This is a genomic window from Aquabacterium sp., assembly GCF_049317225.1.
Taxonomy (GTDB): Bacteria; Pseudomonadota; Gammaproteobacteria; order Burkholderiales; family Burkholderiaceae_C; genus Aquabacterium.
Map to the genome: position 1 here is coordinate 1 of NZ_JBMOIR010000016.1, position 57,671 is coordinate 57,671.

A 57,671-nucleotide genomic window follows, 5' to 3' on the forward strand; every position below is an offset into this window, starting at 1 on the left:
CGGCGAATCACCCGGGGATATTTTTGCTTGACAGATGGGGAAGCCCTTGTAGCCCTAGTTAACCGGCGCCGGAGCACGAAGTGCGGAGGGTACCAATACAGGCCATGAAAATGCCGAAGGCATGGCCTGTATTGGCGTCCGCGTTGAACGACCAGTTAGGGCACAAACCGCTCGACTAAAGAACGAAGACGCGGACATGAACCTCTCCATCTTTTGATGTCCTGGTGCCTTCGAGGTCGGACTTTAAGCCAGGTGAATTTGTTATTAGATGATCTGGATCGTAGACCACGCACCAAAGGCTCTTGCAATCGGGATGCTTTCGGTAGTGCTCGATGTCAATGATTAACTCATCGCCAATTTTTCTCGCATGTGTTCGATCTCGGACTATTTTCGTTTCAATGACAAGCTCATGGCTTGGCAACAAGAAGTCCATGCGAGTACTTGATCCCGCATAGCTTGGCGTAAACTCCTCGGGCCTGATGTCTTGAATCCAAGGGCGCAGTAGCGCATGGAGTAGGTCTTGAACGTCGTACTCGTTGCCAAAAGAAAGCGGTTGAACCCCTTTTCTTCGGTGAGTCAGTGGGTGCATAGCACGACGGAGACCCTTAACTACAACCTCTAGTAGTTCCTCGACTGTTCGTGGCTTGCTAGGAGTTGCCGATTGAGGCGGAGGCTGGTGTGCGGCGCTGCCGGGCTCTGGTTCAGGAGTGCCTTGCGGCAAGATGCGACCGAAGCGGTAATAGCGAAGTCCGTTCTCTTCCAAGGCGCTGACAACCCGCTGTCGTCGCTCCTGCCATGTGTCATAAGCCTCAGTGTTCGGCGTAGGCGCCAAGTCCATGAACTCTTCTAGTACCGCACCGAGTACTGCAAGGCTATCTGTATTTGGGTCTTGCCCAGCGCGAAACAGCCACTCCTTCCATTTGGAATGGTGTGCAAGTGGCGGTGGCTCGCCCGGTGCTCCAGCAGAAATGAAGAGCGCTTCTAATGATGGGTGAGAACCGGTGAAGGACAGAACATCACCAACTACCGCGCACAAAGCCTTTGAGAGTCGCACTGATGTTTCCTTTGTGGCCTAACGCCCAGGTTAACCGGCAAAAATGCGGAGCATTTTTGTCCGTGTTGAACCTACAGTTAGGCTGGTGCGCGAAGGAGAGGGCGTTGAGAGCAGGAGCGCCTTGCCTTGGATGTTGATGTTTGGCCGTCGCATGTCTGCCCCCTATGCGCTAGCCTTCGCTTTGGGTTTGCGGAGCTGAAGCGGCCCTTCTTCCGTGTGTCTTCAATAGTCCACTTTGTAGAAATATTCTCTCTTCGTTGGCCTGAGCCGCCTCTTGTTCGTTGAAGCTGTCCTTAGCTAGGAAAAACAACGGATTGAGCATTCGAGCAATTCGCCAAGTAGTGAAAATAGTAATGGCGAGCAGCGCGCCTTGCAAATACATCGCCTTGTAAATGAGATATGGCGCACCAAGAGCCGCGATGATGTTCATTAGCGATGCGACGGATGATAAATTCTTTGCTACGCGTGGATAGTGTGCAAAGAAATAGTACTTGTGGAGTGAGTGAACTTCTAGTGGATTCAAGTCACACGCCTCAGATAGTGAGGCCCAGTTCACATTGTCTCGGGCCCTTTGCTGTGTGTAGTAGGTGGCGTGGTACAGCGCGCCATAGAAAAATAGATAACTCCAAGCAGCGGCATTTGGACTCTCAAAGAACCACCAGATATGAGCAAAAATTCCGAGCATTGGTAGGGTGCCAAATAGCATAAAAATACCTTTTGTGGTGGAGCCGGCGCTGGACCTGCAGTTAGGCTGATTTTCAGTGCAAAGGACGTTGCCCCACTCACGTCGTTAAGCGCCTGGGTGGAGGCAAATCACTATTTCTGCTCATGTCGCGCATGCATTAAGCCTAAGAAATGTAAGGGCGTAATCGTACTTTTCACGCGCAGTTTCGGGGGATGCGTTCTTCATTTTTACAAGAGCGTTCTCATAGGGGCTCATCCCATTTGCCGTTCCGTTGTTGAAGGCAAATGCGTATAAGTATTCGGCCGGGGCCTTTCTGAGGACGTCTCTGTCTTCAATTTTTCTGTAGCAGAGACGTTGATCCAGTGGCAGTTCTGATTCGAGTTTTTTCTCGACGCTTGGCGCTAAACAGAAACCAACCCAGTTAAGTGCTTCTCCATACTGGTGAGCTTCAATCAATGCAGGACCAACAAAAATATTGTACCTGGCCTGTGAATAGAGCTTTCCGTGACTGATGCAGCCGCGGACTGGGATTCGCTTGAGCACAAGAAGTTGAAAGAAGATTCTTGCAGCGCTCTCCACCCTGGCGAAGTCTTCCAGACTGTCCGATCGCGAGTAGATGATGAACGTGTCAGAGAACCATGAGTACAGTAGTCCTGCTTCGTCCTTGCCTAATTTGCAGGCTCGATGCATTTGCTTAAGAGCTTCAGCATAAACGGGGAGGACTTGCTCCATCGCACCCGACTGAACTAGTGCTGTAAAGCCGAGGAGGTCCAGGTAGGCAAACCATCTGTCGCGGTACCTTAGAGGTCGAAAAGTGAGTTCTTGCATAAAAGCCTAACTTTGTTTTAGGCGACAAAAATGTCGCGTTACATTGACGCCTAACCTGCTTGTAACACGACACCTGTTACAGGTTCCATCACCTAAGTTGGCGTCAGAAAAGCGGAAATGCCGCACATGTATCCAATCTGCCCAGGTTAGGCGACAGGAAACCCGACACGCGTCGTGCGCAAAAAGAAGAGGGCCCATCGGGCCCTCCGTCGTGTGTCGGTGCAGATGAACGTCGTCAGGTGTTTCGTGCACTGCTGAGTGAGGCAATGGTGCCTTGCGCAATGGCGCACAAGCGTTCGTTGCCATCGCTCACGCTCAAAATCTCGCATTGGCAAACAGCCTGCCGCGTGCCACCGTGCAAAACCTTGGCCTTGGCCACCAGTTCGGCGCCTTGGGCGGGGCGCACGTAGTTGATCTTGAATTCCGAGGTCACGATGGCCGTACCCAGCGCAATCGAGCCCGCAAAGGTCAGGGCGTTATCGGCCATGTACGACAAGGCGCCGCCGTGCACAAAACCGTGCTGGTTGTGCAGTTTGCTGTCGATGGGCAGGCGCAGTTCCACCCCGTCGGGGCTGAAGTGCGTGACCCGGGCGCCCATGTGTTCGCTGAACGGCTGGGACTGCAAGATGCGTTGAGCGGTTTCGAGGGTGATGTCCATGGGCGTGGGCAGGTCGTTGGCGGGTTCAGGCCCCTTGTTGAGAGGGCCCATATGCTGCCATGAAAGACGCCACCGCACGTTTGACGGTTTGCGACACCTCGTCGGCGGCAGGTTTGTCAAACAGGTGGAACATGAAGCGGTCAATCCACTCGGCTTCCAGCAAGCCGCGCAGTTGCAGGGCGGCCAGTTTGGGGTCGGCCTGGCGCAGTTTGCCCGCTGACATGGCCGCTTGCAGAAACTGGGTCACCTCGGCCTCGCTGCGTTGGGGGCCTTGGTCGTAGCAGCGGCGGCCCAGGTCTCCCCGGCCAGCTTCCGACATCACCAGGCGGCGCACGGCCTGCACGCGGGGTGAGTAGATGAAGTCCAGAAAGCGTTGGCCAAAGGTTTCCAGCGCCTCGGTGATGTCGTCAATGGACGGGTCCAGCGCGTTGTGCGTGGCCTGGAATTCGTCTTCGCTGGCGTTGAGCGCCACTTCAAAAAACAGTTGCTCTTTGGACGGGAAGTAGCTGTACAGCGTGGCTTTTGAGCAGCCAAGCTGGTCGCAAATGTCCGACATGGAGGCGCGCTCGTAGCCCGTTTCCTGAAACACCTTGGCGGCGCTGTCGAGGATGGCTTGTCGCCGTGTGGCGCTCTTAGTTCTCACAAAGTCCCACTTTTTTGAACCCGATGGTTCAGTTTACCTTGCGCGAAGTTCGTCAACAACATAAACTGTACCGTACAGTTTACTTATGGAGTGACGATGCCTTCACGTAGCACGCTGCGTTCGCGCGCCCTGCATCGCCTGGGCCTGCCTTTGACAGCTGTGGCCGCCGTCTGCCTGATGGCGGGCTGCGCCCAGTTGCCGGAGTCGGGTTCGGCCCCTCAGCTCAAAGCCGCAGGTCAGTTCGAGGCCGATGCCTCGCTGAAAGCGCCTTCGGCACAGTGGCCACAGCAGCAGTGGTGGCAAGCCTATGGGGATGCCCAACTCAATGCCCTGGTGGACGAGGCCTTGAAGGATTCGCCCGATTTGGCCGCCGCGCAGGCGCGACTGGCCCGGGCCGAGGCCGTGAGCGAGCTGGTGGGCTCGTCGTTGAAGCCGCAGGTGTCGGCCAACGCCATGGCGTCGCAAGAGCGTCTGAGCGAAAACTTCTTGTACCCGCCCAACGCCATGCCCAAGGGCATGCACGACTATGGCCGCGTGACGCTGGACCTGCACTGGGAGCTGGACTTCTGGGGCCGCAACCGCGCCGCCGTGGCCGCTGCCACCTCTGAGTTGGAAGCCGGCAAGGCCGAGCTGGCGCAGGCCCGTCTGGCCTTGGCCGCCGGTGTGGCCGCCCACTACGCCGAGCTGAGCCGCCTGTACGCCAACCGTGACACGGCCGAGAAGGGCTTGGCCCTGCGCAGCAAAACCGCCGAGCTGTTTGCCAAGCGCTTTGCCAACGGCATGGAAACCCGTGGCAGCGTGAGCCAGGCCGATGCCCGCCGCGCAGCCGCGGAAGAGGCCCTGCTGGCGGTGGACGAACAAATTGCCTTGCAGCGCAACCGCCTTGCCGCCTTTTTGGGGGCTGGCCCTGACCGGAGCCAAAAACTGGCCCGACCCAGTCTGAAGCTGGACCGTCAGTTTGGTCTGCCCGCGCAGTTGTCGGCCAACTTGCTGGGGCGCCGCCCGGACATCGTGGCCGCCCGCCTGGTGGCCGAGGCACAAGAGAGTCGCATCGACCAGAAGAAGGCCGAGTTCTACCCGAACGTGAACCTGTCGGCCTTTTACGGCGTGCACGCGCTGGGCATCGACATGATGGGCAACAGCGGGTCGCGCGTGGCCGGTGTGGGCCCGGCGTTGTCTCTGCCCATTTTCACCGGGGGACGTTTGCGCGGTGAATTGCGCGGTGCTCAGGCCGCCCATGCAGCGGCCGTGGCCAACTACAACGCCACCGTGGCCCGCGCCCTGCAAGACGTGGCCGACAGCGCCGTGAGCATGCAGTCGCTCACGCAGCGTCTGGACAAGGTGCAAGAAGCCGTGACCGCCGCCACTGAAGCCCACCGCGTGGCGCGCAGCCGCTACGAAGGCGGCCTGGCCACCTACCTCGATGTGCTGCAGGCCGAAGACGGTTTGCTGCAAGTGCTCAACGCCCAAACCAATTTGCGCGCCCTGTCCGTGACGCTGGACATTGGCCTGCAACGCGCCCTCGGCGGCGGCTATCAGGCTGACAGCAGCCAGGTCGCCCAACGCTAAGCCCCCCATTTGATCAAGGAACACCCATGACTCAGAACAACGCCGCCGATGTGAACCTGGCCAAGACCCGCAACAAGCGCCTGATGGGCCTGGCGGGCGTGGTGGCCCTGACCGCCATTGCCGGGGGGGCTTACTGGACGATGTATGCCTCGCACTTCGTGTCGACCGACAACGCCTACACAGCCGCAGAAGTGGCCCAGATCACACCCGCCGTGGGCGGCATCGTGGCCGAGGTGAAGGCCAAGGACACGCAGGTGGTGAAGAAGGGCGATGTGCTCGTCACCATCGACCCCACGGATGCCAAGCTGGCTCTGGCGCAAGCGCAGGCCGATCTGGACCGTGCCCTGCGCCGTGTGAAGAGCTATGTGGCCACCGACGCCAACCTCGGTGCCCAGATCACCGCCCGCGAGGCCGATGAAAAGCGCGCCGCCGCGCAGCTGGCTGCGGCCCAGTCGGACCATGAGCGCGCGAGCATCGACCTCAAGCGCCGCGAGGCTTTGCTGGCGTCGGGCTCGGTATCGGGTGACGAAGTGACCCGCGCCAAGAACGCCTTTGCCGCCGCCGCGGCCCAACTGGATGCTGCCAAGGCCGCGGCCACGCAAGCGGCTGCCAACCTGCGCTCGGCCAAGGCGGCGCAAGAGGCCAATGCCTCGCTGATTGCCAACACCACGCCCGACACCAACCCCGAAGTGCTGCTGGCCCGTGCACGGCTGGAGCAGGCCAAGGTGGATCTGGACCGCACCGTGATCCGTGCCCCGCTGGATGGCGTGGTGGCCAAGCGCATGGTGCAACTGGGCCAGAAGGTGCAGCCCGGCATGCCGCTGATGGCCGTGGTGCCCGTGGCCGACATGTACGTGGATGCCAACTTCAAGGAAGTGCAACTGACCCAGGTGCGCGTGGGCCAGCCCGTCAAGTTGCATGCCGATCTGTATGGCAAGGACGTGACCTACCACGGTGTGGTGGAAGGCTTCTCGGGTGGTTCGGGCGCAGCGTTCTCGGCCATTCCGGCGCAAAACGCCACCGGCAACTGGATCAAGGTGGTGCAACGCCTGCCGGTGCGCGTGAAGCTCGATGCTGCGGAACTGCAAGCCCATCCGCTGAAGGTGGGCCTGTCGATGAGCGCCGAGATCGATACGCGCAGCCACGACTGATCCCCCAACCAAGAAGCGAGGTTGACCATGAGTCAAACGACCGCAGGCGCCGCCCCACCGGGTGCGGTGCAGCCGCTGACCGGCGGCATGCTTTGGGTGGCTGCCCTGATCCTGGCCGCCGCGAATTTCGTGGCCGTGCTTAACATGACCATTGCCAACGTGGCGGTGCCCAACATTGCGGGCTCGCTGGGGGCGGCGACCAGCCAGGGCACCTGGGTGATCACGTCCTACGCGGTGGGTGAGGCCATCACCGTGCCGCTGACGGGTTGGTTGGCGGCACGCTTTGGCTCGGTGCGGGTCTTTGTGGGCTCGTTCACCTTGTTCGGCATTTTTTCGGTGCTGTGCGGCATCTCCAATTCCCTGGGCATGCTGGTCGTGGCCCGCGTGTTTCAAGGCCTGTGCGGTGGGCCGCTGATGCCCTTGTCGCAAACGCTGCTGATGCGCATCTTCCCGAAAGAGAAGGTGGCCGCCGCCATTGGCCTGTGGTCCATGACGACGCTGATTGCGCCGGTGGTGGGCCCCATCCTGGGCGGTTGGCTGTGTGACGACTACAGCTGGCGATGGGTCTTCCTCATCAACGCGCCCATTGGTCTGGGCTTTGGCTGGTATGCGTGGAAGCTGCTGCAACGCTATCAGGAAGCGTCGGTGCGCAACCCGTTTGACGTGGTGGGCCTGATCCTGCTGGTCATTTGGGTGGCGGCCCTGCAATTGGTGCTCGACGAGGGCAAGAACCTGGACTGGTTTGCGTCCACCCAGATCATCGGCCTGAGCGGGGTGGCGGCCGTGGCGTTTGCCGCCTTCCTGATCTGGGAGATGCATGAGCGCCACCCCATCGTGGACCTGCGGGTGTTCCGGCATCGCGGCTTCTCGGTCAGCGTGCTGACCATCAGCGTGGCGTTTGCGGCCTTCTTTGGCGTGAGCGTGCTGACACCCTTGTGGCTGCAGAGCTTCATGGGCTACACCGCCACCGATGCGGGCTTGGCCACGGCCTGGACCGGCGTGACCGCCTTTCTGATTGCCCCCGTGGTGGCGCAAGCCTCCGAGAAGAAAGACCCGCGCATGCTGGTGTTTGTGGGTGTGTTGTGGATGGGCCTGATCACCCTGTGGCGCACCGTGGCCAATACCGACATGGGCTTCTGGGACGTGGCCATGCCGCTGGCGGTGATGGGCTTTGGCCTGCCGTTCTTCTTCATCCCGACCACGGGCCTGGCGCTGGGCAGTGTGGAACCGCATGAAATGGATTCGGCCGCGGGTCTGATGAACTTCTTGCGGACCTTGTCGGGTGCGTTTGCCACCTCGGTGGTGACCACGGTGTGGAGCGACCAGGCCACGCGCAACCACGCCGAACTGGTGGGGCTGACCGACCGCGACGGCAGCGTGCGCAACCTGTTGCTGCAAGGCGGTGCCACGCCCGATGCGGTCAATCAGGTGACCGACTACATGCTGTTTTCGCAAAGCATCATGCTGTCAACCAACCAGATCATGACGGTGATTGGCGTGATCTTCATTTTGGCGGCAGCCATCATCTGGCTGGCACCCAAGCCTGCGCACACGGTGGCGCCGGGTGCTGGCGGTCATTGACGGAATCAGGGAACCCCTATGTTCAAACACATTCTGGTGCCGACCGACGGGTCGGATCTGTCGCTGGCCACGGTGGCCCGTGCCGTGTCGTTTGCCAAAGAGGCGGGTGCGCGGGTGACGCTGTTTTACGCCGAGGCCCCCACGCCCAGCTTTTACGCGGGCGTGGGCGCGGTGGCCGCCCCCCATGTGCTGCAAGAGGCGCGTGAGCGGCTGGATGGCGCAGCCCAGCACATTCTGGATGCGGCCCAGCAACTGGCCCAAGACGCCGGCGTGTCCTGCGAACGTGTGGTGCTGGAGGGGCATAAGCCTTACGTCCTCATCATCCAGGCGGCAGAGCAGCAGGGCTGCGACCTGATCTTCATGGCTTCGCACGGCCGTCGAGGCATGGATGCCTTGCTGCTGGGCAGCGAGACCAACAAGGTGCTCACCCATTCGAAGATCCCGGTGCTGGTCTACCGTTGATCGGTCGTCAAACCGCTGAAAAGCCCCCGGCTGGCTGGCTTGACCCGGCGATTGCGGAGGGGCTTTTCAGGCGATCATGCGGGGCATGACACTGCGCCTTGGTCTGCTCCTGAGCACGGTGGTGGCTTTGGCCGCCTGCACCGTGCGCCCCCCCGTCAGCTCGGAAGAGAAGATGGTGGACAGCATTTCGACCACGCAAGGCCCGGTCTCGGGCCCGCCCGCCGCACCGTTTTGCCTGCATGTGCGTTACGCCAACACGTTTTGGGCGGCGTACAGCACCAACCAGGCCGAGGCTTGGGTGACCGCTGGCAAGTGTGCCGACAAGGGCACCGAGGCCCGCCCCGTGCCCCATTTGCGCCTGACCTGGCACAACGATTGGTATGACAAGCGGGAATCCCGCTCATGCCCCAGCACCGACCGCTGCGCCATCAGTGAGCGCAACGTGCTGGAAGGGCACAACATCCATTGCGTGGCCGCCAGTGCCCAGGATGGAGATCAGACGGCATTTGTCACGACCGACCTGGTTCAGTGCCACTGACCTTGCACATGTGACATGCATGTGTGTCATTTTTGGGCTCGCACGGCTTCTTGGGGCTGTTGCCGGGGTGAATATGGCGGCACACTGGGCGCATTGACGACAGGCAAGGGCGCTCAGGCAGTGGCGCTCTTTCGACATGGCATTTGAACTCTTGACCGTTGGGCAAATGGCGCAGGCCGATGCGCTCACGATTGCGGGCGGCACGCCCGGCATCACCCTGATGCACAACGCGGGGCGTGCGGTGGCGCAGGCCATCACGGCGCGCTGGGCGCCTCGGCAAACGGTGATCTTGTGCGGTCCCGGCAACAACGGTGGCGATGGCTGGGTGGTGGCCTCTGCCCTGCGTGAACAGGGATGGCCTGTGCGCGTGGCCTCGATGGTGCCAGTGGATGCCCTCAAGGGAGATGCCCGTCTGGCTGCCGATGCCTGGGTGGCCGAATGCGCCCAGCACGATCCTCAACAGCCCGCCTGGCAGATGCTGGACATGACCAGTCTGGACGGTGTGGGGTTGGTCGTGGATGCCTTGTTTGGCGCCGGCCTGTCCAAGCCCTTGGAGGGGCTGCCCGCTGAAGTCTTGAGCCGAGCCCATGCGCGCGGCCTGTCCATCGTGGCGGTGGACGTGCCCAGCGGCGTCTGGGGCGACACCGGCGAAGCTACCGGTGCTGTGCCGTGTGAATTGACGGTCACCTTTTTTCGCAAAAAGCCGGGCCACCTGCTCATGCCGGGCCGTGCCCTGTGCGGCAAGGTGGTTGTGGCCGACATTGGCATCCAGCCTGAAGTCTTGACCTCGCTGGACGTGCGCGTGTGGGACAACTGCCCCTGCGCCTGGCGGACGGTGTGGCCTCATCGGGAAGAGGCCGGCCACAAGTACCACCGCGGACACGCCGTGATCTGGGGCGGGCCCATCATGACGGGTGCGCCACGCTTGTCGGCTCGGGCAGCGGCGCGGGTGGGCGCCGGGCTCACGACCGTGTGCGTGCCGCAATCGGCCTGGCCGGTGTACGCCAGCACGCTGACCAGCATCATGGTGCACCCAGTGGCGGGCGAGGGCGCCACGCAGTGGCAGTCGGGCCTGAAAACCTTGCTTGACACCGCACGACTCACGGCGGCCTTGATCGGGCCGGGGGCCGCAGGTGGTACCCATCCGGTCGGCGTCAAAGCCCTGGTGTTGACCATGTTAGCCAGTGGCCTGCCAGTGGTGCTCGACGCGGATGCCTTGTCGGTGTTCCGAGACGATCCGGCCTTGTTGTTTGCGGCCATTGCGGGCCACGGTCGCCCGGTGGTGATGACCCCGCACGAAGGCGAGTTTGCGCGCCTGTTCCCGGTCTCGGTGATTGACCCGGTCGAGGGCAAGCTGGAGCGCACCCGCCGTGCGGCCCAACTCAGTGGTGCCATCGTCTTGCTCAAGGGCGCCGACACGGTGATAGCTGCCCCCGATGGACGCGCTATGATCAACGCCCATGCGCCGTCCACCCTGGCCACTGCTGGTTCGGGCGATGTGCTGGCCGGATTGATTGTGGGCTTGCTGGCTCAGGGCATGCCGGCCTGGCAGGCCACCTGTGCTGCCGTCTGGCTGCATGGCGATGCCGCCCATGTGTTCGGGTCCGGCCTGATTGCCGACGACCTGCCCGAGCAGATTCCGCTGGTGTTGCGCCGCTTGGCCGAGCAGATCAGCCACTGCTGAGTCGCCATTCCGGCGACGTCAGCCTCAGTTGACACAGGTGCGGTTTTTGCCCGTGCGCTTGGCTTCGTAAAGGGCCACGTCGGCACGGTCCAGTGTGGCCTCGATGGGCTCACCCTGACGATAGGGCGTCACACCCGCTGAGAAGGTGATGAACACCTTGCGGTCATCGTGTGTGAAGAACTCGGCGCTGAGCGTGCGCTGCAAACGGGTCAGAACCTGTTGCGCCTCTTCAATGGGCGTTTCTGGCAGCAGCACCACAAACTCTTCACCACCGTAACGGGCCACCACGTCCACCGGACGCAGGCACTCGGTCACGCGTCGCGCCAGGAATTTCAAGGCTTCATCGCCCGTCTGGTGACCCAGTTGGTCGTTGAGGCGTTTGAAGTTGTCGACGTCCAGCAAGCCCACGGCCAAGGGGGCGCTGTTGCGGTCCACGCGGGCCTGTTCGGCTTCGAAGGCCCGCATCAGACCACGGCGGTTGGCGATCTGGGTGAGGGGGTCGGTGGACACCTCATCAGACAGCTTGCGGATCTCGTCTTCCAGATGACGCACACGCTCGGTCAGCTCGCTGGCGCGGGTGTGCTCGTCTTGCAAACGGGTTTGGGTTTCGGCCACCACCGATTGCACGGCACGGCTTTCTTCCACCATTTCGCGCACGATGCCGGTCAGGCTTTCGAGCGAGTCGGCGGCGCCGATGGTTTCGGCGTACACACCCAACTTGCTTTGGAACCGGTCGGTCGTGTTGCCCAGCACGGCGATTTGCTGAAGCATCTGGTGAATCAGTTGCTTGAGCGCCAGTCGGGCGGTTTCGCGCTCACGCTTGAGCGCCAGCTGACGCGCCCGTGTGTCGCTCAGCAGTTGCTGCATGTGGCGCACACCACGGTTGTGCAGTCCCTCTTGCAACTGGTGGCGCATGGCCTGGGTCTGGCCTTGCACCCAGCTGTCGTCTTCGGCCAGATCAGCCAGGCTGTCTGTGAGCGAGTGCACCAGTTCGGTCAGCTGGCTGACCAGATGCAGGCGGTGCTCAATCACACGGCGAGCCTGATCGCAGGCTTGAGTGATTTCTTGTCGAACTTGCTCATGCGCCGCTTCAGGCAGGTTGAGCGCTTGCCCTTTGGTGAGCGCAGCCTGCAGGGCTCGCCCGGCCTCATCAGATTGGGCTTGGTCAGGCGGCAGAGCCACCATGACGGTGTCTTGTAGCGAGGTCACGCAATGCACAGCCATGCCGGGCCACGTGACATCGTTCTGCACCGGTGTTGCATCGACCGTAGCAACGGCGTCTGTGCTGGGGGCGACGGACATGGCGGGCGCCACGGCGGTCTCTGCACTGTCCTCTGCAACAGTGTTCTCGTTACCACCTTCCAGTAAGGTGCTGTCGAGCGTGTCGCTGTCCCAGCTTTGAACCAGTTGGCTCAGACGCTGATGCAGGCGGGTGGCCGAGCTTTTACTGCCTTCCAGAACGCGCTGCAGGCTGTCCTTCTTGCGGGCCGTTGTCCATTGGCGACCGCCGCGCTCAGCGCCCCGCAAGAGTCTTGTGATGAGTGTTGACCAACGCTCGCCATCGTCAGAAGGAGCGGGTGTCGGCTCGGGTTCTTTGGCCGGCGGGCTGGACGACATGCCCGCTTCGGCGTCGTACGCCTTGCGGTAGTTGTCAGGCGTCGGTTCAAGGCGCTGCTCAGCCAGTCTGCGCAGCGCAGCTTTGGCCAGCTGAGCCGGAGAGGGGGTGGACGAAGACTGCGGTCCGTTGGAAGAGGGCATGGCTCAATGTGGGTCTGCCGGCCACACGGTGGTCGGCCCGCTGGGCGACGCGCTGCTCACCTGGGGCAGCTCGTTGCCAGCCTGAATATCAGACACCCAGGTGCTGACCTGATCTGCGGGCATGGGGCGAGCAAACAGGAAGCCCTGGCAAATGTGGCATCCGAGGTTGTAGAGCACTTCCATTTGCGTGGTGGTTTCTACACCCTCCGCAATCACGCGAAGGCCCAAGGCCCGGGCCAACGCGATGATGGCCGACACCACAGCAGAGCTTTGCGGGGTATCGCCCAGGTCGCGCACGAACGAGCGGTCAATCTTGAGCTCGCTGATGGGCAGGGTGGTGAGGTAGGCCAGTGAAGAATAGCCAGTGCCGAAGTCGTCGATCGAGATTTCGGTGCCGAGCTGGTTGAGGCGGTGCAACGAAGGCACGACGCCTTGCAAATCCTTCATCAGGCCGGTTTCGGTGATTTCCAGTTCCAGCGAGCGAGGAGAAACGCCTTCGCGGTGCAAGATCTGCTCGATCTTCTCGACCAGATCGGGCATTTCAAAAACGCGGCTGGTGAGGTTGACTGCAATCGAGGCGCTGAAGCCGAACTCTTGCTGCCAGCGCTTGGCCTGGCGCGCGGCTTCTTCAATGGCCCACAGGCTCATTTCGGTGATGAGGCCGGTGGCTTCCGCCAAGGGGATGAAATCGTTGGGCGGGACCAGTTGCCCATCGCGCTGCCAGCGCATCAGCGCCTCGACGCCCACCATGCGGCTGGTGCACACGTCGATTTTCGGTTGGTAATAGAGCACCAACTCCTTGCGCTCCAGGGCTTTGTGCAGTGCCGTGTCCAGGTCCAGGCGAACCTTGCTCTTGCTGGCCAGTTGCGGGTCGTAGAGCAGGGCAGTGTTACGCCCCTGGCTCTTGGCGATGTCCATCGCCACATCCGCATGTCGCAGCAAGTCGGCCACACTCAAACCATGTGCCGGGAACACGGCCACGCCCACGCTGGCGGTGATGAAGCATTCCTGGCCCGCTGCCATCATGGGCTGGCGCAAAGCGGCCAGAATATGGCGCGCGGTGTCCATGGCCTCATCCTGATCCGCCACCTCTGGCAGCAAGACCACGAACTCATCGGCGCCCAGTCGACCCACCGCCTCCAGCGTGCGGTGTGTGCGTTGGCCCATGCCATCGAAGTGACCATCGATGATCTGTTCGGAGTGGCGCACACAGTTGCGCAAGCGACGAGACACCTCGATCAGCAACTCGTCGCCGGCGTGGTGCCCCAGATTTTCATTGATGATCTTGAAACGATCCAGGCCCACCTGAATCAGCGCCACACAATGGTTCAGCCGCTTGGCATGCTCAATGGCCCGCTCACTGCGCCAGAAAATCTGCCGGCGGTTGGGCAGGCCGGTGAGGGTGTCGAAGTTGGCCAGGTGTTTGATCTGGTCCTCTGCCACGCGTCGGTCCGTGACGTCCTGAACGATGCCGGTGTAGCCCACCAGCAAAGCCTGCTCATTGAATTCGGGCTCCGCTTCCAGGTGCAGGATGCGGCGGCGCCCATCAGGCAGGTTGATCTGGATGTCGTTGCACAGCACCGTGCCGTGCTGCATGACCTCACGCAGGATGCGCAGGAAACCAGGGCGGTCTTGCGGTGACATCATTCGGATGCCGTTGCGCACGCTCAGGTGATCCATGGGGCCCAGGCCGAACACACGCAGACCTTCATAGGACCAGTCGATGTCACCAGAACCCTTGCGCCAGTCAAAGCTGCCCATGCGGGCGAGATCCTGAGCTCGTGCGAGTTTCGCTTTGCTTCGCTCCAGTTCGTGCCGGGTGCGAGATGAGCGCAGCAAATATCGCAAACGCCCCGCCAGCAAGCTCCACTGCGTGCTTTTGACAAAAAAGTCTGTCGCACCCACTTCGTAGGCACGTGTGATGGATGCTTCGTCATCCAGGCCCGTCAACATCAGCACGGGTACCGATTCGTAACCTGGCATGTGCCGCAGTTCGGAACACGTGATGAAGCCGTCCAGGCCGGGCATCACGGCGTCCAGCACCACGATGTCTGGCACGCAGTTGGAAATGATCTTGAGCGCCTGCTCGCCAGAGCTGGCCTCGGTGATGGCAAACCCTCGTTCGCGCAAGGCGATCGACGTCAGCAGCAGATTGACCTCGTCGTCATCGACGAGGAGAACCTTGGGCTGTTCTTCGATCAAGTCCCCGTGCGAGGTCTGCCGCAAGCTCATCCTCGAACCTCCAGCAATAGGCGCAACCCCTCCAGCGCGAGGTCGGCTTGTTCGGGGATCATGCGAATGCGAGAGCTCAAGTCTTCTCCTGTCTTTTGCCGGATGATGCCTTCAATTTCGGCGCACAGTTGTGACAACTTGAGCGCACCGATGCTTGCAGAAGACGACTTCAGGGTATGTGCTACCGTCAATACGGTGGAGAGATCGCCTATCTTGAACCCTTCTTCCAGTTGGGGCAACAGGCGGGCTGCAGATGTCTCAAAAGCTTGGGCTACGCGCTCCAGCAATCGGTTCTCACCCTTGGGGTCGAGCTCACGCAGGCGCTTGATGGCGGTCTGATCCAGGACGTCCAGCGCGGGTGCGGCGACGTTTTCCGGGATGGGGGGCGGGGACACGGGCACGATGACTTCTTCTTGTTGTTGAACGGCCTCAGGTGGCTCGCTGGCGCCTGATACACCAGTGTGCTCGGTCAAAATTTTCTGCAATTGGCTTTGACGGAAAGGCTTGGACAGGTAGCCATCAAAGCCAAGGCCGAGAAATCGTTCTTCGTCGCCTTCCAGGGCGTTGGCCGTGACGGCAACCACGGGAGTGTCCGATGGTGTCACAAAGTTGAAGCGTTTGCCGGCTCCGCGGCGGAACCAGTTCAAGGCTTCGATGCCATCCATGCCCGGCATCTGAATGTCCATCAGGATCAGATCGAAGCGTTTTTCGCAGAGCCGGCGCAGACCTTCCTGAGCGGAACTGGCCAAAGCCACCTCACAACCCATGCGACGCAACATCTGACCGCACACTTCCTGGTTGACGGTGTTGTCTTCAATGACCAACACCTGACGGTTGATCAAAGGCTGTGGCGCGGTCTCTTCGCCCTGACGATCCACCGACACACCCAGAATGGCTTGTCGCAATTCCGCCTTGCGCAGCGGCTTGGCCACAAAGCGATCAAATCCGACGTCCTGTGCGCGGCGCACGTCGTCAGGTGTCGACAGTGACGACAGCATGATCAGCTTGAGATCCGGATAGCGCCCACTTCGCCGCAGGGCGTCGGCCATCTCCATGCCATCCATGTGGGGCATGTGCATGTCCACCAGGGCCAGCTCGAAATCGGCATCTTGCTGCGCATCGGCGAACAGAAGGTCCAGCGCTTCGCGCCCGTTGGCGGCCAGCGTGACCCGCATGCCCCACGCGGTCAGCATGTTCTCGATGACGGTGCGATTGGTTTCGTTGTCATCGACGACCAACACGTGCAGATGTGGCATGCCGGGCTCTTCCACCATGGCCAGATCGGCCTGGGTGTCGCCAATGCTCACAGGGATGCGGAAGACAAACTCCGACCCCACGCCCGGTGCGCTGTGGGCCTCGATGCGCCCACCCATCATCTCGACGAGCTGCTTGGAAATGGCCAGACCCAAGCCAGTCCCGCCATAGCGGCGGGCCATGCCGCCTTGGGCCTGGCTGAAGGCCGCAAACAGGCGGGGCATCATGTCGGCTGCAATGCCGATGCCGGTGTCGCGCACCATGAACTCCAACTCAATGGGGGAAAGTCCCCCGGGCGTGGCGACCACTGGGTTGCCGCCCAGCGCCCGGCGAATGTCCACCACGACTTCACCGTGCTCCGTGAATTTGATGGCATTGGCAACGAGGTTGGTCAGGATCTGGCGCAGGCGCAGTGCGTCACCGTGAATGACCAAGGGCAAGCCAGGTTGCTCTCTGAAACTCAGCTCCAGGCCCTTTTCGTGTGCTCTGGGGGCCATCAACTCCAGCGTGTCTTCCACGACGGTTCGCAGCACGAAGTCACTGGAGGCCAGCTCCAGCTTGCCGGCCTCGATCTTGGCGAAGTCCAGGATGTCGTTGATGATCTCCAGCAGGCTCTCGCCCGAGCGGTAGACCGCTTGCGCAAAGCGTCGCTGCTTGTCGTTCAGCGAGGTGCCGAGCAGCAACTCCGTCATCCCCAGAATGCCATTCATGGGCGTGCGGATCTCGTGGCTCATGTTGGCCATGAACTGGCTCTTGGCCTGGCTGGCGGCCTCGGCCATGTCCCGCGCGCGCTGCAGTTCCAGGGCATGGGTCTGTTCGGCTGTGACATCCGATACCAGGCCGTAGATTCGCCGTTGCCCATCGGGCAGTGTGCGGGTGCGGGTGCGGTGTCGGATCCAGCGGATGCCCTTGCCGGGGATGTCCATCCGCACGCGGATGTCCGTGGGCTGATGCGCCAGCTCCTGCGCTTCCTGCTGACTGAGGAACGCCTGATCATCTTCGTGCACCATCGCGCGCAAGCGAGCGGGGGATGCGCACAACTCAGCCATGCTCAGGCCCAGCAGGCCTTCGCTTTGTGGGCTGAGGTAGAGGTAATGCTGACGTTCGCCATCGGCCACATAAATGGTGTCGTCCATGGACTCGACCAGCTCGCGGAAACGGCGCTCTGACTCTTCCAGGTCGGCTTGCGCTTGACGTGAGGTCGTGATGTCGCGCACCAGTGAGATCAGCAGGCGAGGGCGCCCGTTGGCGTGCAGCAAAGCAAAGTGCCGGGCGTTGACCACACGTGAGAGGCCGTCACGATTGACGGCGAAGTCGTGTTCGACCGTTTGCCCTGTCGTGATCGCCTGCTTCATGAAGGGCGTGGTCACGCTCAACACGATGGGGCCCAAGGCTTGCTCGATCGACTGTCCCACCACGCGGTCGCGCTGCAGCTTGAATTCTGTTTCGGTGTAGCGGTTGATGGCCACCACGTTCAAGGTCGCCGGGTCCAGCACAAAGAGACTGACCGGCAAATTGCCCAACAGGGCCTCCAGAAACTCACGCTCTTGTTCCCGGATGTGCTCTTGCGTCTTGCGGCGTGTGATGTCATTGAAGAGGCAGACATAGCGTCCGCGCCCCCCCGCATCGTCGAGCATCTGGATGGCGTCGATTTCGGCCCAGTAACGACTGGGTGGGCGAGCACCCGGGCGATTCGCCTCGAACGACAAGCGGAAGGGCAGGCCACGACGCAGATGCTCGTGCATCTCTTCCACTGACTCGGGTGCGGTGGCTTCTTGCTTGAGCAGGTCCGTCAACTGACGGCCGATGACTTGCTCATCGGGCCACCCGGTCAGGGTCATGAATGCACCGTTGATCCACTCGACCGTACCGTCCCGGTCCGTGATGGCTACACCGCTGTTGATGCGGGAGGCCACCATGGCCAGGCGTTCCAGATGTTCGTGACTGTTCGCCATGGTGGCGAGGTTGGCATCACGCTGCGCAACGAATCCCAGCTGAATGGCCGCGATGTCGAGCACGGTCAGCAGGCTGGGGTCTGCAGGATTGGGGTCACAAAACTCCAGCAAGGCCAAGGGCTTGCCGTCCATGCAACTGATCGGCAGTGCCAGGACCTCTTTGGTCTGGGTATCACGCCAGGGTGTTCTGGTCGTTTGACCAGATGCCACTGGCTGTGCCTGAACGGTACGAGCCTGGCTCAATGCCTGCCCCAGCGGCACGTCTCGACGGTAGACGGTGCTGACGGCGGTGAGGTCGATCACATCTTTGTTGTCGGCACCCGTGTCCAGCCACGGGCGCAACAGTGCCGACTCGCCATTCCAGCCTTCGACACGCAGGCATGTCCAGGTTCTGGAGCCCAGGTAGCCGTGCAAAGCAGCACCAACCCGATGCAAGGCTTCTGGCAACGTGGCCGCGTGGCGTGCAGCCTCGGCAATCTGATGGCTCAGCAGCAGGTATCGATGGGCATCCGGCACCGTTGGCAGCGTCGTCTGCGGAACGTGCGGCTCAGGCTCATGGCGTGGCTTCTGTTCAAACTGACGCCGCGCCAGATAACCCACCAGCAAGCAGGTCATGCCAGTGAGGGCTATGCCCGCACCACTGATGCCCCAATGCCAGGTTGCCGCGGCAACGATGGGGACCATCAGCAGCGTGAACATCAAGCGCCAGGGGGTACGCATGGAAGACTGTCCTGAGGGCATGGCCAAGTGGATGTCGAACTGTCGTGCGAGTTGGCTGAAATCGACACTTGTCAATATCGGCGAGTGTCAGCTATTTCACGGAATGTACCGGTTTACCCATTTTGAAAACCAGCAGAACAAACCCCCTCCAGCCGTACTTACAATCAATTGAATGCGGCAATTTGTCCTGACCTCCATGCGCAACAGCACGGTGAAACGTCCCTTACATGGCCTTTGGTGGCAAGGGGGGGCGTTTGCGCTGGTGCTGTCCTTGGTGTTTGTCCTGATGGGGGCGCCATGGTGGGCGGCCGTCCTGATGTTGTTGGTGGGGGCTGTGGCGGCGCGCGTGTGGTTTCAGCGCGACGTGGTGCAGGTGGCACAACCTTGGCAGAACTGGGTGCCAGGCTGGTACTGGGAGACCGATGCGGCGCACCGCATCGTGCGCTGGCAAGCCGGTCGACTGCAGTCTGACACACTGAGCATTGACTGGGGCCAGTTGGCTGCTTGGACGGCCTTGCACCCCACGCTGTGGTCTTGCTGGGCTGAGGGCACGGACGTTGCCGGTGTCGCCCGGTTGCGCTATTGCCTGACCCATCATCAGCCTTTGCCCGGCGAACTGACGCTGCCGTGGCCATCTGCTTTGTCATTCATCACAGGGGCCGGCGGTGCCCCCTTGGCTGGCGTCTGGCAAGGCAGTCCTGTCTATTCGCAACAAGGTGATTTCACCGGGTTTCAGGGCGTGTTCTTGGTGAGCCCGATGGCGGAGGTGACCGGTGTCGATGCGCCGACCTCATCTGCAGCTTCGACCCCTGGTCTCAGCGAGGCGGAGCAAGAAGTACTGCGTTACGCCTTGTCTCACGACTTGCGTGCGCCTTTGCGCGTCGTGGACGGCTTTGCCCGTATCGTCAAGGAAGACTATGGCAACGCCCTCGGCAAGATGGGCAATGACCACCTGGATCGTATTCTGGCGGCGTCGACGCGCATGAGCGGCATGATCGATGCCATCTTGGCTCAGGCTCAACTGGCCGGTGCCAACATCGATCGTGTTGAGGTGGATCTATCGGCGCTGGCTCATGAGATTGGGCAAGATCTGCTTGCGCAGCCTGTGTCCGGCGAGCGGCCCGAACTGATTGTGGCCGACGGCTTGACCGCTTGTGCGGATGCGTCGCTGGTTCGCCGTGTGCTGGAGAACCTGATCGGCAACGCCTTCAAGTACAGCGCCAAGGTGGCGTCGCCCCGTGTTGAGGTGGGTGTCATGCCGTCGACCAATCCGCCGGTGTTTTATGTGCGTGACAACGGGGCAGGGTTTGACATGCAGCACGCCGACAAGTTGTTCGGCATGTTTCAGCGTTTGCACAGTGCCAAAGAGTTCCCGGGAACGGGCGTGGGGCTGGCGGGTGTGCAAAACATCATTCGTCGCCATGGTGGCCGGGTGTGGGCTGAAGCCAAGCCGGGCGAAGGGGCGTGCTTCTACTTCACGCTGATGGATTCATCCGACGCACAGAAGCGCTCGGTCTGATCTGTGGCCCATGATCAGTCGGGCAGTCAGAGACTGCCCAGGCCGGCCAGCACTTCCTGCGCGTTGAGCAGTCGCTCTGCCTGCGCCTCCATGGAGCAGCCTTCCTGAACGGCTTGCTGCTGGAGTCGCGCGAGCGCCTGACGACGACTCAGCGATTGCCGGTGCATCACGATGCCGACGGCCAATGCCACCACCTGCTTGAGTGGATCGACTTGTGACTCGACGCCGGCTTGTGGCGCCTCGATGGGCTGAGCCTCTGGCACGCTGGGTGCGGTAAATTTCTTCAGCGATGCTGCATTGGCGCGATTCGCGAAGGCCGATTCCACGGCAGGCACGATTTGCCCGATGTCCAACGGTTTGATCAGATAGGTCAGGGCACCCAGTTCATTGACCTGACGAATGGTGGCTTCATCCGAAAAGGCCGACAGGAACATGAACGGAATCTGACAATACTCGCGCAGATAGGCGGCTACATCGAAGCCCGACTTGCCTTCCATGCGGATGTCCAGCAGGGCCAGATCAGGCTTGTGCTGGCGTGCGAGCAGGATGGCATCGTCACCGTTGTCGGCATCGATCACCTCATACCCGGCCTGGGCCAGACCATGGGTGAGCGTGGCCAAGACCAGTCGATCATCGTCCACCACCAGAATTTTGCCTTTTTGATTCACAGGTGTCCTCTTCGGGTCGGCTGACTGCCCGACCTCTGCTTCACAGTCTATCGCAGCGTTCGTCTGTTAACGTGTTCTTTACTGGGGCCAAAGTGTGGTCTGCCGTCCTGTGGACTCGTGCTGCGCTTGGGTTTGCGGCGGCGGTGCCAGCTTGATGCCCGGCGGAGCCAGATCGACACTGGTCAACACGTAAGCACCATCCTGGGTCACGGTGAGCCGTGCGCTTCTTCTCGGAAGCAGGGCCCGTACCAGCCCCAAACCCGACACGCCCCCCGGAACGCGGTCGACGCTGAAGCCTTCTTTCAGGTAGCCGGGGTTGCGAATGTTGATCCGCACGGCCGTGTCATTGGCTTGTACGGTGCACTGGATTGGCGTGCTGCCTGGGCCATGTTTCAGGGCGTTGGTGAGCAACTCATTGAGGCTCAGTGCAATCGGAATGGATTCGGCTTCCGGCAACTGCCAGTCGTCCACATGCGCACCATCGACCAGCACGGAGATGGTGCGGCCGAATGTCCGCTGAACCGACGACGCAATGGCATCGACCACGCTGCGCAACCGCAAGGGGCCGCCTGCGCCGACTTGCAGGCCGTACACCTGTGCAATGGCTTGAACCTGTCCCACCACTTCGGCAATGGCGGGTGCCACCTCAGGCTTGCGTGCGGCAATTTGTTGGAGCAAACCCGCCACGCCTTGCAGATTGTTCTTGATGCGGTGATGCACCTCTCGCACCAGCATTTCGCGCTGGGCAATGGCCGCTTCCAGTCGTGCTTGCTCGGCCGCTCTTTGCGCGGTGACGTCGGTGGCCACAATCAGCAATTGGTCGGTGTTGTCATCGTCCCCCACCAAGGGCAGGTAGTTCACGTCCCAAACGAGATGGCCATTGGTCTTGCTGGGCACCTTGTATTCACGGTGAACCATGTGTGCTTCATTGAGCGCGGCCTGCATGTCGGCGCGCAGCAACTTCCCGCGCTCCGGGCCATACAGGATTTCAGGGGGCTGGCCGATGGCGGTGTGCAGGTCCACCGCCATGAACTCGGCTGCGGTCTGGTTGGCTTGAATCAGGTGCAAATTGCGGGCATCGACCAGGTGGATGGCCATGGGGGCCATCTCGATGATGCGTTGCAAAGTGGCTTGGGCCTCGGCCGACTGTGCTTCAGCCTCCCGCCGACGGTCGATGTCCAGCAAGGCGTAGGTGACATGACGTTGATTGGCTTCGCCATAGGTCACCACGGCATTGCCCACGACCCAGAACACCCGGCCATCGCGCCCCACCACCTGGCACTCAAAGGTGTGTGACTGCCCGTCACGCAGGTCATCGAGATAGTCGGTCAGGCGGAAGGGGTGGTCCAGATCGGGGGTGGCCACGGTGCTCAAGGGGTGACCCAGAAAGTCACTCAAATTGCCTGCAAACATCCGCCGGGCGGACCGGTTCATCCAGGCGATGCCGCGATCGTCCAGCGTGACGATGCCCACAAACACCGAGTCCAGAATCGCGCGCATGCGGTCGGCTTGCAGGTTGCGATCGCGCCCCAGGGCTTCCAGTTGCGCTTGTTGCGAGCGTGTGTGGGTGATGTCGGTGAGGACGGCGATGGTTTCACTCGGTTGTGGGCCCGGTCCGATGAGTCGGACCGACAGGGCGTACCAGCGCGCGAGTTCTCCAGGCTTGGACAGTTCGATTTCGCTCTCGTAATGTCCGTGGGTGCGGATGCTGGCACTGACCTCCGAAATGAGCTGGTCGATGCGGGGATCCAGGCCTTCCAGGGCAACGATGCCTTGCCCCACGATGCTGCCCGGCGTCAGGCCCAGCATGCGCTCAAATCGCTGATTGCAGCGCACCAGACGCCCGTTGCGCAGGTAGGCGATGCCAGCAGGTGTGCTTTCCAGAATGGTGCTCAGTTCGTGCAGCAGTTGCCCCATCTCTGGCACCGGTGCGGCATCGGCATCGGAGGTGATGTTCGCTGTGGCCTCGACGTCTTCGGCCTGCACGCTGTGCTCCTTGATGGCGCACAGGAAACGAGTCGGCTGGGAACTGTCGGACTCGGCCTGCGCCCACACTTGGCTGCACAGCTTGGCGGCGCTCCCCTGATGACGGGGCTGGATCACATGGGCGTGCAGGGGGGGATCTTCGGGCCCGAGTGTGAGCAGGGTGAGCGGTGCATCCCATCCGCACAGCCTTTGCATCGCGGGCGGGCAATCCGCAAGGAGGGTGCCGGCCGGGGTGGCGTATCCCAGCGTGGCACTCAGCGCCGAGTTGGCGCGTAGAACGCGTCCGTGTTCGTTGAACTCGATCAGTGCCAAGGGCACCAGATCGAACCAGGCATCGTAATGAAAGGGCGACATGTGAGCAGCCATGTCGCCATCTTGCCTGATTCCGGGCGTGAATCAGCCCTTGGTTTGAACCGATACCGTCGGCATCTTGCTCGTGTAGTCCTTGGGCAGCTTGGACAGGCCTGCAGCCAGCTTGCGGGCCATCGCTTTGTAGAGCTGCGACACCTTGCTGTCAGGGTCAGCCACGAGCGTGGGCTCGCCGCTGTCAGCTTGCAGGCGAATCTTCAGGTCCAGCGGCATGGAGCCCAGCAGTGGCACCTTGAATTCGTCAGCCATGCGTTCACCCCCGTGGGCGCCGAAGATGTGCTCTTCGTGGCCGCAGTTGGGGCAGCAGAACACGGCCATGTTTTCGACCACGCCCAGCACGGGCACGGACACCTTCTCGAACATCTGCAAGCCCTTGCGCGCGTCCAGCAGCGCAATGTCTTGCGGGGTGGTCACCACCACGGCGGCGGTCAGCGGTGCGCGCTGACTGATGCTCAGGTGGATGTCACCGGTGCCGGGCGGCATGTCGACGATCAGGTAGTCCAGCGGTGCGTCGGGCTCGCCCCAGTTGCTCAGGCGCAGCAGCTGGTCAAAGGCCTGGCTGGCCATGGGGCCGCGCCAGATGGTGGCGGACTGGTTTTCCACCAGCAGGCCAATCGACATCATTTGCAGGCCGTGGTTGACCGGCGGGTTGATGGTCTTGCCGTCCGGGCTTTCAGGCTTGCCGCTGATGTTGAGCATGAGCGGCTGGCTGGGGCCATAAATGTCGGCGTCCAGCATGCCCACGCGTGCGCCTTCGGCCGCCAAGGCCAGCGCCAGATTGACGGCGGTAGTGCTTTTGCCCACGCCACCCTTGCCCGAGGCAATCGCCACAATGTTCTTCACGCCGGGCAGTAGCGACTGCCCGCGCGAGGCCGCATGAGCAATCACCTTGGTGGACCAGTTCACGCTCACCGACGTGATGCCGGGCACCTGTTGCAATGCGGCTTGCACCAACTCGGTATAAGCCGGCCACTGCGAGCGAGCCGGGTAGCCCAGGTTGATGTCGACACGGGCCGCGCCACCCTCGACCTTCAGTGCGCTGACTTGGCGGCTGGTGACCCAGTCTTGACCAGTCAGCGGATCGGTGGCGGCGCGCAAGGCGTCCAGGGCGGCGGCTTCGAGGGGGGTAGGGGCAGTCATGCGGAAACAGTGGGGGATTCAATTCTTTCCAGCCGGGGAGTCTAGCGCGCCCTAAAATGTACGGTTACGTCCAGATTGCCAGCAGGGTCTTGTGCCGCGTGCGGCGCCACCCCCTGTTCACCTCGATAAGCACCATGCCACGCCAGCTCTTCGTTACCACCGCGCTGCCCTACGCCAACGGCCACTTCCACATTGGCCACATCATGGAATACATCCAGGCCGATATCTGGGTGCGTTTCCAGCGCATGCAGGGGCATCAGGTGCATTTCGTTGGTGCCGATGACGCCCACGGGGCGCCCATCATGATTGCTGCGCAAAAGGTTGGCAAAACGCCTCAGCAGTTTGTGGCCGACATCGCCGCAGGCCGCAAGCCTTATCTCGATGGCTTCCACATCAGCTTCGACCACTGGTCGTGCACCGACAGCCCCGAGAACCATGAGCTGGCGCAGAGCATCTACCTGGCCCTGAAAGATCAGGGTCTGATCGACGTGCGCCCCATCGAGCAGTTCTTTGATCCTGAAAAGGGCATGTTCCTGGCAGACCGTTTCATCAAGGGCGAGTGCCCCAAGTGCGGCGCCAAGGACCAGTATGGCGATTCATGCGAAGTGTGCGGCGCCGTCTACGCGCCCACCGAGCTGAAGAGCCCGTACTCGGCCCTGTCGGGTGCGACGCCGGTGCTCAAGACCTCGGACCACTATTTCTTCAAGCTGTCTGATCCACGCTGTTTCGAGTTTCTGCAGAACTGGACGCAAGACGGCAAGCTGCAGCCTGGCGTGGCCAAGAAGATCAAGGAGTGGTTCACCAAGGATGAGAACGGTGAAGGTGGTCTGGGCGACTGGGACATCAGCCGTGATGCGCCTTACTTCGGCATCGAGATCCCCGGTGCGCCGGGCAAGTATTTCTATGTGTGGCTGGATGCGCCCATTGGCTACCTGGCCTCGCTCAAGAGCTACTTCTCGGCCGGTGGCCCGCAGGCCAAGTATGGCGAAACCCGCTCGTTCGATGAGTTCATGGCCGACCCGGCCGTGGAGCAGGTTCACTTCATCGGCAAGGACATCACTTACTTCCACACCCTGTTCTGGCCCGCGATGCTGCAGTTCAGCGGCCGCAAGTTGCCCAACCAGGTCAACGTGCACGGCTTCATGACCGTGAACAACGGCGAGAAGATGTCCAAGAGCCGTGGCACCGGCCTGGATCCACTGAAGTACCTGAGCATCGGCATGAATCCGGAGTGGCTGCGTTACTACATCGCCGCCAAGCTGAACGCCAACGTCGAAGACGTGGACTTCAACCGCGATGACTTCACCGCTCGCGTCAACAGCGACCTCATCGGCAAGTTCGTCAACATTGCCAGTCGCGCGGCCGGTTTCATCGCCAAGCGCTTTGCCGGTCAGCTGACGGCCACCCTGGGTGACGATGGCCGTGCCTTGTTGAGCACGCTGCAAGGCGGCCGTGCAACCATCACCGAGCACTACGAGCAACGCGAATTCGGCAAGGTGCTGCGCGAAATCATGCTGCTGGCCGACCGTGTCAACGAATACGTGGACGCCAACAAGCCTTGGGAGCTGGCCAAGCAAGAGGGGCAGGACGCGCGCCTGCAAGAGGTGTGCACCGTCTGTATCGAGGCCTTCCGCCTGCTGAGCATTTACCTCAAGCCTGTGCTGCCAGCTGTGGTGGCCCAGGTCGAGGCCTTCCTGCAGGTGGCGCCCATGACCTTTGACGATGCTGAGCGTTTGCTCGGTGCTCACGTCATCGGCGCTTACCAACACCTGATGCAGCGTGTGGATCCGAAGATGCTGGATGCCTTGTTTGAGCCGCCCGCACCACCCGTGGTCGAGTTGCCCAAGCCGGGCGGCGAAGACATCGCCCCCACCATCACCATCGACGACTTTGTGAAGGTGGACCTGCGCATTGCCAAGATCGTCAATGCCGAGCACGTCGAAGGCAGCACCAAGCTGCTGCGTCTGACGCTGGACGTGGGCGAGGGGCGTACCCGTAATGTCTTCAGTGGCATCAAAGAGGCGTATCAGCCCGAGCAACTGATCGGCAAACTCACCGTGCTGGTGGCCAACCTGGCCCCTCGCAAGATGAAGTTTGGCGTCAGCGAAGGCATGGTGCTGGCCGCCTCGCACACCGACGAGAAGGCCAATCCGGGCGTGTACGTGCTGGAGCCTTTCCCGGGTGCTGAGCCCGGTATGCGCATTCGCTGATCCTGGCCGATGGGCGCGCCCTTACCAGGGCGTGTTCACGCGCAGCCAGCGCTCCAGCGAGCGCCGGGCGCGCTTGCGCAGACTTTGCCGGCGTCCTTGCAGCCACCCTTGGCCAAACAGGGCGCGTGGGTCTTGTTCGGCTGCCTGGGTGTACCAGGCTTCGGCGGTGGCTTCGTCCTGGATGCGACCCAAGGCGTCCAACGCGGCTTTCAGTACGCGTTCGTGGCGTCGCTGGCGCTTGGGGCGCCACAGTGGGCTGAACAGGTCGCTGCCCAAGCGTACACGTTTGCCCAAGCGGCGCAGCTTGTGCAGGTCTTCGTCACTTAGATTGGCGCCATGCAGGGCCATCTTCACGCAGCGTGCGTGAACCTGATCCAGTCGTGCGGCCAGCCAGTCATGGGCCGAGGTGTGGGCCAGGGTCTTGTCGGGCACAGGCTGCAGCAAGCAGGCCAGCACGTCCAGGCACAGCGAGGTGGCTGGTGCTGAGCGCGACAGTGCCACGACCGCATCGGCCTGGCTTTGTGTCGGTGTGGGGCAGGGCAGCTCCAACATCGGGCCACCCAGTGCAAACAGGCGGGCTGGCAGCCACGCCAGGGCTTCGGCATCACGCCAGCGCCCCAATGCATCATTCAATGCGGCCGCGTGGGCCAGGGTGCTGGCGGGCAAGGACAGGGGGCTGCCCTCCAGCAATCGTGCCAGGGCACGCAGGCGCCGTAGCGCCAAGCGCCACTGGTACGCGGTGAGGGCCAAGGCATTCGGCCCGGTGGCCAGCTCACTCATGTTGCCAGTGATGTGCTCCAGGCAGGCCTCCAGTCCGGCACGCCACGCCTGTTCGACGTTGGCATCGTGGCGGATGCGGGCCGCGTGACCCAGGGTGGGGTGCTCGGTGGGCAGGGCGGCGGTCGCAGCCGTTCCTTCTGCTGTGGCAGCGGCTTGGCGGGCAAGGCGGTCACCGCGGTGGGCTTTGGTTTGGGTGTCCAGCCACAAGCCGTGGCGCTGGACCCAGTCTCGACCTGCATCGATCACCGCCATGGGATGGCCCGAGACGGATTCAATTTCCAGTTCTCGCACGGGCACGCTCAAGCTGCCGGAGTGGATGTGCCCCAGGTCGAGCGCCAGCTCCACCACGCCTTCGTGTGGCGTGCCTGCGCCCACGGTGATGCGGGCGCGAGTGCGGACGATGTCCGTTCGGTACAGTTCGACGAGGCCTGCGCGTTGTCCGGCGGCGTCTTGCCCCACGTCCCAGTCCAATACCTGCTGCAACACGGTTTGCGCCGGACGGCCGATGTGTCGACTCAAGTCCGCGCGGATGGCCTCGCCCGGTGCGGGTGCTTCGGCTGGGCGGTTGTCCTCCAGCCGCATCATGGTGTTGCTGCCGCCAGCCTTCAGGGTCTGCACCCACTCGTCGCCTTCTTGTCGCACACGCAAGGCCATGCGGGCCGCTGCCAGGGTGCGGTTGGGGGTGTCAAAGTACGCAGCCTTCAATGGCAGCGGGGCGTGTTGTCCCGCATCCAGCGCGGCCAGTTCGGCCTGAACGGCGGCCAGCGCCACGTCGGGGATCTGAAATTTGAGTTCAATTTCCTGCATGGTGTGCATTGTCCGGCCTGCCGTGCGGCCGAGTGTGACAAGAACGCGGTCCTGCCCGCTAAAATGCACAGCTTGACCCAATTGCCGGTACACACCATGCCCCTTTTCTGGAAGCCCTACAAGTCCGACGTGACGCAGTTCATCGACAGCCTCAAGCAGCGTGATCCGCAGCTCGAAGCCCGTCAGCGCCAAGGTCGTTTCCTGTTGTGGGACAAGGCGCCTGTGGATCTGGACACCCAGAAGGCCCAGCGCGAGGCCCGCGTGGCCCAGCAGGCTTACGTCTATCACCACAAGGGCTGAGGCCCTCAGGCAGGACGTTGCTCGCCAACAAGGCTGACACGTGACGCAAGACGTGATGGCGCCCGATGAGGGGGCCTCGCCTCGGCCAGAGCTCGACGAGCATGGCCTGCCGGAGGTCATTGACCACGTGGCGGTGGCTCGCCTGTATGGCGAGCCGCTGTTTGCGCTGCCCAATGACCTCTACATCCCTCCAGACGCGCTGGAGGTGTTTCTGGAGACCTTTGAAGGGCCTCTGGACTTGCTGCTCTACCTGATCCGCAAGCAGAACTTCAACATCCTCGACATTCCGCTGGCCGATGTGACGCGCCAGTATCTGACCTACGTCGATCAGATCCGCAAGAGCAATCTGGAGCTGGCATCCGAATACCTGCTCATGGCAGCCATGCTCATCGAGATCAAGTCTCGGATGCTGCTGCCGCCCAAGAAGGTGGAGGGGGACGCCGAGCCGGAAGATCCCCGTGCCGAACTGGTGCGCCGCCTGATAGAGTACGAGCGCATGAAGCTGGCCGCCGCGCAGCTGGATCAGCAGCCTTTGATGGGGCGCGATTTCATGCGGGTCGAGGCCCACAGCGATCCGTCCATCGTGGTGCGCCATCCGGATGTGAGCCTGTCCGATCTGCGCGAGGCGTGGATGGACATCCTCAAGCGCGCCAAACTGCACACGCACCACACGATCACGCGTGAAGAGCTTTCGGTGCGCGAGCACATGAGCATCGTTTTGCGCACGCTGACGGGCAAGCGCTTTGTCGAGTTTGAGCACCTGTTTGATGTGACGCGTGGCTCGCCCGTGCTGGTGGTGACCTTCATCGCCATGCTGGAGCTGGCACGCGAACGCCTCATTGAAATCACGCAGGCTGAGGCCTTTGCGCCCATTTATGTGCGCCTGGCGTACGAGCCGTCCTAGAATCCCGCCACCCCATGAACGGGTTGCGTCTCCCGCGGCCCCCATCAAGATGACTGCTGCTGTTTCTGCTGTTCGCAAGCCTGTGACCCTGCATCGTCTGCGTGAGATGCATGCCCAAGGCGACAAAATCACCATGCTGACCGCCTACGACGCCACGTTTGCGCGTCTGGTCGATGAGGCCGGGGTCGACTGCATTCTGGTGGGCGACTCGCTGGGCATGATCGTGCAAGGACACGGCAGCACCATTCCGGTGTCGCTGGAGGACATGGTCTATCACACCCGTTGCGTGGCCCGAGGCAATCGCTCGGCGTGGATCGTTGGGGACCTGCCGTTTGGCAGCTATCAGGAAAGCCGTGAGGAAGCCTTGCGCGCCTGCGTGGCCCTGATGCAGGCCGGCGCCCACATGGTCAAGCTGGAAGGCGGCGGCTGGACGGCCGAGACCGTGCATTTCCTGACCGAGCGTGGTGTGCCGGTATGTGCTCACCTGGGTTTGACGCCACAGAGCGTGCATGCCCTGGGTGGCTACCGCATTCAAGGCCGTGATGAGGCCGGCGCCGCGACGCTGCGCAAGCACGCCACGGAACTGGCGCAGGCCGGCGCAGCCATGATGGTGCTGGAGTTGATGCCCTCGGCGGTGGCCGCGCAGGTGCAAGCCGATAACCCCGGCATGATGACCATTGGCATTGGTGCCGGCTCGCAGACGGCCGGTCAGGTGCTGGTGCTGCACGACATGCTCAACATCACCCGTGGCAAGTTGCCGCGCTTCGTGCGCAACTTTGCTGCCGAAGGTGGTTCGGCGGATGATGCCATCCGTCGCTACGTGGCGGCGGTGAAGGACGGCAGCTTCCCTGACGAAGCTGTGCACGCTTACTGAAACCGTTTTTCTGCAGATTGACATGAAGATCATTCACACCATCGCCGAATTGCGTGCCGAACTGGCGAAGGCGCCTGCTGCGCCGGCTTTCGTGCCCACCATGGGCAATCTGCACGAGGGGCATCTGGCTCTGATCGGTCAGGCGCGCACGCTGGTCGGCGATTCGGGCAGCCCGGTGGTTGCCAGCATCTTCGTCAACCGCCTGCAATTTGGCCCCAACGAAGACTTCGACACCTACCCCCGCACGCTCGAGCGCGACGCCGACCTGTTGCGTCAGGCGGGCTGCGACATCCTGTTTGCGCCCAACGAGTCCGAGCTGTATCCGCAGCCCCAGGGCTACAAGGTGGTGCCGCCCACCGAGTTGGCCGACATCCTGGAAGGCGCCTTCCGTCCCGGCTTCTTCACTGGCGTGTGCACGGTGGTGCACAAGCTGTTCAACATCGTGCAGCCCCGTTTGGCGGTCTTTGGCAAAAAGGACTACCAACAGCTCATGGTCTTGCGCAACATGGTCAACCAGATGGCCTTGCCCATCCAGATCCATGGCGGTGAGACCTTGCGTGCGGAAGACGGGCTGGCGCTGTCGTCGCGCAACGGCTATCTGAGTGCCACCGAGCGCGCTGAGGCCACCCAGATGATCGCCACGCTGCGCACGGTGAAGGCACAGGTGGCGGCTGCACGTTCTGCAGGGCAACTGGATCAGGCGGCCGTGGCCCGAATCGAAGCCAAGGCCTCGGCAGTGTTGAATGAGCGCGGCTGGAAGACGGACTATGTGCTGGTTCGCCGTCAACGTGACCTGCTCTTGCCTACCGATGCGGAGTTGAGTCACGGTGAGCCCTTGGTGGTGCTGGCGGCTTCGCGCCTGGGCACAACACGCCTGATCGACAACCTCGAGCTCTGAAATTGCTCGCAGATTTGATGTGCCTCATTTCTGAGGCGCTGTTATAGAAACGTTGGGAATTTCGGGCTGGTTCACTTTTTGCAGAGAGGTAAGGGTTGTTCCTTACCTTGCTGTACAAGATGAACTGTTCTCTACCGCGTTTGGGCGCCGCCATGGTGTTGGCGCTCTCCATGACCCACTTCGGTGCATGGGCCCAGCCTGCCAGCGCACCGTCTTCGGCTTCGGATGTTGCCAGCGTCGCCCCATCGGCGGTTGTTGCGGCCTCCGCTGAGGCCAGTGAGCCTGTTGCCGTCTTGCCTGCATCCATGGCCAGTGCGGCAGCCTCAACGGCCGCGGACACCACTGTCCCGGCGGCACCACCTGCGCCCATGACGGCACCGTCCAAGGTGCCCATGTCGCAGATCAACGCCGGGGACACGGCATGGGTCAGCGTCTCGGCTGTTCTGGTGCTGCTCATGAGCGTGCCCGGTTTGGCCTTGTTCTACGCCGGCATGGTGCGCAAGAAGAACATCTTGTCCACCATGGCACAGACCCTGGCCGTGTGCGGCTTGGTCACGTTGCTGTGGTTTGTGGCGGGCTACAGTCTGGCCTTCCTACCTGGCAGCGACTACATCGGTAGCCTGGACGGGATTTTCTTGAAGAGCCTGGTCTTTGACAAGCTGGCTGGGGAGGTCTCCGTGCACCACTTGGCACCCACTGTGCCCGAGTCGGTGTTCGTGATGTTCCAGTTGACGTTTGCCATCATCACCCCAGCCCTGATTGCGGGAGCCTTTGCAGAGCGCATGCGCTTCTCGGCCTTGCTGTGGTTCATGGGACTGTGGTCCATGCTGGTGTACGTGCCGGTGGCGCACTGGGTGTGGGAGCCGACGGGTTGGCTGGCGCGCATGGGCGCGCTGGACTTTGCTGGCGGCACCGTGGTGCACATCAACGCCGGCATCGCTGGCTTGGCATGCGCATGGATGCTGGGTCGTCGCATGGGCTACGGTCAGGAACCGCTGATGCCCGCGAACCTTGGCTACACCATGATGGGCGCATCGTTGCTGTGGGTGGGCTGGATGGGCTTCAACGGTGGTTCTGCCGGGGCTGCTGACGGTCGCGCCGGCATGGCCATTCTGGTGACCCAGATTGCTGCAGCGGCTGCGGCACTGAGTTGGATGGCGGCCGAATGGTTTGTGCGCGGCACGCCCACCTTGTTGGGGCTGTGTAGCGGCGTGGTGGCCGGTTTGGTCGCCATCACACCCGCTTCCGGTTTTGTGGGCCCCCAAGCTGCCGTCGTCATCGGCATCATTTCCGGCATTGCCTGCTACTGGGGCGCCACAGGCCTGAAGCACCTGCTGGAAGTCGACGACTCGCTGGACGTGTTCGGCGTGCACGGCGTGGGCGGCATCGTCGGGGCCATCCTCACTGGTGTCTTCGCCAATCCGTCGATCGGTGGCGTGTCGGGTTCGGTCTACACCCAGTTGATGGCCGTGATGGTCACGCTGGCGTACAGCGTCATCATGACCACCGTCATCCTGATTGTGGTGGGTCGCATCGTGGGCTTGCGTGTCAGCAAGCAAGACGAGCGTGATGGTCTCGACTTGAGCCAGCACGGCGAGCGCGTCGAATAAGTCCCGAATTGATCAGTGCTTTCAGGAGGTCTTGATGCTCGAGAGCGAAAAGTTTGCGATTGCCGCGCATCTCCATGTGGTGCTGCGCCGTGTCAACGGTCGTGTCACCGACGTGGAGTGGATGGTCAAGAGCCCGGAGTACGCCAAGGAAGTGGTGCGGGTGGCGCGGCTTGAAAGCAACCCCGATTTGCTGGGGTTGGCCGACAAGTTGGAAGCGGCACTGTGTCCTCCGGCGCCGCGTGCGCCCAAACCCGCCGCGCAGAGTGCGGCGGGCCCCAGCACCTTGACGGGCGCGGAACCATCGGGCTTTCTGGGGTCGAGCTTTGATCCGAGTAGCCCGACCGGCCGCAAGCAGCGCTACATCGGGTCCTTGCGCTGAGGCCCTCTGGCCTCAGAGCGTCAGCAGGAAGTCGATGACTTCTTGCTGCACGCGCGTGCGCCGCATGGGGGGCAGGCTTTGCCAGATGCGGCGCCCATATGGCTTGTCGATCAAGCGGGTGTCGCAGATCATCAGCACACCCCGATCGGTCTCGCTGCGGATCAGGCGCCCGGCACCTTGCTTGAGCGCGATGATGGCCTGCGGGACCTGATGGCTCATGAACGGGTTGCCCCCTTCCTGCGCCAGCAATTCCAGTCGCTTGGCCAGGACCGGGTCATCCGGTGGGGCGAAGGGCAGCTTGTCGATGACCACCAGCGTCAAGGCATCACCTTTGACGTCGATGCCTTCCCAGAAGCTGTGACTGCCAACCAGCACGGCATTGCCGGCGCGGCGGAAGTCTTCCAAGAGTGTGGGGCGGGGAGCCTCGCCTTGTTGCAGCACCGGGAAAGGATCCCCGGCTTCTTTGAACAACTCCCTGAGCTTCTCCGCGGCCTTGCTGACGGCGCGCAGTGATGTGCATAGCACAAAGGCCCGTCCGCGATTGGCGCGAATCAGGGGCAGGGCGGCTTCCACCACGGCATCCGTGTGACGTGGATCCGACGGCTGCGGCACGTCGTGTGGCACGTACAGCACGGCTTGGTTGGGGTAGTCGTAAGGACTGGCCCAGCTGTGGCATTCGGCATCTTGCAAGCCCAGCGCCTCGGTGAAGTGGCGGAAGTCACTCTTCACGGCCAGCGTGGCAGAGGTGAAGATCCACGCGCGGCGTGGCGGGGGCGTGGCCGGCGCATCGTCTGAATCTGCCGCCATGCTGGCGGCAGACCGAGTGGGGGCGGCGGTGTCAGCACCTGCCATCAGGGCTTGCAAATCGTCTTCCTCGTCGGCATCGTGGCTGGCAAAGGCGGCCACCATGTCGGCTTCGTCAGACTCGTCCACGGCATCGCGCAGGGCGCGGTCTTCGGCATCGGCGTCATCGGGGGCGATGTCGGCATGGCCCAGTCCGAGGCGCTGGCGACGGAACACGTCGGCCACCGAGATGGGCGTGCGGTGCAATTGCACGCCGTGCGAACCCACATCGATCCAGCACAGCTCCGGCTCGCCCGCCCGCTCGGGTGCACCCCAGGCGCAGACGCGCTGCATCATGTCGTCAGCCCGGCGGTGCAGTTGCGCCAGATCCGGGCCTCGCTCGGCTTGGGTATCGAGAACGTCACGCACATGGGCGAGGGCGTCGCGCAGTTTGTCCAGCGCAGGCCACAGTGGGTGGTCGAGCCCCAGTTGCGCCTGCGACAGGCGCTGCAGTTGTTGACCAAAGCACAAGCGCAGATCCCGCGCCGCACGGTCCAGGGGGGCGAGCACATCGTTCCAGTTGGCGCCGTCTCGAGCCTGCGCCTGACCGGTGGCCAAGGCATCACGCAAGAAATCCAGAAACTGTGCGGTGGACACCGAGTCGCCAAAGAAGAGCGTGGCGGTATCCGGCAGTTGGTGGGCTTCGTCGAAGATGATGGTCTGCGCGTTGGGTAGCAGCTCGGGCACCCCTTCTTCGCGCAACATCAGGTCGGCAAAGAAAAGGTGGTGGTTCACCACGACCACGTCGGCATCCTGTGCCTCGCGGCGGGCCTTGACCACAAAGCACTCGCTGTAGCGCGGGCAGTCACTGCCCAGGCAGTTTTCGCGGGTGGAGGTGACGCGGGCCCAGATGGTGGCGTGCTCAGGCACCGTCGGGCATTCCGCCTTGTCGCCGGTGGGGCTGCGGTGGATGAAGCTGTTGATAAGCCCCAGATCGCGCACTTCCTGGCGGCTGCCCAGCAGCGTGGCATCCTGGTTCGTGCGGTCCAGGTGATGCCAGCACAGGTAGTTGCTGCGACCTTTGAGCAGGGCCACTTTGACGGGCACGCCCAAGGCCTCACGCACGGCGGGCAGGTCGCGGTGAAACAGCTGGTCTTGCAGTGCCTTGGTGCCGGTGGAGATGATGACCTTGCCCCCCTCCATCAAGGAAGGCACCAGGTACGCCGCCGTTTTGCCGACACCGGTGCCGGCTTCCAGCACGACGGTGCTGGCATCGCGAATGGCCTTCTGGATGGCCTGCGACATTTCGATCTGCTCTTGCCGTTCGCAGTAGCCGTCGAAAGCTCGGGCAAGCGGTCCGGTGGCAGAAAACAGGGCAGAGAGATCCATGGGCGTGACGTGGCTAAGAGCCGCTATTGTCCACGCACCGGATGCCGTCTGGGGCGTGCGGCCCCCAAGAGAGGGCGCACGCGTCGGATCAGGGTCACAGACCCGACCGGACCATGGTGGCTTGCAAGGCCTGTGTCAGCGTGTCGATGCAGTCCTGACGGTGGGCCTGTTCGGTGGCATCGGCCGAGGCACCCATGCCGCGCAGTCGCTTCAGCAACTGTTGCGCTTGTTGCCGCATCACGGCGCGGGTGTCGGCACGGTCGCCGGCGGGGCGCACGACGGCCAACGCAAGTCGGTTCACGTGTTCACGCTGGAGGTTGCGCTGCCAGCTGGCGCTGTCGGTGGCACGTGAGGGGCGTGTCCACACCGCATCGCTCACCTGTTGGGTCAGCTCTGCCACCGTCAGCGGGCGAACCTTGCGGTCTTGCAGCTTGTCCGCGTTGTCGAGCAGGCGCTCGGCCATGTCATCGCTCATCAGGTAGTTGAGGATGCCGCGCTGCATGGCCAGCAATTGCTCGGCCACCGAGAAGTCCGTGGCACCCAGACCGGGGCCGTCGGCATCGGCGCGCTCCAGGTAATCCGGGGCGAGCTTGCGTTGCAGCGAGGCCGGGATGTGGACAGCATCCACCGACACAAAGTCTTTCAGCAGCATCTGCAAGGCGGCGCGCTGCACGGTCTGGTCGACGGGTTCCAGCAGGTCACGGCCACTGGCGGGGCCATCGCGGCGGGTGATCAACCCGCCAATCTGGCGCATCAGCAGCTGACCATTGCGGGCCAGATCCCGCAAGGCATAGCTCACGCTGCGACGCAGCAGGGTGGGGTCATCCTTGACGGTCAGTTGTCGGTGAGACTGGCGCTCGATCAGGTCCCGCACAATCGCCACGCGGGTGCGTGCGAAGGCAATCGGATCGTTGCCCAAGTCAAACGTGACGGACTGTGGGTCCAGTCCCAGTGCATTGTCTTCGTCGGTGCCGAAAGCCAGTGCGTCTGCCCATTTCGGATCGCTGCTGCGTTGTGCAATGGTTTGCAGCGTCTCGGTCGCTTTGGCACGATCGTCAGGCAACTCGCTGTAGCCATACTCGATGGCCCAGTAGTCATACGGGCCGAGCGTGGTCTGAAAAGGCGCTCCGGCCGATTCACCCGGCGCAGGCAGGTTGATGGGCGCGTACTCCATCACCGAGGCGCTGTTGCCCTTCTCTTTGGTCAACAGGGGGTGACGCAGCTCTTCGGGCGAATGCCAGCGAGAGGCTCGGAAGTTGTGACGCAACCCCAGCGTGTGACCCACCTCATGCATGGTGGTGTCCTTCAGGTAGGCCAGCACGAATTCCTTGACCTGCGGGCTGTCGGGCTCAAGTACGCCCTGGGCTTCCAGCACATCCAGCGCAAGACCTAACTGTTCGGCAGCGTATTGACCGTGCTGGCACGATTCATCGACGTGGTCCGCATGTCGCTCGTATTCTGCGTGTGTGACCAAGCCTTCTGACTTGACCGGGTTCAGCATTTGAGCGCGTACCGCCCGGATGGCCCGAGAAGACAGGCTTTCCAGCGCGATGTTGGCGTCCAGGATCTCTCCGGTACGAGGGTCCACGTGTGTGGGACCAATGGCGCCGAAACTTGGCTGGGCGTTGGTCATCCAGCGAATGGCGGCGTGACCGGTCTTCAGTGTGTCAAATGGCTTGTCTGCCGGGGGCGTTTTGACCTCGATGGCGTTCGTGTAGCCAATGGCAGCAAAGGCCTTGTTCCACTCCAGGATGCCTTCCGTGATGGTGGGGCGATAGGCCTCGGGGATGCTGGGATCCAGCCAGAAAACAATCGGCTTGACGGGGTCGGATTGCGCCGCCTTGGGGTCTTTCTTTTCCAGACGCCAGCGGTTGATGAAACGCTGACGCGGGGTGCGTGCCAGGTCGTCGGTGAAGTCGGTGATGGTGGTGGTGAAATACCCCACCCGGGCATCGGCTTCACGTGCCTTCATCGGCTTGTCGGGCAAGGGGGTGAGCGTGTAATGCACGTTCACGAACATGCTGCGTGCATCCGGCAGGGTGCTGGGTGTGCTGGGTGCCGGTGTACCGGGCACCTGTCCGCCTGCGCCGGGCAGGCTGATGGCTGACGTGGCGAAATGCTGACTGACTTCAAATACGGCCGAGTCCGCACTCACATGCGCCTGATGAATGGCTGAATTGCGGACGTCCAGGCCATAGCCTTGACGATAGACGCGCTGAAGTTGGGCGCCAATGCCCAGCAGATCACCCAAGAGCAGCGGACTGATCTCGACGAGCACTGCACCGGTTTGCGGATGAGGCGCACTGCTGATGGGCGCGCTGGACAGCAAGCTGGGTGAAAACGCAGCCTGCACGGCCTTGGCTTGCGGGGTATCGGTCTGCGCGGTGTAGGCCGCATTGATGGCCAACAGCTGGATCTGCTGCTGCGACTTGTGGAACGTCACCCACTGCGGGCGACCCACCGGCGCCCAACGGCTTTGCATCAAGCCGCCATACACCCCCGCCTCGCCAATGCCGGATGCCAGCTTGGGCGACAGGAAGAAGGGGCGCTCCAGCGTTGTCTTGGGGTTCAGCTCCAGCCAGATCTTGTCCTGCTTGCGCCAGATGGGCAGCAAGCCGTCTTGTCGCTCTGCTCCGCGTGTGATCAGTTCAAACGCCGGTAGCGTGGCGATGCCGGCGGCTGTGGCTGCGGCGGCCATCGCCTGCTGATGCGCCGCCATGGCTGCTGCTTGCTGCTGTTGTACAGACAGTGAACTGCATCCCTCCAGTGCTGCCAGTGAACAGGCCAAGGCAATCCAACGCAGGGTCGGGCGGGCAAGAACTTCGTGTCGAATCATGAGCAGAACCTTACCATCTGTCTGCATGGGTTCCCGCCAAGCAAAAACCCGACTGATGCGATGCATTCAGTCGGGTTTGCAAGGGGATGAAGGTGCTTACTGCGCAATCGGATGCGGCAGCCAGTCCTTCAGGAAGGCCAGGGCAGGGAAGTCCGCCACGGCCAACGGGCCAAAGGACACGACCACCAGGCCCACGGTCATCACAGCCAAAGGCAAGATCCAGCGCTCATAGCGACGGTAGAAGCTCATGTGACGCACTTCTTCGTCAGCCTCGTTGACCTCTTCCTCTCCAATCACCTGGCGGGTCAGCAACTGGTTGATAGCCACGGGTGGCAGCAGGTAGCCCAGTTCGAACGCCACCAGCACCATCATCCAGAAGTGCAGCGGGTCGATGTTGTTGGCATAAGCGATGGGCGCCAAGGTGCCCGACACCAGCACCACCGCGCCAAACGGATCCATGATCATGCCCAGCACCACCTTGGTCACCACCAGGAAGGCCATGGCCGTCCAATGGTTCTCGAAGACCTTGGGGAAATGGTTCATGACTTCGGAGCGTTCGATCACGCCACCCATGGCCAGCGACAAGGTCATCAGGCTCAGCAGGGCACCGATGTGGCCAATGGTTTCGTTGGTGGCGTAACGGATCGACTTTTCAACGCCTTCCTGACGGTGGCTGGCGTAGTCGGGTGTCAGTTCGGCCTTGCCCTTGTTGGTCAGCTTGTCGAACACCAGGATGATGATCAGCATCACCGGCATGATGGTGGGTGCCGTGATTTCGTTCAGCTTGGTGTCCAGCGCCACCTCATAGATCGCCACCACGGCGACGACCAGGAGCAGGTAGGGCACCAGTGGCACGATCTGACGCAGCATGGCGGGCACGGCAATGCCAAACGACTCGATGTTGGCACGCTGGGTGCGCAGCAGTTGCGAGGCGATGAAGAACAGCGTGGACGTCAGCAGGAAGACGTAGAAGCCCCAGTGATACAGGCCACTGGTGGTCACTTGCTTGTTCAGCGCTGCGATGAATACCACGAGCAGGCAAGGACGCAGCACCACGCCGAGCGAACCCGACATGGCCGTTGCGGCCAGCGCGAACTGACGCGATCCACCCGAGGCGCGCACCTCGTGATAAATGATGCCGCCGGCGGCAATCACGAAGATACCTGACGCACCGGTGTACGCCGTGGCCACCGAGGCGCCGATCAGGATGATGTAAGTCAGCAGTTGAGGGGACAGGTTCCACGGACGCAGCACGTTCATGAACAGGTCCACGATGCGGCTTTGCTTGAGCAGCATGCCTGCCCAGATGAACAGACCCAGGTTCATGAAGATGCTGGGCAACTCCATCAACTGGTTCACATAGATGGCCAGGCCGGCGTGGTGACCGTTGATGAGAAAGTACACACCGGACACGATGGCCATTTGCGCATACAGCGGCACAGACCACAAGGCAGTCGAGATCGTGCCCTCACCGTGTGGCGACTTCACGGGCATCACCACGCGCTTGAGGTTGATCAGCAGCAGGGTGGCAAACAGTGCCATCCAGACGTAATGGATGACGGGGTGCTCCAGGGGGACGCCTGACTCCAGCAGGATCTGGTAGTAGCGCACCGACGAGAACAGCAGCAAGCCGCTGGCCATGGCTTGCGTGAGCGACTGCGCCCAGTAATCACGCGTGTAATGACCAGGGCGGATGCCGATGTGGTGGAAGCCCAGCGTGGTGGTGATGGCCGCAATCGACACCATCAGCAACAGGATCAGCGAGCGGTTTTCTGTGCCTAGCTGAAACAGACCAAAGAAGCTGGTTTCCAGTGTGCGGTAAGCCTTGACCTTGGCGGTCTGGTGCTCCAGGACCTTCTGATACAGGTCGTGCTTGGCTTGGCAGATGGCTTGTGCTTGCTCAATGGACTTGCGCAGCACGGCCGGGTCATTGGCCTGTGGGGCGTCTCCAAACAGGTTGTCAATGTCGTCGCTTGCAGCAGTTGATCCGCCGCCCGCAGTCTGTTTGGCAACCTCAGCGTCGATGTCAACTTTGGGGTTGCAATCAGGCTTGCTTGGGTCGGCGCGCAGCATGAAGTACTGCACACCGGCTTGTGGATCACCAAACAGAGATTCACCGGCCTTCAGCAGTTGGCCGTGGACCATTTCGCCGGTGCCGATGATCAGGGTCAGCAACAACAGGATGAAAACAGGCAGGCTGGAGAACCATTCCAGGATGGTCCTGCCCATGATCAGGCGCGAAGGTTGAGTTTGCATGGCAGAGCTATCGGCAAGGCCGATCAGAAATCAGTCTTGGTAAATCAGAAACGAGACAGAAGGGGAGGCGTCTCCCCATTCATCACTTCCAGTCTTCTTCGGACTTGGTCGTGCATTCGGGATCAGTGGGGTTCACGTTGCATCGAACCTTCTTGATCACCTTCAGGCCCCGTTTGTCGTACAGGCCCTTTTGCGCGATGTCGATGCGAGACTCGCGCAGCATGAGGGTGTACTTGTAAGAGTTCTCGGCGCTCAGTTCCATCCATGTTGCTGGCGGAATGCTGGCGTCAGCCTGCTTGATGAGTTGCAGCGCACGATCGAACTGGCCTGCCCAATACTCACGCGACTTCAGGCCAAACCCATCGGGGAATTTGGCCTTGTTGAGGACCATCTGATAGGTCAGGATCATGATCGGGAAACGGGTGATGGCGCCGTTCTTGCCGATGCCCTTGGCCAACTCCAATGGCTTGTAGGCCAGCGTGGGCGCAGCGATCATGTCCACCGTGCCGTTGTTGAACTTGGTCGAGAAATTCGTGATGTCTGCGGAGACCGGCTGGGCACCGATGCGTTGAATCATCACCGCTTGTGCCTTGTCATGATCGAACGCGGCGATCTTCTTGCCAGCCAGGGCTTCGACCGTGTTGATCTTACGGTCGTTCACGATGGGGTAAGCCGCACCCAAAGGGATCATGCCGCCCACCTCGAAGTTGCCGTCCACCATGAGCTTGGATGCGGCCGGCGCAGCAAACGTTTGCACCAGCTTGCGCACCACGTCGTAGCTGGCGCCGATGTCGATCTTGCCGTCGCGCACGATGGTGGTGGCACCCAAGGTGTCCACCGAGCCGGCCACTGCATTGAACTGGCGGGTGCGGAACGCCGTGGCGATCACGGCGTCGCATTGACCGGTGCGGAAGTCTTCCGTGGCCACACGCTCGTCGGTGTAGCCCTTGAGTTCAACCTGAGCGCCTGCTTTTTGCATGGCCACGGCATAGTCCTTGGCCATGTTGAACAGATCGCCTGATGCACCCAAGATGTCATAAACGCAGACCTTCTGAGCGGCATGCGCGACTGTTGCACACAGGGTCAGCGCAATGGCTGCACCGATCTTGTTTGTTGTGTTGCCCAACTTCATGATGTCTCCTCGGTACCTGAAAAAGCAGAGGGCCTCGACTGCAGGCCCTCTCTGACGCGTCCGTGGCGAGCGTCCAATCTGATCACCGGTGTGATCCAAACAGTCGTTTGCAACTATATCTTTGGATACATTCGGCGGGGTGAATTGGCGGCACACACACAGGGGAAGGGAATTCCCTTGTGTACGTCATCGCCGATGCGCATCAATTCAGGAAACTGCCGGCATCAATATCGCCGCCAATCTTGTCATCCCAAAACTTGCCCAAGCTGCCGATGGGGGTGCGGCTGCCGGTGTTGTGGGTCCACATGCGATCGGAGATGTTGGTCATCTGTGACTCCGCAATGGCATCGATCAGACGATAGTCATTGTTTTGCTTGAAGTCCTTCACATTGGCGAAGCGCTTGATCACCTCGCGCAGGCGGTCCTTGTCGTCGGTCGACTGAGCGGAGATGGCGGCCATGACATGGGCCAGACGCACGCCCTTGTATTCGCCGATGGTCATGGATGAGTCAAACGTGCTCTTGGCATCGTGGCCTTCCCCGGCGCCGGGGATGATGCTCCACACGGTGGCGCGACCCGCTTGGGGGGCGCCCCACCACTTGGCGTTGTCCAGGCAATTCATGGCACGTTCCACCATGGGCGCCACATCGGTGGGGACACCCACGGATTGCTGGGCTGCAATGTCGTTCTGAATGGCTTGCAGGCCACCAATCGAGCCCATCAGGTAGACCAGTTCGTCAAAGTCACGCTTGAACTTGGGGCAGGATTCGCCGTACTTGATGAAGTATTTCTGCTCCATCTTGTTCTTCATGCGCAGGAAGGCGCCGTATTGGCGTTCTGCAGCAGCGGCCAGGTAGCGCTTCTGGGCAATGCGGGCATCCTGGGCTTCGTCGGCACGCTTGTCACGGGCAGCGCGCAGGTAACGCATTTCTTCGCCCATGGCCTGGTTTTCCGAGCACACGCCGGCAGACGACAGCATCACGGTTTCCATCAGAGACGGGTCACCGTAGAAGTTGCGTGCGGCACCGACCAGCGGGGCGTTGACCATCGAGAAATTGCAAGCCATGTCCACGTCGCGCTCTTGCAGAACGGGTGGGGTGATACCGTCTTCCAGGATGGACAAGGTCGTGTTGGCGACATTGGATTGGATCATGGCGCAGCCGCCCATCGTCAGGGCCGAAACGGCCAGAGCGGTGGTGGTGAGCAGGCGGGTCAGCCGAGCGGTCATCAAGTGGTCTCCAAGGGTGTGGCAAGTGCCAAAAACTGCACAAAATTCTAGCCAGCCCCCTTTCTGACTTCGGGTGTCATCACACTAGGGATAGCCCGCGACACACCTGAATCAGGGAATGAAAAAGGCCCGTCTGGGACGGGCCTTTGTGTGGGTTAATCCGGGGGGGATCAACGGATGGGCTTGAAGCGTACGCGCTTGGGGCGTGCGCCTTCTTCGCCCAGGCGCTTCTTCTTGTCGGCTTCGTACTCCTGGTAGTTGCCGTCGAAGAAGAACCATTGCGAGTCGCCTTCGCAAGCCAGGATGTGCGTACAGATGCGGTCCAGGAACCAGCGATCGTGGGAGATGATCATGGCGCTGCCGGCGAATTCCAGCAGAGCATCTTCCAGCGCACGCAAGGTTTCGACGTCCAAATCGTTGGACGGTTCGTCAAGCATCAGCACGTTGCCGCCCTGAGCCAGCGTCTTGGCCAAGTGCAAGCGACCACGTTCACCACCGGACAGGTTGCCCACCAGCTTCTGCTGGTCGTTGCCCTTGAAGTTGAAGCGGCCGATGTAGGCGCGCGAAGGCATCACGAACTTGCCCACCACGATGTTGTCGAGGCCGCCCGAAACGTCTTCCCACACGGTCTTGTCGGCGGCCAGGCCTTCACGGCTCTGATCGACGAAGGCCAGCTTGGCGGTCTTGCCGATGCTCACTTCGCCGCTGTCAGGCTGCTCGACGCCTTGGATCATGCGGAACAGGGTCGACTTACCTGCACCGTTCGGGCCGATGATGCCGACGATGGCGCCCGCAGGTACCTTGAACGACAGGTTGTCGATCAGGCAACGGTCGCCGAAAGACTTGGTGACGTTCTTGAACTCGATGACTTCATTGCCCAGGCGATCGGCCACGGGGATGAAGATTTCGTTCGTCTCGTTGCGCTTTTGGTATTCGACGTCGCTCAGCTCTTCGAAGCGGGCCAGACGGGCCTTGGACTTGGCCTGACGACCCTTTGCGTTCTTGCGAACCCATTCCAACTCTTGCTTCAGTGCCTTGGCGCGTGCGTCTTCGGTCTTCTGCTCTTGCTCCAGACGGCGTTCCTTGGCGTCCAGCCAGTCGGAGTAGTTGCCCTTGTAGGGGATGCCTTGACCGCGGTCGAGTTCCAGAATCCACTCGGCTGCGTTGTCCAGGAAGTAGCGATCGTGGGTGATGGCCACCACGGTGCCCGAGAAGCGGCTGAGGAATTGCTCCAGCCAGTCGACGGATTCAGCATCCAAGTGGTTGGTGGGTTCGTCGAGCAGCAGCATGTCGGGCTTGGACAGCAGCAGGCGGCACAGCGCAACGCGACGCTTTTCACCACCGGACAGGTTGCCGATGATGGCATCCCAGGCTGGCAGGCGCAGGGCGTCAGCGGCCAGTTCCAGTTGCAGGTCGGTGTTTTCAGAGCCAGCGGCGGCGATGATGGCTTCCAGCTCGCCTTGCTCGGCAGCCAAAGCATCGAAGTCGGCATCGGGCTCGGCGTAAGCGGCGTACACCTCGTCCAGACGCTTCTTGGCAGCCAGCACGCCACCAATGCCTTCTTCCACGGCTTCACGCACGGTTTGCTCGGGATTCATCACCGGTTCCTGGGGGAGGTAACCGATCTTGATGCCGGGCATCGGGACTGCATCACCCTCGATGTCCTTGTCCACGCCCGCCATGATCTTCAGGAAGGTGGACTTGCCGGAGCCGTTCACACCCAGCACGCCAATCTTGGCGCCCGGGAAAAAGCTCAGGGTGATGTCTTTGAGAATTTGGCGCTTCGGGGGAACGATCTTCCCGACGCGGTTCATGGTGAATACGTACTGGGCCATGGAGTGCTTGATTTGGGTGGCGACGAGATTGCGCCAAACCTCGTAGCTTACGGCATGTTGGGGCGCCTGAGATCGAGCGGGTTACACCTTCAGGCGTTGAAACAGACTTTCGACCTCTTGCTGGGCCTGATGCCGTGCCTGTTCGTCGGTGACACTGGCCAGATCCAACAGGGATAGCTTGAGATTCATGAGCCCGTCTCGGAGTGCGAACAATGCGGTCTGAATTTCGTGCAACTGCGCGGACTGAGAGTCTGGAGGCAAGGGCTGGTGCATGGGGTACATCCAGGCCCCGTACTGCTTTGCCAGCAAATGGCGGGCTGCTGACAGGAGCCTTGTGTCAGCCGCTTGCCGACAATGTACCGGGGTAACCCTGGGTGCTGGTAGCGCTTGGTTGGGGGGATATGTGGTGCGCTTTCAGTAGGTGACTTCTATTTTTGCAATGCGATTTGAGTGCTCAGCCAGGCGGTCACATCGTCCATCGCTGCATCCACCGACCACTGTTTACGACGCCCCGACGCGCCACGCAAGAGTTCCACGCGCGATTGCGGAACCCCCAACTGTGTTGCGAGCCATTTGCGCAGTGCATCGTTGGCGGCACCGTCGACCGGCGGGGCGGCCAGTCGTAGACGCAAGGCGCCATCGTGCCAGCCAACAATTTCGGTCTTCTTGGCGTTGGGTGACACACTGATGTCGATCACGACTTTTTGGTTCGGTGCCTTGCCATCGGTGCGCAAGCAGGACCAGACGGTTGCTGTGTTCATGATGCGATGCTGCCATGAAAAAACCCGGCCGAAGCCGGGCTTGAGACGGGTTCACGCGCTCTGAAAAATCAGGGCTTGTTACCTGTCGGGAAAGGCCATGCGGCTTGTGGGCTCAGCGTGGTCTTGGCTGCAGGCGCAGCAGGTTTCTTGGCTGGAGCAGCCTTCTTGGCAGGCGCAGCAGCTTTCTTCGGGGCTGCTGCAGGCTTCTTGGCGGGGGCGGCGGCCTTTTTCGGGGCAGCAGCGGCCTTCTTGGCAGGCGCAGCAGCCTTCTTAGGTGCGGCAACGGCCTTCTTGGCTGGTGCGGCAGCCTTCTTGGGGGCAGCGGCCTTCTTGGCCGGAGCGGCAACCTTCTTGGCTGGTGCAGCGGCCTTCTTGGCAGGCGCGGCAGCCTTCTTGGCTGGTGCAGCGGCCTTCTTGGGGGCTGCAGCCTTCTTGGCTGGAGCCGCGGCCTTCTTCACAGGAGCGGCAGCCTTCTTAGCGGGCGCAGCAGCCTTCTTGGCGGGTGCAGCTGCCTTCTTGGCAGGCGCAGCAGCCTTCTTCACAGCGGCCTTTTTGGCCGGAGCGGCTTTCTTTGCTGCCGCTTTTTTTGCAGTTGCCATACGTATCTCCTTGATCAAGTTGCAAAGAGCACTGCACTGCAGCATGCAGCACAGGGATTCATCACCCACAGCCCCCTAGGATCTGGGCGGGGTGTGATGAATGGGGTGGGTCGGGGCAGCATGTCCTGGTCGATCCAATGTGCTCTTTGCATACTCGGATCAATCCCAGGACAGGGCGCCGCCTGACTGGTATTCGATAACGCGGGTCTCGAAGAAGTTACGTTCCTTCTTCAAGTCAATCATTTCACTCATCCAAGGGAAGGGGTTCTCTTCATTCGGGAACAACTCTTCCAGGCCGATTTGTGTGGCGCGGCGATTGGCGATGTAGCGCAAGTAGCCCTTGAACATCGATGCGTTCAGGCCCAGGACACCGCGTGGCATGGTGTCTTCAGCATATGCGTACTCCAGATCCACAGCCTTTTGGAATAGCGCCTTGATCTCAGCCTTGAAGGATGACGTCCACAGGTGTGGGTTTTCCAGCTTCAGTTGATTGATCAAGTCGATGCCGAAGTTGCAGTGCATCGACTCGTCTCGGAGGATGTACTGGTACTGCTCGGCCGCGCCGGTCATTTTGTTTTGGCGTCCCAGGGCCAGAATCTGCGTGAAGCCCACATAGAAGAACAAGCCTTCCATCAAGCAGGCGAAGACGATCAAAGACTTCAGCAGCGCCTGGTCGTTTTCAAAAGTACCTGTCTTGAAGTTGGGGTCCATGATTGCGTCAATGAACGGAATCAGGAACTCGTCCTTCGCACGGATCGATGGCACCTCGTGATAGGCATTGAAGATCTCGCCTTCGTCGAGTCCCAGGCTTTCAACGATGTATTGATAGGCGTGGGTGTGAATGGCTTCTTCAAAGGCCTGGCGCAGCAAGAACTGACGGCACTCGGGTGCTGTGATGTGGCGGTAGGTGCCCAAGGTGATGTTGTTGGCGGCCAAAGAGTCAGCCGTCACGAAGAAGCCGAGGTTGCGCTTGATGATGCGGCGCTCGTCTTCGCTCAAACCATTGGGGTCTTTCCACAGTGCGATGTCGCGAGACATGTTGATCTCTTGCGGCATCCAGTGGTTGGCGCAGGTGGCTAAGTATTTGTCCCAAGCCCACTTGTACTTGAAGGGCACCAGCTGGTTGACGTCGGTCTGACCATTGATGATGCGCTTGTCGGCCACGTTGACGCGACGATTGCTCACGCTGGCGGCCGATTGGGACTGGGGATTCGCAGAAGGTGTCACGCTTGCAGCAGACACGGCGGACTGCAGAGCCGGTGCGGCAACAGCCGACGCAAGAACGTTCCGTGCATCGCCGAGCGAAGAGGGCACAGAACCAGTCGGCTTTGAAGTGGCGTTGGAGGATTCGTCGTCCCAGACCAGCATGGTGAACATCCTATGGAATTGGATTATGGAAGGGTGTTGTGAAAAACACCAAGCACTTCTTGACATCGAGCCCGCTTGCTTGTTGCAAGCCAACATCGAAAGTGGTCGAGCGGTGCGAAAAGATGGGCGTTTTCGACGTGCGTGGCCACAAGGCCTCAAGCAGTCAGGCGTGCTTGAGAAGCCTTGAGGCTCACCGCATGATCGACTGCAGAAGTCTTATTGACAGGCTTCGCAGTCAGGGTTGTCGATGGAGCAGAACTTCACGTCGGTGGCGGGTTCGGCTTGCGCTTCAACGGGTGTGGTGACGTTGTTGGACACCGCATTGAGTTGGCCGCGCGAGATCGTGGACTTCTCGGCATGGGTGGCGCCAATGGTGCGCAGGTAGTAGGTCGTTTTCAGGCCGCGGATCCACGCCAGCTTGTAGGTTTCATCGAGCTTCTTGCCCGATGCGCCGGCCATGTAGATGTTGAGGGACTGGGCTTGGTCGATCCACTTCTGGCGACGCGAAGCCGCTTCCACCAACCACACGGGCTCGACTTCGAAGGCCGTTGCGTAGAGGCTCTTGAGGTCTTCTGGCACACGATCGATGCGACGCAGCGAGCCATCGAAGTGCTTGAGATCCATGATCATCACGTCGTCCCACAAGCCCAACTTCTTCAGGTCGCGCACCAGGTACTCGTTGACCACGGTGAACTCGCCGGACAGGTTGGACTTGACCGACAGGTTGCCGAAGCAAGGTTCGATCGAAGCGTCCACACCAATGATGTTGGAAATGGTAGCAGTGGGCGCGATGGCCACGCAGTTGGAGTTGCGCATGCCGTGTTGCGTCACGCGGGCACGCAGAGCGTCCCAATCCATGGTCACGGATTGATCAACCTCGACGTAACCACCACGCTGTTCGGCCAGCAACTTCACCGAATCGATGGGCAGGATGCCGCGGTCCCACAGCGAACCGCGATAACTGCTGTAGCGACCGCGCTCTTCGGCCAGTTCGGTCGATGCCCAATAGGCGTAGTAGCACAGGGCTTCGGTCGAGCGATCGGCAAACTCGACGGCTTCCTGGCTGGCGTAGGGCACGCGCAGTTGATACAGCGCATCCTGGAAGGCCATCAGGCCCAAGCCAACGGGGCGGTGACGCAGGTTCGAGTCACGTGCCTTCTTGACCGCGTAGTAGTTGATGTCGATCACGTTGTCGAGCATGCGCATGGCCGTGCGAACCGTCTTGCGCAGCTTGTCGTGGTCGATGCCGCCGTCCTTGAGATGTTGCGACAGGTTGACCGAGCCGAGGTTGCACACGGCGATCTCGCTGTCATTGGTGTTCAGGGTGATTTCCGTGCACAGGTTGGACGAGTGCACGACCCCGACGTGCTGCTGGGGCGAGCGCACGTTGCAAGGATCCTTGAAGGTGATCCAGGGGTGGCCGGTTTCGAACAGCATCGTCAGCATCTTGCGCCACAGGTCCACGGCCTTGATTCGCTTGAAGGGCTTGAGTTCACCGCGATCGGCCTTGGCTTCATAGGCGGTATAGGCCTCTTCGAAAGCCAAGCCGAACTTGTCGTGCAGATCGGGGCAGGACGAAGGCGAGAACAGGGTCCAGTCGCCACCTTCCATCACGCGCTTCATGAACAGGTCGGGGATCCAGTTGGCCGTGTTCATGTCGTGGGTACGACGGCGATCGTCCCCAGTGTTCTTGCGCAGCTCCAGGAACTCTTCGACATCCAAGTGCCACGATTCCAGATAGGCGCAGACTGCACCCTTGCGCTTACCGCCCTGGTTGACGGCCACGGCCGTGTCGTTGACGACCTTCAGGAACGGCACGACGCCTTGTGACTTGCCGTTGGTGCCCTTGATGTGCGCACCCAGGGCGCGCACCGGGGTCCAGTCGTTGCCGAGACCGCCCGCAAACTTGGACAGCAGGGCGTTTTCCTTGATGGCTTCGTAGATGCCGTCGAGGTCATCGGGCACCGTGGTCAGGTAGCACGACGACAGCTGCGAGCGGCGTGTACCGGCGTTGAACAGTGTCGGGGTGGACGACATGAAGTCGAAGGACGACAGCAGTTCGTAGAACTCGATGGCACGGGCTTCGCGGTCGATTTCGTTCAGCGCCAGGCCCATGGCGACGCGCATGAAGAACGCTTGCGGCAATTCAATGCGCACGCCGTTGTGGTGCAGGAAGTAGCGGTCGTACAGCGTTTGCAGACCGAGGTAGTCAAAGTTCAGATCCCGCTCATGCTTGAGTGCAGCGCCCAAACGGGCCACGTCGAACTGCCCCAGTTTGTCATCCAGCAACTCGGCTTCAATGCCGCGCTTGATGAACTGCGGGAAGTAATCGGCATAGCGGGTGGCCATCTCGGCATGGATCACCTCTTCGCCCAGGATTTCGCGGCGGATGGTGTGCAGCAGCAGGCGAGCGGTGGCGCGTGTGTAGGCGGGATCGTGCTCGATGCGGGTGCGGGCAGCCAGGATGGCGGCTTTGTAGACCTCGTCAATCGACACGCCGTCATACAGGTTGCGCTGGGTTTCAGCCAGGATGGGGGTGGCTTGAACGTCGTCACCCAAGCCAGCGCAGGCCGACTCGATGAGGGCTTGCAGTGCGCCCAGGTCCAGCGGCACGCGCTGACCACGGTCCATGACGTGCAGGGTGGGCAAGGCTGCGGCTTGTTGCTCGGCAGCTTGCTTGGCGCGTTGCTGTGCGCGGCTTTCGCGATACAGCACATAAGCGCGGGCGATTTCATGGTGGCCGCCACGCATCAGCGCGAGTTCGACCTGATCTTGAACGTCTTCAATGTGGAAAGTGCCACCGCTTGGGCGCGAGCGCAGCAGGCCACGCACCACGGCTTCGGTCAGTCCATCGACGGTTTCACGCACGCTGGCCGAAGCGGCGCTTTGCGTGCCGTGTACAGCCAGGAAGGCCTTCATCATGGCCACAGCGATCTTGCTGGGCTCAAACGCCACGACCGAGCCATTGCGGCGGATGATGTGATAAGCCGAGTAGGCCGACTGACGAGCCTCTTGGCTCGATTCCACCGGGCCTTGCGCAGGCTGAACGGACAAAGAGGCGGTGCTGGACGTGGATGTTTGCATGTGCTTCCCTTGAGAGCGTGCCGCTGGACACAAGTCGGCTTGGTCGGGCACGCGATGTACGGTCAGAAACGAGTGGCGGCCTGGTGGCGTCTCGTTCCGATTGGCACTATATCTGGTGTTTTTTGTGTCCGCAAGCGCTACCAGTAGTGTTTTGTCCGCTGTGGGTTCTTTTTATGCGGTACAGTACTGTCTATCAGGAAAGACCCTCAAATGGGCTTCGTGTACGCATCGTTTCCCTAGAGGGGATCTGCTTCAGGCGTGGGTTGTCGCAGGTGGAAACATGCTGCTTTCCCAAGCAGTCATGGTCTGCAATTTGGTCCAGTCAAAGGCCTTTCCCGGATCTTGTTTGCGGCCGGGGGCGATGTGCTCATGTCCGGCGACCTGCGTGATCGGGAACTGCGCTTGCAGATGGCGCAGCAGGGTAGCCAGCGCGTCATATTGCGCAGGCTCGAAGGGGTGGTTCTCCAGCCCCTCCAGCTCAATACCCACCGAGTAATCGTTGCAGTTGTCCTTGCCTTGCCAGCTGGAGCGTCCAGCGTGCCATGCGCGGTCCAGCACGGACACAAACTGGACCACTTCACCGCAGCGTCTGATGACGAAGTGCGCCGACACCTCCAGTCCCCGAATCTGTTCGAAGTAGGGGTGTGCAGACCAGTCGAGTTGATTGGTGAAGAGCTGCTCGATCTCCGGGCCACCATACTGGCCCGGCGGAAGGCTGATGGAATGGATGACGGCCAATGAGATGGCCGTCCCTGACGGACGCGGGCCAAAGTTGGGGGATGGTGATGAGCGGACGGTCGTCAACCAGCCGTGGTCCCACAGACTGGCACCGGGCAATGTGGCGTCATTCGCAGTCATGGTCGAGATCGAATCGTTCGCCGATGGTCACGCCATCAGGGCCAACGTTGACACCAAGTCTGGCCATGCGGTAGCGCATCTGGCGCAGTGACAAGCCCAAGCTTGCGCCCGCTGCTGTTCGATTAAGCCGATGCTTTTCAAGCGCACGAATCAGGATGTCGCGCTCAATCCGGTCCAGATGGGAGGCCAGGTCAGAAGGAAGTGTTGCTGTAGCGGGCTCTGTGTGCGTTGGCGTGACATCGGCGGTCGTTACGGCAGCAGGAATGTTTGATGTGGATTCGGCTGCCACGGCGGCTGGCTGCGTCGGCAACCCAAGGTCCTCGGCCTCCAGTGTGTTGTGATTGGACAGTGCCACGGCGCGGTGCAACAGGTTTTCCAACTCCCGGACGTTGCCGTCGAAGGCGTGATGGGTCAGCGCACTCAATGCGTTCGCACTCAATGTGGCCGGTACATCCATCCCGGCCTCATGAGAGATGCGATCCAGAATACGCTGACATAGCTGCGGCAAGTCTTCTTTCCGATCACGTAGCGATGGCAACGTGATTTGAATGACGTTGAGTCGGTAGTACAAGTCCTGGCGGAATCGGCCAGCTTGCACCTCCGACTGAAGGTCTTTGTGGGTGGCGCTCACCACGCGCACATCGACATGAATTTCGTTGGTGGCGCCCACCGCGCGGACGGCTCGCTCCTGAATGGCGCGTAGCAGTTTGGATTGCATCGGGAGCGGCAAGTCACCGATCTCGTCCAGAAACAGTGTTCCGCCGTGCGCGGCCTGGAAGAAGCCGTCACGGTCTTCGTTCGCACCTGTGAACGATCCCTTGCGATAGCCAAAGAATTCGGCCTCAAGCAATTGCTCAGGAATGGCGCCACAGTTCACCGCGATAAACGGCTTGGATGCCCGGCTGCTGACGTCATGAATAGCGCGTGCGGCCAATTCCTTGCCAGTGCCCGATTCGCCCCAAATCAAGACGGGGGCCATGCTGCGCGCCACCTTGTCGATGAGGATGCGCACTTGCTGCATGGCCTGGCTGGTGCCCACCAATCGGGCCAGCGCGCTGGAAGCCTGACCGCTGGCAGACAGTTGCGCGGACTGGGGTGTGGCCTCTGTCGTGGGCTGCGTGTGGCTGATTGCGGCGGGGGCGGGTGCCGGGAGTTGCGGTTGCGCCAATGCCGAGGCCACCACCTGCCGGAACTGCTTGAGGTCGACCGGCTTGGTGAGGTAGTCGTACGCGCCGGCCTTCAATGCGCTGACAGCGTTTTCTGCAGAGCCGTAGGCCGTGATGACGATGGATCGCTCCGATCGTCTGTCGGCTTCCAGCTTGCGGATGAGATCCAGTCCTGTGCCGTCAGGCAATCGCATGTCGGTGATGACCAAACTGTAGGTGTGGTCCTGAAGCAGCAGTAGCGCGTCGTCGACGCAGCCTGCAGTGTCGATGTCATAACCCTCGCGCAGGAGCGTGAGTTCATACAACGTACGGAGATCCGGCTCGTCGTCGACGACCAAGAGGCGATGTTGATGGGGGGCGCTCATGCGGATGGGAGGCTGCAGCTGTTCGACTCGATGGGCATCGTGATGAAGAATTCGTTGCGATGTCGCAGGGGGGGCGGGTGCAACCTGTAGTCGATGTTGGCGCCGTGGCGTTCGCAAAGTTCTCGAGAAATATACAAGCCCAGACCGGATCCTCGGCTTCGTGTCGAGAAGAACGGTTCAAACAGAGATCGTTCGGTTTCGGCGGTGATGGGATCGCCATCACTGGAGATGGATAGCACGACCAGGCCATGCCCAATCGCCGCCGGCATGTACTGAATGCGGGCCTCAATCGCGCCCGGGGCTTGGCTGCCATGTCGCAAGGCATTGTCGAGCAGGTTGATCAGAACCCGTTGCAGGTGTTCTGGCTCAAATCTGACGGAGATGGCGCCTTCTCCGGGCGGCCGGTCTGCGCAGACATCCATGTGGAGGACGCCTTCTGTACTGGCTGGCAGTCCTTGCGTTCTGCACCAATCCAGGCAGATTTGCTCGGTGGTGGCGATCAGGTCGATGACGGGAGCAGGGGGCCTGGCCCCTGGCGAAACGGCCAGGATGTCATCAACGATGTGCTTCAGACGATTGACGTTGTCCTTGACCATGGTGGTCAGGCGCACCTGGGTGGGGTCCGTGGCGTCTTCGGCAAGCAAAGCATTCGCTTGGGCAATGGCCGCCAAGGGGTTGCGGATTTCGTGAGCAATGCCCGCAGACATGCGACCCATGGCCGCCAGTTTGTCCTGTCGCTGGCGGGCACGTACCAGGCGAAGGTCTTCCAGCCAGACCACGCACATGTCTTCTGCGCTGCGGCTGGACTGGTTGCGGGTGAAGCGGGTTCGAATGCGTAGATCCCGTGTGGTCTGATCGTCAAACAGAAGCTGCAACTCTTGTCCACGCTCCCCTTGAACCGGAGATGCCATGGCCTGCTCGATTGCTTGAACCAACGGGATCCAGGCGGGAACGCCGCGCAGCTGGAAAGGCGGCGCTGAAGTCTGTGCATGAGACGAGAGAAGGCGTCGAGCAGCAGGGTTGGCTGTTCGCACACACCCCTGGCGATCCAGCACCAGCACCCCTTCACTCATCTCCTCAATCACGAGTCGGTTGAGTTGGGCTTGTTGTCTGGCGAGCTCCATGCTGCCGCGTGCCGATCGCTCCTCGTTGGCCAGGCGCGAGGACAGTTCGCTGGACAGTGCCGCAATGGCGAACAGACCGAAGCCTGTCAAGCCGGTTTGCGTCAGCATCGACGTCAGCGAACTCAGATCCGTCGACTGAACCCACGCTTCTGCAAGCAGGTTGATGGTGGCGGCCGCAGCCACACCCAAAGACACCAGACGTGGCAACAAAATGCCAGCCATGAGAACCGGCAAGACGAGCAACGCCGTCGTGTTGACGTTGCTGATCGTGACGTATTGCAGCACGGAGAAAAACAGCAGGTCCAACCCGACGGTGGACAATGCCTGGCGTTTGCTCAGTTTGCGCTGTCTGGGGTGACGTAGCTTGCGTTGTGAGGGCCATAGCCACAGCAGCAGCGTGGTGGCGGCATAAACCAGGGTCACGGGGACCCAGGCAGACGTTCGGTTACCGATCAGCCAATTGCCAGCCAGCAATAGCAGCATCACGATGGCGAGCAGGGCACGGGCGCTCAGGAACGCCCGGTAGGTTCGCAAAAAAGTGCCAGCCCCGACATTGGTGTCCGGTGGCGTTGTGTCTGATGTCGCCGTGTCTTGCAAGACACTGTCATCCAATGTGCCAAACCAGGACAGCCCGCTTTGCGCGTCGTCGAGCATGCTCGGAGTGTCGATAGGGCGTTTGGACTTGGGCACGACAGATCTGTGGTGGGGTCGGGCTCAATGGCCCGGGCCGGAAGCAAGGTGTTCCTTGGAGCAATAGGGTCGGCCTTCGCCATCCCGGTGCGCTTCCGAGGCAGGTAGATGCACGTCGCAGTGTGCGCAACGCAGCATCTGCTCGGTTTCGTGTGTGTGCGGCTTGGCGCTTGGCCTTACCTGTTTGCCCAGCACCTTTTGGACTGCTGGGGAGTGGTACAGCCAAATGATCAGGCCGAGCAGAATCAGAAACTTCAGCATCGTCTCTGCTCAGTGAGTGCCGCGCTGCAGAATCACTTCCAGCACGAAGCGAGATCCCACATAGCCCAACAGGAGCAAGGTGGACCCTGCAATCAGCCAGCCCACAGCCTGTCGCCCTCGCCAACCGAATCGTGCCCGTCCCACCAGCAAGGTTGCAAACACGCCCCAAGCCAATACGGAGAACACACTCTTGTGATCCCAATGCCATGGGGTGGTCAACCAAAAGCCGAGTGCCAACGTCAGCGTCAGCATCACGAACCCTGCGGACACAAACTTCAGCGTCAGTCGTTCCAGTCGCAGCAAGGGCATGCCCAGCGCTTGCCCGCGTACCGGTGCCGGAATTTGTCCGGATGCACCTGAGTTGGCGCGCATTTGTCGCTCAGCGTGCCGCAGCAAAGCTGCGTGCAGCAGTGCCGCGCCAAACAGGCCATAAGACGCAAAACCCAACAGCCAATGCAGGGGCAACCAGTTGGATTGATTGACCAGTGGGTAGGGACGGCCCGGGTAAATCCATGCCAAGGCCACGGTGATGGCGGCCAGCAGGGTTAGCAAACGGCGCACGCTGGGCAATTCCAGACGGTGACTTTCCAGTGCGTAAACTGCGATCACCAGCCATGATGTGACGGACAGCGCAGGCGCAAAGCCAAATCGCGCCCCTGCCAATTGCCCGTCAATGATGAGCGTGTCGAGGACAATAGCCACTCCTTGAGTCAGCCAGCCCAACGCAAGCAAGGCCCAGATCCGGCGATCCGGAAGGGGCGTTGAGGCCGCTGGATGGTCTGACTGAGGTCGAGAAGGCAGACCGCTCCCGAGCAAGTAAGCAACGATGGCTACCGCACTGGGCCAGAATGCGAAGGGCAGGGACGAGGCGGGCGATAAAATCATCCTTCAAGTTTAAGAGCACAAAGCAGCGATTTCATGGCATCCAACCTCACTGAACGACTGAGTCGCCTGGTCAAGACCATGCGCGGTCAGGCCCGCATCACCGAAACCAACGTGCAAGACATGTTGCGTGAGGTCCGCATGGCCTTGCTGGAGGCCGACGTGGCGTTGCCCGTTGTCCGTGATTTCATCGCTCGCGTCAAAGACAAGGCACTGGGACAGGAAGTCGTCGCCTCGCTGACACCAGGGCAGGTGCTGGTCAGCATCGTGCAAAAAGAACTCGCCGCCACCATGGGCGAGGGCATTGCCGACATCAATCTGGCCACACAGCCGCCCGCCATCATCCTGATGGCTGGTTTGCAGGGGGCAGGTAAAACGACCACCACCGCCAAGCTGGCCAAGCACCTGATCGAAAAGCGCAAGAAAAAGGTGCTGACGGTGTCTGCCGACGTCTATCGTCCTGCGGCCATCGAACAGCTCAAAACCGTGACCGGTCAGGCCGGGGCGGAATGGTTCCCGTCCGAACCCAATCAGAAGCCGGCCGACATCGCTGCCGCAGCGGTGGACTATGCCCGCCGCCACTACTTTGACGTGCTGCTGGTCGATACGGCCGGCCGACTGGCCATTGATGAAGCCCTGATGGCCGAAATCAAGGCCTTGCACGCGCAACTCAATCCGGTTGAAACCCTGTTTGTGGTCGACGCCATGCAGGGTCAGGATGCCGTCAACACCGCCAAGGCGTTCAAGGACGCATTGCCGTTGACCGGTGTGGTCTTGACCAAGCTGGATGGTGACTCGCGCGGTGGTGCGGCGCTGTCGGTGCGTCAAGTGACGGGCGTGCCGATCAAGTTCGCCGGCGTCTCCGAAAAGATTGACGGTCTGGAAGTGTTCGATGCCGATCGCCATGCGGGCCGCGTGCTGGGCATGGGCGACATCGTTGCGCTGGTGGAAGAAGTCCAGAAGGGCGTTGACATGGAGGCCGCCCAAAAGCTGGCCGAGAAAGTCAAGTCAGGCGTGGACTTCGACTTCAATGACTTCCTGTCTCAAATCAGCCAGATGAAGAAGATGGGTGGCCTGTCAGGTCTGATCGACAAGCTCCCCACCGAAATCGCCGCCAAAGCCGGTCAGGCAGACATGGATAAGGCCGAGCGTGATGTGCGCCGCATGGAAGGCATCATCAATGCGATGTCGGCCAAGGAGCGCCGTCAGCCTGCTTTGCTGATGGATGGCAAGACCAAGGCCAGCCGCAAGCGCCGCATTGCTCAAGGGGCTGGCGTGCAGATTCAGGATGTCAACCGTTTGCTCAACCAGTTCGAGCAGATGCAGACCATGATGAAGAAGATGCGTGGCGGCGGGCTCTTCAAGATGATGAAGCGCATGGGCGGACTCAAAGGGGGCTTCCCCGGTATGGGACGGTAAGCCGACGGCGTGTCATCAAAAGCCGCCATGTAAACCTGATTGCATCAGGCTGAAGTGACTGTTAGCGTATGTGAATGATGTTTGCATGTGCGACCAGAGCCTTTATCCGGTCGTCAGCGTGCCGACAATAACGAGGAGGCAGGGTGTTGTGTCCCGCCATCCTGGAAGTCATAGGGAAACGCGGCATGATCGATATGGTCTCAATGTGGCCTGTGGTGGCTGGTGGACTGGGTTCACTGGGCGTTGCAGGCGTGTGGTTGTACCGACGCAAGCTCGTTCACGGGGCCTCGGGCAGTCGCCCGGACGGTGGTGAGCGCAGCAAATCAGAAAAAGCGGACATCAAGGCTCGGTCGGGCAAAAAGCATGCGGCCACGTATGACAACCTGGATACCGTGGTCGATTGGGAGCCGGTTGCCACC

Annotated in this window: 44 protein-coding genes (1 of these 44 running past the window's edge); 16 read left to right on the plus strand and 28 right to left on the minus strand. The window is 61.4% G+C overall.

The genetic code is table 11. The features are described 5' to 3' along the window. Positions 1–175: 175 nt before the first annotated feature. From ACOYNB_RS10690 to ACOYNB_RS10710, 5 genes are all read right to left on the minus strand, one after another. Entirely contained in the window at positions 176–838 is a 663-nt protein-coding gene (locus tag ACOYNB_RS10690) for a hypothetical protein (protein ID WP_422839104.1), read from the minus strand. A gap of 385 nt (positions 839–1,223) precedes the next feature. Further along, complete coding sequence (locus ACOYNB_RS10695; RefSeq protein WP_422839059.1) at positions 1,224–1,760, minus strand: hypothetical protein; 537 nt, start codon at positions 1,758–1,760, stop codon at positions 1,224–1,226. A 120-nt stretch (positions 1,761–1,880) separates the two neighbouring features. Next, the gene (locus ACOYNB_RS10700; RefSeq protein ID WP_422839060.1) at positions 1,881–2,567 is read right to left on the minus strand and encodes a hypothetical protein; all 687 of its coding nucleotides are present in this window, start codon (positions 2,565–2,567) and stop codon (positions 1,881–1,883) included. A 235-nt stretch (positions 2,568–2,802) separates the two neighbouring features. Beyond that, positions 2,803–3,276 (minus strand): PaaI family thioesterase, encoded by a 474-nt coding sequence (locus ACOYNB_RS10705; RefSeq protein ID WP_422839061.1) that lies wholly within the window; start codon positions 3,274–3,276, stop codon positions 2,803–2,805. Further along, positions 3,251–3,868 carry a TetR/AcrR family transcriptional regulator C-terminal domain-containing protein gene (locus ACOYNB_RS10710; protein ID WP_422839062.1) on the minus strand — a complete coding sequence of 206 codons (618 nt, stop codon included), beginning with the start codon at positions 3,866–3,868 and terminating at the stop codon, positions 3,251–3,253. Before ACOYNB_RS10710 ends, ACOYNB_RS10705 begins: the two co-directional genes overlap by 26 nt. A 96-nt stretch (positions 3,869–3,964) precedes the next feature. Here ACOYNB_RS10710 and ACOYNB_RS10715 point away from each other — a divergent pair, with 96 nt between their 5' ends. From ACOYNB_RS10715 to ACOYNB_RS10740, 6 genes are all read left to right on the plus strand, one after another. Then, the gene (locus ACOYNB_RS10715) at positions 3,965–5,437 is read left to right on the plus strand and encodes an efflux transporter outer membrane subunit (RefSeq protein ID WP_422839063.1); all 1,473 of its coding nucleotides are present in this window, start codon (positions 3,965–3,967) and stop codon (positions 5,435–5,437) included. A gap of 26 nt (positions 5,438–5,463) precedes the next feature. After that, a complete protein-coding gene (locus ACOYNB_RS10720; RefSeq protein WP_422839064.1) occupies positions 5,464–6,588 on the plus strand; it encodes an HlyD family efflux transporter periplasmic adaptor subunit in 1,125 nt (374 codons plus the stop codon). Between the two features lie 27 nt (positions 6,589–6,615). After that, complete coding sequence (locus ACOYNB_RS10725) at positions 6,616–8,169, plus strand: DHA2 family efflux MFS transporter permease subunit (RefSeq protein ID WP_422839065.1); 1,554 nt, start codon at positions 6,616–6,618, stop codon at positions 8,167–8,169. An 18-nt stretch (positions 8,170–8,187) separates the two neighbouring features. After that, positions 8,188–8,631, plus strand: coding sequence for a universal stress protein (locus ACOYNB_RS10730; RefSeq protein WP_422839066.1), 444 nt, complete (start codon positions 8,188–8,190; stop codon positions 8,629–8,631). Between the two features lie 85 nt (positions 8,632–8,716). Further along, entirely contained in the window at positions 8,717–9,169 is a 453-nt protein-coding gene (locus ACOYNB_RS10735) for a hypothetical protein (RefSeq protein WP_422839067.1), read from the plus strand. Between the two features lie 136 nt (positions 9,170–9,305). After that, entirely contained in the window at positions 9,306–10,853 is a 1,548-nt protein-coding gene (locus tag ACOYNB_RS10740; protein WP_422839068.1) for an NAD(P)H-hydrate dehydratase, read from the plus strand. A 24-nt stretch (positions 10,854–10,877) separates the two neighbouring features. On the opposite strand, the gene ACOYNB_RS10745 is transcribed toward ACOYNB_RS10740, so the two are convergent. The 3 genes from ACOYNB_RS10745 to ACOYNB_RS10755 are packed head-to-tail and all read right to left on the minus strand — an operon-like array spanning position 10,878 to position 18,772. Next, the gene (locus ACOYNB_RS10745; RefSeq protein WP_422839069.1) at positions 10,878–12,611 is read right to left on the minus strand and encodes a GGDEF domain-containing protein; all 1,734 of its coding nucleotides are present in this window, start codon (positions 12,609–12,611) and stop codon (positions 10,878–10,880) included. 3 nt (positions 12,612–12,614) lie between these two features. Next, on the minus strand, positions 12,615–14,843 hold the full coding sequence (locus ACOYNB_RS10750; protein WP_422839070.1) for a two-component system response regulator: 2,229 nt from the start codon (positions 14,841–14,843) through the stop codon (positions 12,615–12,617). Next, positions 14,840–18,772 (minus strand): response regulator, encoded by a 3,933-nt coding sequence (locus tag ACOYNB_RS10755; protein ID WP_422839071.1) that lies wholly within the window; start codon positions 18,770–18,772, stop codon positions 14,840–14,842. The genes ACOYNB_RS10750 and ACOYNB_RS10755 overlap by 4 nt, the downstream gene beginning before the upstream one ends. Positions 18,773–18,944: 172 nt before the next feature. On the opposite strand from ACOYNB_RS10755, the gene ACOYNB_RS10760 reads away from it, so the two are divergent. Then, positions 18,945–20,291 (plus strand): sensor histidine kinase, encoded by a 1,347-nt coding sequence (locus tag ACOYNB_RS10760; RefSeq protein WP_422839072.1) that lies wholly within the window; start codon positions 18,945–18,947, stop codon positions 20,289–20,291. A gap of 26 nt (positions 20,292–20,317) precedes the next feature. On the opposite strand, the gene ACOYNB_RS10765 is transcribed toward ACOYNB_RS10760, so the two are convergent. The 3 genes from ACOYNB_RS10765 to apbC all read right to left on the minus strand — a co-directional run bounded on the left by ACOYNB_RS10765 (position 20,318) and on the right by apbC (position 24,454). Continuing rightward, positions 20,318–20,959, minus strand: coding sequence for an ANTAR domain-containing response regulator (locus ACOYNB_RS10765; protein WP_422839073.1), 642 nt, complete (start codon positions 20,957–20,959; stop codon positions 20,318–20,320). 78 nt (positions 20,960–21,037) lie between these two features. Continuing rightward, positions 21,038–23,311 carry a PAS domain S-box protein gene (locus ACOYNB_RS10770; RefSeq protein WP_422839074.1) on the minus strand — a complete coding sequence of 758 codons (2,274 nt, stop codon included), beginning with the start codon at positions 23,309–23,311 and terminating at the stop codon, positions 21,038–21,040. A gap of 30 nt (positions 23,312–23,341) precedes the next feature. Further along, entirely contained in the window at positions 23,342–24,454 is a 1,113-nt protein-coding gene (gene apbC / locus ACOYNB_RS10775) for an iron-sulfur cluster carrier protein ApbC (RefSeq protein ID WP_422839075.1), read from the minus strand. A 134-nt stretch (positions 24,455–24,588) separates the two neighbouring features. Between apbC and metG the strand changes: the two genes are divergently transcribed. Continuing rightward, on the plus strand, positions 24,589–26,664 hold the full coding sequence (gene metG, locus ACOYNB_RS10780; RefSeq protein WP_422839076.1) for a methionine--tRNA ligase: 2,076 nt from the start codon (positions 24,589–24,591) through the stop codon (positions 26,662–26,664). A 21-nt stretch (positions 26,665–26,685) separates the two neighbouring features. Here metG and ACOYNB_RS10785 read toward each other — a convergent pair whose 3' ends face one another. Then, a complete protein-coding gene (locus tag ACOYNB_RS10785; RefSeq protein WP_422839077.1) occupies positions 26,686–28,251 on the minus strand; it encodes a CYTH domain-containing protein in 1,566 nt (521 codons plus the stop codon). A gap of 96 nt (positions 28,252–28,347) precedes the next feature. On the opposite strand from ACOYNB_RS10785, the gene ACOYNB_RS10790 reads away from it, so the two are divergent. The 6 genes from ACOYNB_RS10790 (at position 28,348) to ACOYNB_RS10815 (ending at position 33,216) form a co-directional block, all read left to right on the plus strand. Beyond that, entirely contained in the window at positions 28,348–28,551 is a 204-nt protein-coding gene (locus tag ACOYNB_RS10790; protein ID WP_374255492.1) for a DUF3460 family protein, read from the plus strand. Positions 28,552–28,606: 55 nt separating this feature from the next. After that, entirely contained in the window at positions 28,607–29,455 is an 849-nt protein-coding gene (locus ACOYNB_RS10795; protein ID WP_422839105.1) for a segregation and condensation protein A, read from the plus strand. Positions 29,456–29,504: 49 nt separating this feature from the next. Further along, the gene (gene panB / locus ACOYNB_RS10800; RefSeq protein ID WP_422839078.1) at positions 29,505–30,329 is read left to right on the plus strand and encodes a 3-methyl-2-oxobutanoate hydroxymethyltransferase; all 825 of its coding nucleotides are present in this window, start codon (positions 29,505–29,507) and stop codon (positions 30,327–30,329) included. A gap of 22 nt (positions 30,330–30,351) precedes the next feature. Then, positions 30,352–31,227 (plus strand): pantoate--beta-alanine ligase, encoded by an 876-nt coding sequence (gene panC / locus ACOYNB_RS10805; protein ID WP_422839079.1) that lies wholly within the window; start codon positions 30,352–30,354, stop codon positions 31,225–31,227. 119 nt (positions 31,228–31,346) lie between these two features. Further along, complete coding sequence (locus tag ACOYNB_RS10810) at positions 31,347–32,837, plus strand: ammonium transporter (RefSeq protein ID WP_422839080.1); 1,491 nt, start codon at positions 31,347–31,349, stop codon at positions 32,835–32,837. A 34-nt stretch (positions 32,838–32,871) separates the two neighbouring features. Continuing rightward, positions 32,872–33,216, plus strand: a complete 345-nt coding sequence (locus tag ACOYNB_RS10815) for a hypothetical protein (protein ID WP_374258407.1) — start codon at positions 32,872–32,874, stop codon at positions 33,214–33,216. A 12-nt stretch (positions 33,217–33,228) separates the two neighbouring features. Here ACOYNB_RS10815 and ACOYNB_RS10820 read toward each other — a convergent pair whose 3' ends face one another. The 16 genes from ACOYNB_RS10820 to ACOYNB_RS10895 all read right to left on the minus strand — a co-directional run bounded on the left by ACOYNB_RS10820 (position 33,229) and on the right by ACOYNB_RS10895 (position 55,653). Beyond that, positions 33,229–35,388 carry an ATP-dependent DNA helicase gene (locus ACOYNB_RS10820; RefSeq protein ID WP_422839081.1) on the minus strand — a complete coding sequence of 720 codons (2,160 nt, stop codon included), beginning with the start codon at positions 35,386–35,388 and terminating at the stop codon, positions 33,229–33,231. Between the two features lie 94 nt (positions 35,389–35,482). Continuing rightward, the gene (locus ACOYNB_RS10825; RefSeq protein WP_422839082.1) at positions 35,483–38,224 is read right to left on the minus strand and encodes a zinc-dependent metalloprotease; all 2,742 of its coding nucleotides are present in this window, start codon (positions 38,222–38,224) and stop codon (positions 35,483–35,485) included. A 96-nt stretch (positions 38,225–38,320) separates the two neighbouring features. Continuing rightward, entirely contained in the window at positions 38,321–40,480 is a 2,160-nt protein-coding gene (locus ACOYNB_RS10830; RefSeq protein ID WP_422839083.1) for a TRAP transporter large permease subunit, read from the minus strand. Between the two features lie 82 nt (positions 40,481–40,562). Beyond that, the gene (locus ACOYNB_RS10835) at positions 40,563–41,612 is read right to left on the minus strand and encodes a putative solute-binding protein (RefSeq protein WP_374258415.1); all 1,050 of its coding nucleotides are present in this window, start codon (positions 41,610–41,612) and stop codon (positions 40,563–40,565) included. A 202-nt stretch (positions 41,613–41,814) separates the two neighbouring features. Next, a complete protein-coding gene (locus ACOYNB_RS10840; protein ID WP_422839084.1) occupies positions 41,815–42,840 on the minus strand; it encodes a hypothetical protein in 1,026 nt (341 codons plus the stop codon). Between the two features lie 170 nt (positions 42,841–43,010). Beyond that, positions 43,011–44,675: an energy-dependent translational throttle protein EttA gene (gene ettA, locus ACOYNB_RS10845; protein WP_374258418.1), complete on the minus strand. Its 1,665-nt coding sequence runs from the start codon at positions 44,673–44,675 to the stop codon at positions 43,011–43,013. Between the two features lie 81 nt (positions 44,676–44,756). After that, on the minus strand, positions 44,757–44,948 hold the full coding sequence (locus ACOYNB_RS10850; protein ID WP_422839085.1) for a hypothetical protein: 192 nt from the start codon (positions 44,946–44,948) through the stop codon (positions 44,757–44,759). A gap of 155 nt (positions 44,949–45,103) precedes the next feature. Then, a complete protein-coding gene (locus ACOYNB_RS10855) occupies positions 45,104–45,436 on the minus strand; it encodes a DUF167 domain-containing protein (RefSeq protein ID WP_422839086.1) in 333 nt (110 codons plus the stop codon). A 68-nt stretch (positions 45,437–45,504) separates the two neighbouring features. Continuing rightward, positions 45,505–46,035: a histone gene (locus tag ACOYNB_RS10860; protein WP_422839087.1), complete on the minus strand. Its 531-nt coding sequence runs from the start codon at positions 46,033–46,035 to the stop codon at positions 45,505–45,507. A 159-nt stretch (positions 46,036–46,194) separates the two neighbouring features. Beyond that, the gene (locus ACOYNB_RS10865; protein WP_422839088.1) at positions 46,195–47,403 is read right to left on the minus strand and encodes a ribonucleotide-diphosphate reductase subunit beta; all 1,209 of its coding nucleotides are present in this window, start codon (positions 47,401–47,403) and stop codon (positions 46,195–46,197) included. Between the two features lie 216 nt (positions 47,404–47,619). Next, positions 47,620–50,487, minus strand: a complete 2,868-nt coding sequence (locus tag ACOYNB_RS10870) for a ribonucleoside-diphosphate reductase subunit alpha (RefSeq protein WP_422839089.1) — start codon at positions 50,485–50,487, stop codon at positions 47,620–47,622. Positions 50,488–50,739: 252 nt separating this feature from the next. After that, a complete protein-coding gene (gene ampD / locus ACOYNB_RS10875) occupies positions 50,740–51,345 on the minus strand; it encodes a 1,6-anhydro-N-acetylmuramyl-L-alanine amidase AmpD (protein WP_422839090.1) in 606 nt (201 codons plus the stop codon). Next, positions 51,332–52,876 carry a sigma-54-dependent transcriptional regulator gene (locus ACOYNB_RS10880; protein WP_422839091.1) on the minus strand — a complete coding sequence of 515 codons (1,545 nt, stop codon included), beginning with the start codon at positions 52,874–52,876 and terminating at the stop codon, positions 51,332–51,334. The genes ampD and ACOYNB_RS10880 overlap by 14 nt, the downstream gene beginning before the upstream one ends. Then, complete coding sequence (locus tag ACOYNB_RS10885; protein ID WP_422839092.1) at positions 52,873–54,654, minus strand: sensor histidine kinase; 1,782 nt, start codon at positions 54,652–54,654, stop codon at positions 52,873–52,875. The genes ACOYNB_RS10880 and ACOYNB_RS10885 overlap by 4 nt, the downstream gene beginning before the upstream one ends. Positions 54,655–54,714: 60 nt before the next feature. Then, entirely contained in the window at positions 54,715–54,951 is a 237-nt protein-coding gene (locus ACOYNB_RS10890; RefSeq protein ID WP_422839093.1) for a PP0621 family protein, read from the minus strand. Positions 54,952–54,960: 9 nt separating this feature from the next. Continuing rightward, on the minus strand, positions 54,961–55,653 hold the full coding sequence (locus tag ACOYNB_RS10895; protein WP_422839094.1) for a cytochrome C assembly family protein: 693 nt from the start codon (positions 55,651–55,653) through the stop codon (positions 54,961–54,963). Between the two features lie 216 nt (positions 55,654–55,869). Here ACOYNB_RS10895 and ffh point away from each other — a divergent pair, with 216 nt between their 5' ends. Then, positions 55,870–57,252, plus strand: coding sequence for a signal recognition particle protein (ffh, locus tag ACOYNB_RS10900; protein ID WP_422839095.1), 1,383 nt, complete (start codon positions 55,870–55,872; stop codon positions 57,250–57,252). A 185-nt stretch (positions 57,253–57,437) separates the two neighbouring features. Continuing rightward, on the plus strand, positions 57,438–57,671 hold the 5' end (the start) of the coding sequence (locus tag ACOYNB_RS10905) for a DUF2726 domain-containing protein (RefSeq protein ID WP_422839096.1). The gene runs 654 nt beyond the window's last position; 234 of the gene's 888 nt are visible here — the first part of the coding sequence; it begins with the start codon at positions 57,438–57,440; its stop codon lies off the right edge, out of view.

What these genes read in the sequence shown, in the direction of transcription:
- panC (WP_422839079.1), top strand. Translation starts at nt 30,352, where the DNA reads ATGAAGATCATTCACACCATCGCCGAATTGCGTGCCGAACTGGCGAAG.
- ACOYNB_RS10815 (WP_374258407.1), top strand. Translation starts at nt 32,872, where the DNA reads ATGCTCGAGAGCGAAAAGTTTGCGATTGCCGCGCATCTCCATGTGGTG.
- ACOYNB_RS10750 (WP_422839070.1), bottom strand. Translation starts at nt 14,843, where the DNA reads ATGAGCTTGCGGCAGACCTCGCACGGGGACTTGATCGAAGAACAGCCC.
- ACOYNB_RS10735 (WP_422839067.1), top strand. Translation starts at nt 8,717, where the DNA reads ATGACACTGCGCCTTGGTCTGCTCCTGAGCACGGTGGTGGCTTTGGCC.
- ACOYNB_RS10705 (WP_422839061.1), bottom strand. Translation starts at nt 3,276, where the DNA reads ATGGGCCCTCTCAACAAGGGGCCTGAACCCGCCAACGACCTGCCCACG.
- ACOYNB_RS10760 (WP_422839072.1), top strand. Translation starts at nt 18,945, where the DNA reads ATGCGGCAATTTGTCCTGACCTCCATGCGCAACAGCACGGTGAAACGT.
- ACOYNB_RS10745 (WP_422839069.1), bottom strand. Translation starts at nt 12,611, where the DNA reads ATGCCCTCTTCCAACGGACCGCAGTCTTCGTCCACCCCCTCTCCGGCT.
- metG (WP_422839076.1), top strand. Translation starts at nt 24,589, where the DNA reads ATGCCACGCCAGCTCTTCGTTACCACCGCGCTGCCCTACGCCAACGGC.
- ACOYNB_RS10865 (WP_422839088.1), bottom strand. Translation starts at nt 47,403, where the DNA reads ATGCTGGTCTGGGACGACGAATCCTCCAACGCCACTTCAAAGCCGACT.
- ACOYNB_RS10715 (WP_422839063.1), top strand. Translation starts at nt 3,965, where the DNA reads ATGCCTTCACGTAGCACGCTGCGTTCGCGCGCCCTGCATCGCCTGGGC.
- ACOYNB_RS10855 (WP_422839086.1), bottom strand. Translation starts at nt 45,436, where the DNA reads ATGAACACAGCAACCGTCTGGTCCTGCTTGCGCACCGATGGCAAGGCA.
- panB (WP_422839078.1), top strand. Translation starts at nt 29,505, where the DNA reads ATGACTGCTGCTGTTTCTGCTGTTCGCAAGCCTGTGACCCTGCATCGT.
- ACOYNB_RS10755 (WP_422839071.1), bottom strand. Translation starts at nt 18,772, where the DNA reads ATGCGTACCCCCTGGCGCTTGATGTTCACGCTGCTGATGGTCCCCATC.
- apbC (WP_422839075.1), bottom strand. Translation starts at nt 24,454, where the DNA reads ATGACTGCCCCTACCCCCCTCGAAGCCGCCGCCCTGGACGCCTTGCGC.
- ettA (WP_374258418.1), bottom strand. Translation starts at nt 44,675, where the DNA reads ATGGCCCAGTACGTATTCACCATGAACCGCGTCGGGAAGATCGTTCCC.
- ACOYNB_RS10830 (WP_422839083.1), bottom strand. Translation starts at nt 40,480, where the DNA reads ATGCAAACTCAACCTTCGCGCCTGATCATGGGCAGGACCATCCTGGAA.
- ACOYNB_RS10700 (WP_422839060.1), bottom strand. Translation starts at nt 2,567, where the DNA reads ATGCAAGAACTCACTTTTCGACCTCTAAGGTACCGCGACAGATGGTTT.
- ACOYNB_RS10860 (WP_422839087.1), bottom strand. Translation starts at nt 46,035, where the DNA reads ATGGCAACTGCAAAAAAAGCGGCAGCAAAGAAAGCCGCTCCGGCCAAA.
- ACOYNB_RS10870 (WP_422839089.1), bottom strand. Translation starts at nt 50,487, where the DNA reads ATGCAAACATCCACGTCCAGCACCGCCTCTTTGTCCGTTCAGCCTGCG.
- ACOYNB_RS10690 (WP_422839104.1), bottom strand. Translation starts at nt 838, where the DNA reads ATGGACTTGGCGCCTACGCCGAACACTGAGGCTTATGACACATGGCAG.
- ACOYNB_RS10725 (WP_422839065.1), top strand. Translation starts at nt 6,616, where the DNA reads ATGAGTCAAACGACCGCAGGCGCCGCCCCACCGGGTGCGGTGCAGCCG.
- ACOYNB_RS10785 (WP_422839077.1), bottom strand. Translation starts at nt 28,251, where the DNA reads ATGCAGGAAATTGAACTCAAATTTCAGATCCCCGACGTGGCGCTGGCC.
- ACOYNB_RS10790 (WP_374255492.1), top strand. Translation starts at nt 28,348, where the DNA reads ATGCCCCTTTTCTGGAAGCCCTACAAGTCCGACGTGACGCAGTTCATC.
- ACOYNB_RS10880 (WP_422839091.1), bottom strand. Translation starts at nt 52,876, where the DNA reads ATGAGCGCCCCCCATCAACATCGCCTCTTGGTCGTCGACGACGAGCCG.
- ACOYNB_RS10820 (WP_422839081.1), bottom strand. Translation starts at nt 35,388, where the DNA reads ATGGATCTCTCTGCCCTGTTTTCTGCCACCGGACCGCTTGCCCGAGCT.
- ACOYNB_RS10810 (WP_422839080.1), top strand. Translation starts at nt 31,347, where the DNA reads ATGAACTGTTCTCTACCGCGTTTGGGCGCCGCCATGGTGTTGGCGCTC.
- ACOYNB_RS10835 (WP_374258415.1), bottom strand. Translation starts at nt 41,612, where the DNA reads ATGAAGTTGGGCAACACAACAAACAAGATCGGTGCAGCCATTGCGCTG.
- ACOYNB_RS10840 (WP_422839084.1), bottom strand. Translation starts at nt 42,840, where the DNA reads ATGACCGCTCGGCTGACCCGCCTGCTCACCACCACCGCTCTGGCCGTT.
- ACOYNB_RS10740 (WP_422839068.1), top strand. Translation starts at nt 9,306, where the DNA reads ATGGCATTTGAACTCTTGACCGTTGGGCAAATGGCGCAGGCCGATGCG.
- ACOYNB_RS10850 (WP_422839085.1), bottom strand. Translation starts at nt 44,948, where the DNA reads ATGCACCAGCCCTTGCCTCCAGACTCTCAGTCCGCGCAGTTGCACGAA.
- ACOYNB_RS10795 (WP_422839105.1), top strand. Translation starts at nt 28,607, where the DNA reads ATGGCGCCCGATGAGGGGGCCTCGCCTCGGCCAGAGCTCGACGAGCAT.
- ACOYNB_RS10720 (WP_422839064.1), top strand. Translation starts at nt 5,464, where the DNA reads ATGACTCAGAACAACGCCGCCGATGTGAACCTGGCCAAGACCCGCAAC.
- ACOYNB_RS10770 (WP_422839074.1), bottom strand. Translation starts at nt 23,311, where the DNA reads ATGGCTGCTCACATGTCGCCCTTTCATTACGATGCCTGGTTCGATCTG.
- ampD (WP_422839090.1), bottom strand. Translation starts at nt 51,345, where the DNA reads ATGACTGCGAATGACGCCACATTGCCCGGTGCCAGTCTGTGGGACCAC.
- ACOYNB_RS10730 (WP_422839066.1), top strand. Translation starts at nt 8,188, where the DNA reads ATGTTCAAACACATTCTGGTGCCGACCGACGGGTCGGATCTGTCGCTG.
- ACOYNB_RS10695 (WP_422839059.1), bottom strand. Translation starts at nt 1,760, where the DNA reads ATGCTATTTGGCACCCTACCAATGCTCGGAATTTTTGCTCATATCTGG.
- ACOYNB_RS10890 (WP_422839093.1), bottom strand. Translation starts at nt 54,951, where the DNA reads ATGCTGAAGTTTCTGATTCTGCTCGGCCTGATCATTTGGCTGTACCAC.
- ACOYNB_RS10885 (WP_422839092.1), bottom strand. Translation starts at nt 54,654, where the DNA reads ATGCTCGACGACGCGCAAAGCGGGCTGTCCTGGTTTGGCACATTGGAT.
- ffh (WP_422839095.1), top strand. Translation starts at nt 55,870, where the DNA reads ATGGCATCCAACCTCACTGAACGACTGAGTCGCCTGGTCAAGACCATG.
- ACOYNB_RS10825 (WP_422839082.1), bottom strand. Translation starts at nt 38,224, where the DNA reads ATGATTCGACACGAAGTTCTTGCCCGCCCGACCCTGCGTTGGATTGCC.